The 56428-nt window shown below is 68.6% G+C and carries 50 protein-coding genes (1 of these 50 cut by a window edge); 27 read left to right on the top strand and 23 right to left on the bottom strand.

The features are described 5' to 3' along the window. Both ACXRVZ_RS15355 and ACXRVZ_RS15360 read right to left on the bottom strand, forming a co-directional pair. The coding region (locus ACXRVZ_RS15355) for a YDG domain-containing protein (RefSeq protein WP_458232549.1) at positions 1 to 6263 on the bottom strand (6263 nt) is incomplete at its 3' end. A gap of 17 nt (positions 6264 to 6280) precedes the next feature. Further along, positions 6281 to 7966: a ShlB/FhaC/HecB family hemolysin secretion/activation protein gene (locus ACXRVZ_RS15360; RefSeq protein WP_457417812.1), complete on the bottom strand. Its 1686-nt coding sequence runs from the start codon at positions 7964 to 7966 to the stop codon at positions 6281 to 6283. Positions 7967 to 8153: 187 nt separating this feature from the next. Between ACXRVZ_RS15360 and ACXRVZ_RS15365 the strand changes: the two genes are divergently transcribed. Next, positions 8154 to 8927 carry a response regulator transcription factor gene (locus ACXRVZ_RS15365; protein WP_457417810.1) on the top strand — a complete coding sequence of 258 codons (774 nt, stop codon included), beginning with the start codon at positions 8154 to 8156 and terminating at the stop codon, positions 8925 to 8927. Between the two features lie 90 nt (positions 8928 to 9017). Beyond that, the gene (locus ACXRVZ_RS15370; RefSeq protein WP_458232550.1) at positions 9018 to 10574 is read left to right on the top strand and encodes a thioredoxin family protein; all 1557 of its coding nucleotides are present in this window, start codon (positions 9018 to 9020) and stop codon (positions 10572 to 10574) included. A gap of 1 nt (position 10575) precedes the next feature. Here the strand turns inward: ACXRVZ_RS15370 and ACXRVZ_RS15375 are convergent, their stop codons facing one another. Next, a complete protein-coding gene (locus ACXRVZ_RS15375) occupies positions 10576 to 10782 on the bottom strand; it encodes a hypothetical protein (protein WP_457417806.1) in 207 nt (68 codons plus the stop codon). 190 nt (positions 10783 to 10972) lie between these two features. On the opposite strand from ACXRVZ_RS15375, the gene ACXRVZ_RS15380 reads away from it, so the two are divergent. From ACXRVZ_RS15380 to ACXRVZ_RS15395, 4 genes are read left to right on the top strand one after another with little or no spacing between them, the layout of a single operon-like run. Continuing rightward, positions 10973 to 12424, top strand: coding sequence for an alpha/beta fold hydrolase (locus ACXRVZ_RS15380; protein WP_457417804.1), 1452 nt, complete (start codon positions 10973 to 10975; stop codon positions 12422 to 12424). Further along, complete coding sequence (locus ACXRVZ_RS15385) at positions 12421 to 13203, top strand: ABC transporter ATP-binding protein (RefSeq protein WP_457417802.1); 783 nt, start codon at positions 12421 to 12423, stop codon at positions 13201 to 13203. The genes ACXRVZ_RS15380 and ACXRVZ_RS15385 overlap by 4 nt, the downstream gene beginning before the upstream one ends. After that, on the top strand, positions 13200 to 14378 hold the full coding sequence (locus ACXRVZ_RS15390; protein WP_457417800.1) for an ABC transporter permease: 1179 nt from the start codon (positions 13200 to 13202) through the stop codon (positions 14376 to 14378). The genes ACXRVZ_RS15385 and ACXRVZ_RS15390 overlap by 4 nt, the downstream gene beginning before the upstream one ends. 10 nt (positions 14379 to 14388) lie before the next feature. Then, the gene (locus ACXRVZ_RS15395) at positions 14389 to 14907 is read left to right on the top strand and encodes a hypothetical protein (protein WP_457417798.1); all 519 of its coding nucleotides are present in this window, start codon (positions 14389 to 14391) and stop codon (positions 14905 to 14907) included. Here the strand turns inward: ACXRVZ_RS15395 and ACXRVZ_RS15400 are convergent. The 4 genes from ACXRVZ_RS15400 to ACXRVZ_RS15415 all read right to left on the bottom strand — a co-directional run bounded on the left by ACXRVZ_RS15400 (position 14904) and on the right by ACXRVZ_RS15415 (position 18155). After that, positions 14904 to 15401: a hypothetical protein gene (locus ACXRVZ_RS15400; RefSeq protein ID WP_457417796.1), complete on the bottom strand. Its 498-nt coding sequence runs from the start codon at positions 15399 to 15401 to the stop codon at positions 14904 to 14906. The two genes, ACXRVZ_RS15395 and ACXRVZ_RS15400, sit on opposite strands and share 4 nt — an antisense overlap. Positions 15402 to 15583: 182 nt before the next feature. After that, on the bottom strand, positions 15584 to 16585 hold the full coding sequence (locus ACXRVZ_RS15405) for a thioredoxin domain-containing protein (protein WP_457417794.1): 1002 nt from the start codon (positions 16583 to 16585) through the stop codon (positions 15584 to 15586). Positions 16586 to 16676: 91 nt separating this feature from the next. Beyond that, entirely contained in the window at positions 16677 to 16952 is a 276-nt protein-coding gene (locus ACXRVZ_RS15410; RefSeq protein ID WP_457417792.1) for a YkgJ family cysteine cluster protein, read from the bottom strand. 33 nt (positions 16953 to 16985) lie between these two features. After that, the gene (locus tag ACXRVZ_RS15415; RefSeq protein ID WP_457417790.1) at positions 16986 to 18155 is read right to left on the bottom strand and encodes a M23 family metallopeptidase; all 1170 of its coding nucleotides are present in this window, start codon (positions 18153 to 18155) and stop codon (positions 16986 to 16988) included. 225 nt (positions 18156 to 18380) lie between these two features. On the opposite strand from ACXRVZ_RS15415, the gene mnmG reads away from it, so the two are divergent. From mnmG to ACXRVZ_RS15465, 10 genes are all read left to right on the top strand, one after another. Beyond that, positions 18381 to 20345 carry a tRNA uridine-5-carboxymethylaminomethyl(34) synthesis enzyme MnmG gene (gene mnmG, locus ACXRVZ_RS15420; protein WP_458232551.1) on the top strand — a complete coding sequence of 655 codons (1965 nt, stop codon included), beginning with the start codon at positions 18381 to 18383 and terminating at the stop codon, positions 20343 to 20345. Next, positions 20342 to 20968, top strand: a complete 627-nt coding sequence (rsmG, locus tag ACXRVZ_RS15425; RefSeq protein WP_457417786.1) for a 16S rRNA (guanine(527)-N(7))-methyltransferase RsmG — start codon at positions 20342 to 20344, stop codon at positions 20966 to 20968. Before mnmG ends, rsmG begins: the two co-directional genes overlap by 4 nt. 77 nt (positions 20969 to 21045) lie before the next feature. Then, complete coding sequence (locus ACXRVZ_RS15430) at positions 21046 to 21819, top strand: ParA family protein (protein WP_457417784.1); 774 nt, start codon at positions 21046 to 21048, stop codon at positions 21817 to 21819. Positions 21820 to 21837: 18 nt separating this feature from the next. After that, entirely contained in the window at positions 21838 to 22287 is a 450-nt protein-coding gene (locus ACXRVZ_RS15435) for a hypothetical protein (RefSeq protein WP_457417782.1), read from the top strand. 25 nt (positions 22288 to 22312) lie between these two features. After that, positions 22313 to 22825: an N-acetyltransferase family protein gene (locus ACXRVZ_RS15440; RefSeq protein WP_457417780.1), complete on the top strand. Its 513-nt coding sequence runs from the start codon at positions 22313 to 22315 to the stop codon at positions 22823 to 22825. Beyond that, on the top strand, positions 22818 to 23564 hold the full coding sequence (locus ACXRVZ_RS15445) for a GNAT family N-acetyltransferase (RefSeq protein ID WP_457417778.1): 747 nt from the start codon (positions 22818 to 22820) through the stop codon (positions 23562 to 23564). The genes ACXRVZ_RS15440 and ACXRVZ_RS15445 overlap by 8 nt, the downstream gene beginning before the upstream one ends. After that, the gene (locus ACXRVZ_RS15450; RefSeq protein ID WP_457417776.1) at positions 23561 to 24055 is read left to right on the top strand and encodes a GNAT family N-acetyltransferase; all 495 of its coding nucleotides are present in this window, start codon (positions 23561 to 23563) and stop codon (positions 24053 to 24055) included. Before ACXRVZ_RS15445 ends, ACXRVZ_RS15450 begins: the two co-directional genes overlap by 4 nt. A gap of 95 nt (positions 24056 to 24150) precedes the next feature. Further along, a complete protein-coding gene (locus tag ACXRVZ_RS15455; RefSeq protein ID WP_457417774.1) occupies positions 24151 to 25176 on the top strand; it encodes an OmpA family protein in 1026 nt (341 codons plus the stop codon). A gap of 91 nt (positions 25177 to 25267) precedes the next feature. After that, complete coding sequence (locus tag ACXRVZ_RS15460; protein ID WP_457417772.1) at positions 25268 to 26332, top strand: pirin family protein; 1065 nt, start codon at positions 25268 to 25270, stop codon at positions 26330 to 26332. Between the two features lie 64 nt (positions 26333 to 26396). Further along, positions 26397 to 28655 (top strand): beta-glucosidase, encoded by a 2259-nt coding sequence (locus ACXRVZ_RS15465; RefSeq protein ID WP_458232552.1) that lies wholly within the window; start codon positions 26397 to 26399, stop codon positions 28653 to 28655. A gap of 9 nt (positions 28656 to 28664) precedes the next feature. Here ACXRVZ_RS15465 and ACXRVZ_RS15470 read toward each other — a convergent pair whose 3' ends face one another. Further along, positions 28665 to 29042 carry a VOC family protein gene (locus tag ACXRVZ_RS15470; protein ID WP_457417768.1) on the bottom strand — a complete coding sequence of 126 codons (378 nt, stop codon included), beginning with the start codon at positions 29040 to 29042 and terminating at the stop codon, positions 28665 to 28667. Between the two features lie 172 nt (positions 29043 to 29214). On the opposite strand from ACXRVZ_RS15470, the gene ACXRVZ_RS15475 reads away from it, so the two are divergent. Together ACXRVZ_RS15475 and ACXRVZ_RS15480 are read left to right on the top strand one after the other, a co-directional pair. Then, on the top strand, positions 29215 to 29784 hold the full coding sequence (locus ACXRVZ_RS15475; RefSeq protein WP_457417766.1) for a hypothetical protein: 570 nt from the start codon (positions 29215 to 29217) through the stop codon (positions 29782 to 29784). 44 nt (positions 29785 to 29828) lie between these two features. Further along, complete coding sequence (locus ACXRVZ_RS15480) at positions 29829 to 30137, top strand: hypothetical protein (RefSeq protein WP_457417764.1); 309 nt, start codon at positions 29829 to 29831, stop codon at positions 30135 to 30137. Between the two features lie 20 nt (positions 30138 to 30157). Here the strand turns inward: ACXRVZ_RS15480 and ACXRVZ_RS15485 are convergent, their stop codons facing one another. The 4 genes from ACXRVZ_RS15485 to argC form a co-directional block, all read right to left on the bottom strand. After that, positions 30158 to 30370, bottom strand: coding sequence for a hypothetical protein (locus ACXRVZ_RS15485; protein ID WP_457417762.1), 213 nt, complete (start codon positions 30368 to 30370; stop codon positions 30158 to 30160). A 152-nt stretch (positions 30371 to 30522) separates the two neighbouring features. Next, positions 30523 to 31881, bottom strand: a complete 1359-nt coding sequence (locus tag ACXRVZ_RS15490; protein ID WP_457417760.1) for an esterase/lipase family protein — start codon at positions 31879 to 31881, stop codon at positions 30523 to 30525. After that, positions 31878 to 34319 carry a hypothetical protein gene (locus ACXRVZ_RS15495; protein ID WP_457417758.1) on the bottom strand — a complete coding sequence of 814 codons (2442 nt, stop codon included), beginning with the start codon at positions 34317 to 34319 and terminating at the stop codon, positions 31878 to 31880. The genes ACXRVZ_RS15490 and ACXRVZ_RS15495 overlap by 4 nt, the downstream gene beginning before the upstream one ends. A gap of 71 nt (positions 34320 to 34390) precedes the next feature. Next, on the bottom strand, positions 34391 to 35329 hold the full coding sequence (gene argC / locus ACXRVZ_RS15500; protein WP_457417756.1) for an N-acetyl-gamma-glutamyl-phosphate reductase: 939 nt from the start codon (positions 35327 to 35329) through the stop codon (positions 34391 to 34393). A gap of 50 nt (positions 35330 to 35379) precedes the next feature. Between argC and ACXRVZ_RS15505 the strand changes: the two genes are divergently transcribed. From ACXRVZ_RS15505 to ACXRVZ_RS15530, 6 genes are all read left to right on the top strand, one after another. Next, positions 35380 to 35910 carry an RBBP9/YdeN family alpha/beta hydrolase gene (locus ACXRVZ_RS15505; RefSeq protein WP_457417754.1) on the top strand — a complete coding sequence of 177 codons (531 nt, stop codon included), beginning with the start codon at positions 35380 to 35382 and terminating at the stop codon, positions 35908 to 35910. Positions 35911 to 35925: 15 nt separating this feature from the next. Continuing rightward, positions 35926 to 36816, top strand: a complete 891-nt coding sequence (locus ACXRVZ_RS15510) for a ParB/RepB/Spo0J family partition protein (protein WP_457417752.1) — start codon at positions 35926 to 35928, stop codon at positions 36814 to 36816. A gap of 443 nt (positions 36817 to 37259) precedes the next feature. Continuing rightward, the gene (locus ACXRVZ_RS15515) at positions 37260 to 39182 is read left to right on the top strand and encodes a PrkA family serine protein kinase (RefSeq protein WP_457417750.1); all 1923 of its coding nucleotides are present in this window, start codon (positions 37260 to 37262) and stop codon (positions 39180 to 39182) included. 16 nt (positions 39183 to 39198) lie between these two features. Then, complete coding sequence (locus ACXRVZ_RS15520; RefSeq protein WP_457417748.1) at positions 39199 to 40479, top strand: YeaH/YhbH family protein; 1281 nt, start codon at positions 39199 to 39201, stop codon at positions 40477 to 40479. Between the two features lie 53 nt (positions 40480 to 40532). After that, positions 40533 to 42077: a SpoVR family protein gene (locus tag ACXRVZ_RS15525; RefSeq protein ID WP_457417746.1), complete on the top strand. Its 1545-nt coding sequence runs from the start codon at positions 40533 to 40535 to the stop codon at positions 42075 to 42077. Continuing rightward, positions 42077 to 42415: a hypothetical protein gene (locus ACXRVZ_RS15530; protein WP_457417744.1), complete on the top strand. Its 339-nt coding sequence runs from the start codon at positions 42077 to 42079 to the stop codon at positions 42413 to 42415. Before ACXRVZ_RS15525 ends, ACXRVZ_RS15530 begins: the two co-directional genes overlap by 1 nt. Here the strand turns inward: ACXRVZ_RS15530 and sugE are convergent. The 7 genes from sugE to ACXRVZ_RS15565 all read right to left on the bottom strand — a co-directional run bounded on the left by sugE (position 42412) and on the right by ACXRVZ_RS15565 (position 45305). Continuing rightward, on the bottom strand, positions 42412 to 42726 hold the full coding sequence (gene sugE / locus ACXRVZ_RS15535) for a quaternary ammonium compound efflux SMR transporter SugE (protein WP_457417742.1): 315 nt from the start codon (positions 42724 to 42726) through the stop codon (positions 42412 to 42414). The genes ACXRVZ_RS15530 and sugE overlap by 4 nt on opposite strands. Positions 42727 to 42794: 68 nt before the next feature. After that, a complete protein-coding gene (locus ACXRVZ_RS15540) occupies positions 42795 to 43175 on the bottom strand; it encodes a hypothetical protein (RefSeq protein ID WP_457417740.1) in 381 nt (126 codons plus the stop codon). Next, positions 43156 to 43623, bottom strand: coding sequence for a hypothetical protein (locus tag ACXRVZ_RS15545; RefSeq protein ID WP_457417738.1), 468 nt, complete (start codon positions 43621 to 43623; stop codon positions 43156 to 43158). Before ACXRVZ_RS15545 ends, ACXRVZ_RS15540 begins: the two co-directional genes overlap by 20 nt. Continuing rightward, positions 43623 to 43913 carry a hypothetical protein gene (locus ACXRVZ_RS15550; protein ID WP_457417736.1) on the bottom strand — a complete coding sequence of 97 codons (291 nt, stop codon included), beginning with the start codon at positions 43911 to 43913 and terminating at the stop codon, positions 43623 to 43625. Before ACXRVZ_RS15550 ends, ACXRVZ_RS15545 begins: the two co-directional genes overlap by 1 nt. A 68-nt stretch (positions 43914 to 43981) precedes the next feature. Continuing rightward, on the bottom strand, positions 43982 to 44677 hold the full coding sequence (locus ACXRVZ_RS15555; protein WP_457417734.1) for an ArsR/SmtB family transcription factor: 696 nt from the start codon (positions 44675 to 44677) through the stop codon (positions 43982 to 43984). Further along, positions 44674 to 44997, bottom strand: coding sequence for an antibiotic biosynthesis monooxygenase family protein (locus ACXRVZ_RS15560; RefSeq protein ID WP_457417732.1), 324 nt, complete (start codon positions 44995 to 44997; stop codon positions 44674 to 44676). Before ACXRVZ_RS15560 ends, ACXRVZ_RS15555 begins: the two co-directional genes overlap by 4 nt. Further along, entirely contained in the window at positions 44994 to 45305 is a 312-nt protein-coding gene (locus ACXRVZ_RS15565) for an NIPSNAP family protein (RefSeq protein WP_457417730.1), read from the bottom strand. The genes ACXRVZ_RS15560 and ACXRVZ_RS15565 overlap by 4 nt, the downstream gene beginning before the upstream one ends. Positions 45306 to 45459: 154 nt before the next feature. On the opposite strand from ACXRVZ_RS15565, the gene ACXRVZ_RS15570 reads away from it, so the two are divergent. Next, a complete protein-coding gene (locus tag ACXRVZ_RS15570) occupies positions 45460 to 46605 on the top strand; it encodes a GGDEF domain-containing protein (protein ID WP_457417728.1) in 1146 nt (381 codons plus the stop codon). A 169-nt stretch (positions 46606 to 46774) separates the two neighbouring features. Next, positions 46775 to 49957, top strand: a complete 3183-nt coding sequence (locus ACXRVZ_RS15575; RefSeq protein WP_457417726.1) for a beta strand repeat-containing protein — start codon at positions 46775 to 46777, stop codon at positions 49955 to 49957. Here the strand turns inward: ACXRVZ_RS15575 and ACXRVZ_RS15580 are convergent. Then, complete coding sequence (locus ACXRVZ_RS15580) at positions 49954 to 50853, bottom strand: AraC family transcriptional regulator (RefSeq protein ID WP_457417724.1); 900 nt, start codon at positions 50851 to 50853, stop codon at positions 49954 to 49956. The two genes, ACXRVZ_RS15575 and ACXRVZ_RS15580, sit on opposite strands and share 4 nt — an antisense overlap. Before the next feature lie 12 nt (positions 50854 to 50865). Further along, the gene (gene bla / locus ACXRVZ_RS15585; protein ID WP_457417722.1) at positions 50866 to 51738 is read right to left on the bottom strand and encodes a class A beta-lactamase; all 873 of its coding nucleotides are present in this window, start codon (positions 51736 to 51738) and stop codon (positions 50866 to 50868) included. 186 nt (positions 51739 to 51924) lie between these two features. Between bla and ACXRVZ_RS15590 the strand changes: the two genes are divergently transcribed. Then, complete coding sequence (locus ACXRVZ_RS15590) at positions 51925 to 54129, top strand: TonB-dependent receptor (RefSeq protein ID WP_457417720.1); 2205 nt, start codon at positions 51925 to 51927, stop codon at positions 54127 to 54129. A gap of 64 nt (positions 54130 to 54193) precedes the next feature. On the opposite strand, the gene ACXRVZ_RS15595 is transcribed toward ACXRVZ_RS15590, so the two are convergent. Both ACXRVZ_RS15595 and ACXRVZ_RS15600 read right to left on the bottom strand, forming a co-directional pair. Beyond that, positions 54194 to 55126, bottom strand: coding sequence for an alpha/beta hydrolase (locus ACXRVZ_RS15595; protein WP_457417718.1), 933 nt, complete (start codon positions 55124 to 55126; stop codon positions 54194 to 54196). A 37-nt stretch (positions 55127 to 55163) separates the two neighbouring features. Continuing rightward, positions 55164 to 56428, bottom strand: partial view of a glycoside hydrolase family 3 C-terminal domain-containing protein gene (locus ACXRVZ_RS15600; protein ID WP_457417716.1) — the final stretch only. The gene runs 1357 nt beyond the window's last position; the window shows 1265 of its 2622 coding nt (coding positions 1358-2622); its start codon lies off the right edge, out of view — the gene reads right to left on this strand; its stop codon occupies positions 55164 to 55166.

The raw sequence follows: 56428 nt of genomic DNA on the forward strand, positions 1-56428 counted from the left end.
AGCGTGGCGGTGTTGTTGCCGTCGTAGACCTTGTTGGCCGCCGTGATGCCGGTGATGGCCGCGATGGTGGCCGGCGTGATGTCGGCCGTGGTGCTAGCGGTGGTCGACGCCAGCGTGTAGTTGCCCGCGTCCGTGCCGCCCAGCGTCAGCCCGGCGATGCTGACCGTCTTGCCGTTGGCCACGTTCTTGTCCGCGAACGTGCCCGTCGAGGTCGCCACGTTGACCGTGTCGCCCGCCAGCAGGCCGGTAAAGCCGGCCGCGCCCGTGTTGAGCGTGGCGGTGTTGTTGCCGTCGTAGACCTTGTTGGCCGCCGTGATGCCGGTGATGCCCGCCATCGCCGCCTTGCTGATGTCGGCCGTGGTCGTCGCCGTCGTCGCAGCCAGCGTGTAGTTGCCTGCATCGGCGCCGCCCAGGCTCAGGCCGGTGATGTTCACCGTCTTGCCCGCCGCAGCGTTCTTGTCTACGAAGTTGCCGGTCGACGTCGCTACGGTCAGCGTGTCGCCGCTCACCATGCCGGTGAAGCCGGCCGCGCCCGTGCTCAGCGTCGCCGCCGTGGTCGTGTCGTAGACCTTGTTGGCCGCCGTGATGCCGGTGATGCCCGCGATGGTGGCCGCCGTGATGTCGGCCGTGGTGCTGGCGGTGGTCGACACCAACGTGTAGTTGCCCGCATCCGTGCCGCCCAGCGTCAAGCCGGCGATGCTCACCGTCTTGCCATTGGCCACGTTCTTGTCCGCAAACGTGCCGGTTGACGTGGCCACGTTGACTGAGTCGCCCGCCAACAGGCCAGTGAAGCCGGCTGCTCCGGTGCTCAGGGTCGCAACGTTATTACCGTCGTAGACCTTGTTGGCCGCCGTAATGCCGGTGATGGCCGCCATCGTCGCCTTCGCGATGTCGGCCGTGGTCGTCGCGGTGTTGCTGGCCAGCGTGTAGTTGCCCGCATCGGCGCCACCGAGCGTCAGTCCGGTGATGTTCACCGTCTTGCCAGTCGCCGCGTTCTTGTCGACGAAGTTGCCGGTGGAGGTCGCAACCGTCAGCGTGTCGCCACCCACCATGCCGGTAAAGCCGGCTGCGCCCGTGCTCAGCGTTGCCGCCGTGGTCGTGTCGTAGACCTTGTTGGCCGCCGTGATGCCGGTGATGGCGGCAATCGTCGCCGCCGTGATGTCGGCCGTCGTGCTGGCGGTGGTGGATGTCAGCGTGTAGTTGCCCGCGTCCGTGCCGCCCAGCGACAGGCCGGCGATGCTGACCGTCTTGCCGTTAGCCACGTTCTTGTCCGCGAACGTGCCGCTGCCGGTGGCGACGKTCAGCGCGTCGCCCGACACCATGCCGGTGAAGCCCGCCGAGCCKGTGCYCAGCGTGGCGGTGTTGTTGCCGTCGTAGACCTTGTTGGCCGCCGTGATRCCGGTGATGGCCGCGATGGTGGCCGGCGTGATGTCGGCCGTGGTGCTGGCAATGGTCGACGCCAGCGTGTAGTTGCCCGCATCCGTGCCGCCCAGCGTCAGGCCGGCGATGCTGACCGTCTTGCCGTTGGCGACGTTCTTGTCGGCGAAGGTGCCGGTCGAGGTGGCCACGTTGACCGAGTCGCCGCCCAGCAGGCCGGTGAAGCCGGCCGCGCCCGTGTTGAGCGTGGCGGTGTTGTTGCCGTCGTAGACCTTGTTGGCGGCCGTGATGCCGGTGATGGCCGCCATCGTCGCCTTCGTGATGTCGGCCGTGGTCGTCGCCGTCGTGCTGGCCAGCGTGTAGTTGCCGGCGTCAGCACCGCCCAGGCTCAGCCCGGTGATGTTCACCGTCTTGCCGGTCGCAGCGTTCTTGTCGACGAAGTTGCCGGTGGACGTCGCCACGGTCAGCACGTCGCCACTCACCATGCCGGTGAAGCCGGCCGCACCCGTGTTCAGCGTCGCCGCCGTCGTCGTGTCGTAGACCTTGTTGACCGCCGTGATGCCGGTGATGGCGGCGATGGATGCCGTGTTCACGGTCAGCGTGCCAGGCGCCGCGTAGCTGAGCGTGTAGCCCAGCGCGTCCACGGCACCGGATGCGATGAGCGAATGCGCGCCCACGATGGGGTTGCTCGAAGTGGACAGCGTGCCGCCCACCGCCACGGACGGGGCGGTGCTGAAGATCTGGCCGGTGGTGTCGCCGTTCTGCACGCCGGCCAGGCTGGTGGTGGCCGCAGTGGCCGGGCCGTAGGTGCGCGTCAGGTTGTCGGCCGTGATGGTGACCGTCGGCTGCTCGCGGTAGACCACGTTGACGCCGGCGCCCAGGGCGGCCGTGAAGTTGGTGGTGCTCTCGTCGCTGCCGTAGCGGAAGCGCCCGCTGCCGCTGCCGACCAGGGCGGTCAGGCCGGTGCTGCCGGACACGGTGCCCGAGTACAGCGTGGCGCGGCCACCGCTGCCGACACTGACGCTCCCGCCGCCGACGATGACGTTGCCGCCCGCGCCCGTGCCTGCCGCCACCGAGCTGGCGGCGTTCAGCACCACCGCGTTGCTGGCGGTGCTGGTGGTGGCGACGGACTGGTTCAGCGTCAGGTCGCCCGACAGCGTGCCCAGGGCCACCGCGCCGCTGCGCGTGATGCCCACGCTGTTGACCGTGCCGACGGCCAGCGCGCCGCTGTTGACCAGTGTCAGGTCGCCCGAGCCGGTGGCTGCGGCGACGGTCGTGATGCTGTTGCCCGCGTTGGTCAGCGTCACCGCGCCGTTGCCCTTGAGTTCGAGGCCGGCGGTCGTCAGCGCCGCGCTCTGTGTGACCGCACCGGCGCTGTCCAGCGTGGCGTTGCCGGCCACCGTGGTGGCGCCGACGCTGGTGGCACCCGTGCTGCTGCTGGCCAGGCTGCTGGCCGTGCCCGAGAACGTCACGCCGCTGCCGGTGAGCGTGGTGGCACCCGTGCCGTTCAGCGTCGCCGTTAGCGCGCCGCCGGCCGTGGCCGCGGTCGTCCCGCTGCCGTTGAAGGTAATACCCAGCGCGCCGGTCGACGACACGTTGGCACTGCCGGTGTTGGTGACGCCCACCGCACCGACGAGCGTGTTGCCCGCGTTCGTCAGCGTCACCGCGCCCGAGCCGGTGCTGATGGTCGTCGCGCCGTCCACCAGCGCGGCGCCGCTCTGCGTGAGGCTCTGGTTGGTGGCGGTGACCGTGAGGCTGGCCGCCGCGTTGCCGGCGCCCGCAGCGCCGATGGGGCCGAGCACCGTGGCCACGGTGTTGACCAGCGTGACGTCGCCGCGCCCGGTCGAGCCGACCGCGCCGGCCAGCTGGTTGCCGGCGTCGTTCAGCGTCACGGCCGCGCCGCCCGCGTTCACGGTGGTGGCGCCGGCAACAAACGCGCTGGCGCTCTGGCCAACGGCGTCGTTCACCGTCGTGACCGACAGGCTGGCCGCCGCATTGCCGCCGCCCGCCGCGCCGATCTGGCCCAGCGTCGTGGCCTGGCTGTTGGCGATGGTGACTGCGCCCGTGCCCACCGAGCTGACCGCGCCGTTGAGCTTGTTGCTCGCGTTGTCCAGCGTGACGGCGCCCGCGCCGGCGCTGACGGTAGTGGTGCCGTCGACAAACGCCGCGCCGCCCTGCGCGACCGCGCCGCCGTCGGTGCTGACCGACAGGCTGGTTGCGCGGCTGCCGCTGCTGCCGATCTGGCCCAGCGTGGTGGCGCCGTTGTTGAACAGCGTGACCGCGCCGGTGCCGATGGTCGTGATCGCGCCCGTGAACTGGTTGCCAGCGTTATTGGCCGTGATGGCGCCGCCGGTGTCGGTGCGCAGCGAGGTGACGCCGGCGACGATCGCCGCGCCGCTCTGCGTGATGCTGCCGTTGCTGTTGCGCACGGTCAGGCTGGCGGCGCCATTGCCGGCCGAGCCGATGGCGCCCAGCGTGGTGCTGACGGCATTGCGCAGCGTGACCGCGCCGGTGCCGGTGGACCCGACCGCGCCGGCCAGCTGGTTGCCGGTGTTGGTCAGCAGCACGGTGCCCGTGCCGGCCGCCACCGTGGTGGCGCCGGTCACGTAGGAGGTGCCGCTCTGGCTGACGTTGTCGTTCGTCGTCGTGACCGACAGGCTGGCCAGCGGACTGCCAATGGTGCCCATGGTGCCCAGGTTGGCGGCGATGTCGTTGGCAAGCGCCACCGCGCCGGAGCCGGTCGAGTTGACCGCGCCGGTCAGCCGGTTGGCCGCGTTGTTCAGGCTGACGCTGCCGGAGCCGGCCGCGACCGTGGTCTCGCCGGTCACGTAGGCCGCAGCGGTCTGCGTCACGGCGGCGTTGCTCGTGACCACGTTCAAGCCAGCCGCGCCGCTGCCCACCGAGCCGATCGCGCCCAGCGCGGTGGCCAGGCCGTTGTGGATGGTGACCTCGCCGCTGCCGGTGGAGCTGACCGCGCCGGTGAGCTGGTTGCCGGCGTGGTTGAGTGCCACCTCGCCAGTGCCGGCGTTGACGGTGATGGTGCCGGCGACGCTGGCCGCGCCCACCTGCGAGAACGCGCCGTTGTTAGTCGTCGAGGTCAGCGAGCCGCCCACCGTCAGACCGGCCAGCGTCACATCGCCCTTGGCGACGGCGGCGAGGTTGCCGGCCAGGCCGGTGTTGATGGTCGAACCGACCGCCATCGAGACCTCGCTGGTCACCGTGCCGGGCGAACCACCGCCCAGCGCCGTGCCGGCATACAGGTTGACGTTCAGCGAGCGGTCGGCGCCGCCCGCGCTGATGGAGCCGCCCGCCGTGAAGTTGATGCTGCCCTGGGCCGCCAGCGTCAGTGTGGCCGACTGCGCACTGGCCAGCGCGGTCGTGATGGCCCCGGTCACGGTGATGTCGCCCAGGCCCGTGTTGGTGCCCGCGTTGTTGGTCAGCACGACGACGTTGGAGCCGTTCGTCAGCGCTGCCGCCAGCGAGGTGGTGCTCAGGAAGGCGTCGTCGTCGGTGGTGTTGAAGCTGCCGGCGACATTGGTGTCGGCGACAGCGCCTATGGTCAGGTCGTTAGGGTCCAGCAGCCAGGTGCCGCCCTTGCCCTTGGCGGCGCTGACGTCGGCCACGCCGGTGCGCACGTTCAGCACGCGCTTGCCCGACGTCTCGATGAGGCCACCATTGCCGCCCAGCAAGCCGCCGCGCGCGGCGATGCTGCCGTCGAAGCGGGTGCGGTCGTTGGACCAGACCACCACCGTGCCGCCATCGCCCAGCCGCGTGGCGCTGGCGTCGATGCTGGCGCCGGCGGCGACCGTCGTGGTGGTGGCGTTCCAGAGTTCGCCCTGGCCCTGGTAGTTGCCGCCCAGGTTGACCCGGCCGCCGCCGGTCGCGCCAGTGGCGCTGATGGCCGAGCCGGCCGCGATGTCGACATGGTCGGCCTCCAGCACGATGCGACCGCCCTTGGCCACCAGGCTGCTGGCCGACAGCTCGCCGCTGTTGCGGATGACGCTGCCCTGCAGCGTCTGCGCGGCGCGCGCCGACATCAGGATCTGGCCGTCCGGCGCCAGCACCGCGTGGCGGTTTTCGATCAGCGTGGCGATGTCGGCCGGCGTCACGCGCAGCCGGGCCAGGCTGCCACCCTCGAACTGCAGCTCGATGGCCTCGCCGGCCGCCAGCGCCACCGTGCCGGCCCGCGCCCGCACGATGCCGCTGTTGCGCACCTCGGGCGCCAGCAGGGCCACATAGCCACCATTCGCGGCCGTGATCTGGCCTTCGTTCTCAACCCCGGCGGTGCTGCCGGCGCGCTCGAACACCAGCCGGCCGGCCATGAAGTCGGCCAGGCCGATGCTGTTCGTGCTGGCCACGAAGGAGCCCACGTCCACCTGCGCCGTCGGGGCGAAGTAGATGCCGCTGGCATTGGTCAGGAAGACCTGGCCGTTGGCGCTCAGGCGGCCGAAGATCTGGCTGGGCGAGCCGCCGGTGACGCGGTTCAGCGCGACGCTGGAGGCATCGGGCTGCGCGAAGCGCACGCTGGCGTTGGCGCCGATGTCGAAGCTGGTCCAGTCGATGGCGGCACGCGCCGTCGTCTGGTTCACCACGAGGTTGGCGCCGGTCTGTTGCCAGCTGGCCTGGCCGGCCACGAGCTGGCCGCCTTGCGGCGTCGCAGTCGGCGCGGGCGCCTGGCGGGCGACCACGGCGGTCGGCGCCTGGGCGAAAGCCCCTCCGGCGCCAAGCGCCAGCAAAGCGGCGGCTGCGGTGCGCAGGCCGACTCGGCGTGCGCTGCGGCCGGCCTTGCTGCGGCCGCGGGCGTGCTCGTGCACCGCGATCCAGCAGCCCTGGGCGGCGCTCCAGACCAGGCGGAAGATGCGGTTCAGGCTGGCATGTTCGTGCATGGTGTTCTCCTCGGCGCTCAGAACGGTTGGCTGGCCAGCAGCCAGAAACGATTGCGGTGCAGCGACCCGTCCAGGTCGCGGCCCTGCGCGTCGGCAAGCGGGTTGTCGCCGATACGGCGAGCCCAGATCACGCTCACCTCCGCACCGCCCGGGCTGGCGTAGTCCAGGCTCAGGCCTGCGCCCTTGAGCGAATACTGGTTGGGCGCCGTGGCGCCCAGGAAGTTCTCGTCGACATAGGTCTGGACACGGCCCCAGTCGAAGAAGCCGGCAACGCGCCAGCCGCCGCCCAGCCGCACGCGCAGCTCGGCACTGGCCAGCAGGCCGGTGGCGCCGCCGCCTTCGCTGACCGGGTAGGCGCGCACGCCCTGCGGGCCGCCGAGGTAGAACTTCTCCGACGAGTCCAGGTTGCGGTTGGCCCACTGCCCCTGCAAAGAGGCATGTGCCGACCAGTCACCCGCCAGGGTCTGCTGGCGGGTCAGCTGGTAGCGCAGCTTGCGGAAGCTGCCGTCGGTGCGCGGACCGGCCGCGTCGAAGGCCTGGCTGGGCGAACCGCCCAGGTCCAGCTGCCCGAACTGGGCACCCAGGTAGGCGGTCGTGACGCCGGAGCCGCCCACGTCGTCAAACTCGTTGGCGCTCAGCCCCAGGCTCCAGACCTGCGAGTCGTAGACCGAGGCATCGGCACCGTTGGCCTTGTTGTGGAAGCGCTTGCTCTCCAGGCCGCCCTGAAGCAGCACATTGAGGTCACGCGAACGCACCAGCGGATGGCTGACGTCCAGGCCCAAGGCGCTGGACGTGCCCCGCGCGTCGAGGGCCTCGAAATCGCTGCCGACGAGGTGATAGCGCAGCGCATTGGCGCTGACACCGACCCGCGTGCCCGCCAGCCCGACCGGCATGGACGCACCCAGCCGCACGAAGCTGCTGCCGCGATTGACGCTGGCCTGGGCGATCAAGAGGTCGCCCATCCCGAGCGCGCTGTTCAGCGCCACGGAGGCGTTCAGGCGGGCCTCGCCGGTGGAGCGCGTGCCGCCGTTGTCGACGCCCACTGCGCCCGTCACCGTGGGCTTGTCGCGCAGGCTCAGGCGCACGGCGGTCTCGCCGGTGCCACCACCCGGCACCAGGCTGGCACTGGCCTGCACGCCCGGCAGGTCGCCTACCAGCAGCAAGGCCCGGTCCAGCGCCACCAGGTCCAGCGCCTGGCCGCGCTGCTGCCCCTGCTCCAGCATCGCCATGGCGCGCTCGGGTGCCAGGTGCTGGCCGCTCTGCTCCACCTGCGTGCCGCCGTAGTGCGCCTCCATCACCTGCAGGGTGACCACGCCCTCGGTGACGTCCTGCGCCGGCAGGAAGACCCGGGCCAGCCGGCCCGCCGCCGTGTAGCGCTTGGCCACCAGTGAGGCGACCTCCTGCAGCTCCTTGAAGTCCAGCGGCCGGTCGAGATAACCCGTCACGGTGCGCTGCAACTGCGCATCGCTCAGCATCGTGTTGCCCTGGAACCGGAACGACTTGACCGCCACCTTGGCGCCTGCCGCCACCTGCAGCGTGGGCGGTGGCGTCGCCACCTGGGCGCCCTCGCCCGGCCTGGGCAGCACCGGCGCCTTGCGCTGGTTCTGCTGCATCAGCTGGCCGGCATCGGGCACGGTCTGCGCGCTGGCGCTGCAGGCCCCGAGGGCCATCAGCACGGCCACACCCCAGGCGGCAGGACTCAAGCGTCGCTCATCAAGGACGGGGATTCGATGGGCCGACAAACGATGGCTTGCTGGATGTGTGGGTCGCACTTGGTATCTCCCGCTGACAAGCAGGTACGAATGCTTGCGCGCCGGTCCGTGGGCAACTTTTCCAAACTGCTGAAAAACTTTTCCATTCTGTTTTTGAGATGACTACCATCGCCCGGCCGTGCACCATTCCACAGGACTGACGCCCCAAAACGACGCCGCCGTGCGCCGCCAACGTGTGTTGGTGGTGGCCGGTGAGCTGAGCGACCTGAAGGCGGTGACCGCGCTGCTGGGCGAGCGTTTCACGCTGTCGTTCGCGACCGACGGGCTCGGCGGCGTCCAGCGCGCGCAGGGGCAGCGGCCCGACCTGATCCTGATGGAAACCTGCCTGCCCGGTGTGGTGGACGGCCTGGTGGCCTGCCGCCTGCTCAAGGCCGACGCCGTGACCGCCGCCATCCCGGTGCTGTTCGTGTCGGCGCTGACCGAGCCCGGCGACCGCGTGCGCGGCCTGGAGGTGGGCGGGGCGGACTACATCTGCAAGCCGCTGTGGCCGGCCGAGGTGCTGGCCCGAGTGCAGGTGCATCTGCCCAGCCCGGCGGCACCGGCCCGCAGTTCGCCCGACCCCGAGGGCGCTTTCGTCGAAGCCGCCAAGGCCTTGATCGACGCGCAGCTGAGCGCGCTGCCCAGCGCGGATGAGCTGGCCCGCGAAGTGGGCGTGGCCGGCCGGCGGCTGTGCGAGATGTTCCGGCAGCACACCGGCATGACGCTGCAGGCCTACGTCAGCGAGCAGCGCATCCGCGCCAGCCTGCGGCTGCTGGAGCGCACCTCGATGAGCGTCAACGCGGTGGCCTACGAGGTGGGCTTTCGCACCCCGGGCAACTTCTCGACCGCCTTCCGCACCCGAACCGGCATGACGCCGCTGGCCTGGCGGCGCCAGCGCACGCTGGACTACTGAGCGCACAAGCTTGTGCGGCAAACGCAGATGCCGCGCCGCGGCAGGCAGCGGACAATGGCCGTCTCGACACAATCGAACCCCGCAGGCCCGATGAAGCACACCCTCTGTTTCGCCGCCCTGGTGACCGCGCTTCTGCTCGCCGCCGCTCCCATCAGCCACGCCAGCTCCGGCCCCGGCGTGGCCTGGCAGGCCGCTGCTGCCGATGCCGACATCGACCGCGCCTTCACGCAGGCGAGGGCCGAGAAGAAGCCGCTGCTGCTGTACTGGGGCGCCAAGTGGTGCCCGCCCTGCAACCAGCTCAAGGCGACGCTGTTCAACCGGGCGGACTTCATCGAGCAGAGCAAGGCCTTCGTGGCGGTCGGCATCGACGGCGACGCGCCCGGCGCGCAGAAGCTGGGCACGCGCTTCAAGGTGCGCGGCTACCCGACGCTGATCCTCTTCAACGCTAACGGCAACGAGATCACCCGCCTGCCCGGCGAGGCCGATGCGGCCCAGGTCATGAAGGTTTTGCAGCTGGGCTTGTCCAGCGGCCGGCCGGTCAAGGCCGTGCTGGCCGATGCCAAGGCGGGCAAGCGGCTCTCGGCCAACGAATGGCGGCTGCTGGGCTTCTACGGCTGGGAGACCGACGAGCAGCAACTGCTGCCCGTGGCCGAGCGCCCGGCCACGCTGACGCAGCTCGCCAAGGCCAGCGAAGGCGTGGAGGCCGAGACGGCGACCCGCCTGTGGCTGAAGTCCATCGGCGCGCTGGCCGAGGGCAAGGCGACCGACCCGGCCCAGTTGCCGCGCCTGCGCGGGGTGCTGGCCGACGCAGCCAAGTCACGCGCCCAGATGGACGTGCTGAGCAACGAGGCGCCCGACCTCGTCAAGGCCATCACGCCGACCGCCGGCGACACGCGCACGCAACTCGTTGCCGAGTTCGACGCCGCGTTGAAGCGCCTGAACGAGGACACGACGCTGTCCCGCGCCGACCGCCTGAATGCGCTGCAGGCCCGCATCGAGCTGGCGCGGCTGGACACGGCCAGGGAAGAACCGAATCCGAAGACGATTCCGGCCGCGCTGCAGACCGAGGCGCGCGACCAGGCCGCCAGGGCCAACCGCGAGATCACCGACGGCTACGAGCGCCAGGCCGTCATCACGCAAGCCGCCTACCTGCTGGGCCGCGCTGGCCTGTGGAAGGACAGCGACGAGCTGCTGAAGGCGGCGCTGGCGCGCAGCCACTCGCCCTACTACCTGATGAGCCAGCTCGGCGGCAACGCCAAGAAGCAGGGTCGCAAGGCGGACGCGCTGCGCTGGTACGAGGAGGCCTTCAACAAGAGCGAGGGCCCGGCGACGCGCCTGCAGTGGGGCTCGAACTACTTCGCCGCGTTGATCGAGCTGAGCCCGGAAGACGCGCCGCGCATCGAGAAGGCCGCGGCCCAGCTGTTTGCCGAGGCGGCCAAGGACCCCGGCGCCTTCTACGAGCGCAGCGAGCGCTCGCTGAAGAAGGTCGCGACGCTGCTGGCCGACTGGAACAAGACGCCCGCCCAGACGGCCGCCGTGGGCCGGCTCAAGGCACAGCTCGACGGGGTGTGCAGCAATCTGGACGGCAGCGATGCCAAGGCCAAGACGGCTTGCCAAGGGCTGATGAAGCCCGTCAGCAAGGCCTGATCTAAAGCCCGTCCGACAGCAGCGGCTCGCGCCGCAGGTCGGCGTCCACGTCCATCAGCACGCTGGCCAGCTCCAGCGTGCGCCACAGCCCTTCGGGCATGGCCATGATGGCCTCGGGGGTGCGGGCCTGGCTGACCCAGGCGCCGATCTCGGCATGCTGCTCGTGGGTCAGCAGGCAACGGTCACGCATCTCGTCGAGTGTCTGCACGCTCAGCCTTTCATCGCGGCGGGGCCGCTGGTGGGAGGTCGGGAGAAGCTGGGGGCTATTGCACCATAGGCCGCCGTTCATCACGCGTCTGCGGTCATTCAAACGCGCCGTGCCGCCGGCCACACTTCTCGTCGCGGCGGCGCACGCGGCGGCCCGGATACTCGCGGCCATCCGGTCCCTGGAGCCCTGCATGCCCTTTCCCGCCCGGCGCGCCCTCGCGCTTGCCGCCGCCCTGTTCGCCGCAACGGCCCAAGCCGCCACGCCGCTGAAGCCCTGCCGCATCGACGGCATCCCCAACGAGCTGCAATGCGGCAGCCTGCAACGCCCGCTGGACCCGGCGCGGCCGGAAGGCGTCAAGGTCGACATCCACTACCTCGTCGTGCCGGCAATGGCGCGCAACAAGCAGCCCGACGCCGTGCTGATGCTGGCCGGCGGCCCTGGCCAGAGCGCCATCGATGTGGCCGCGCGCGTGCTGCCGCGCCTCTCGCGGCTGAACAACCGGCGCGATCTCGTCTTCATCGACCAGCGCGGCACCGGCAAGTCGGCGCCGCTGGAATGCCCCGACGAAACCAAGCTGCCCATCACCGAGCAGCTCGACACCGCCGCGCAAATGAAGCGGCTGGATGCCTGCCGCGCGACGCTGGAGAAGCTGCCCTACGGTGACCTGCGCTTCTTCACGACCACCATCGCCATGCAGGACATGGACGCCGTGCGCGAAGCGCTTGGCGTGTCGCAGTGGAACCTCGTCGGCGGCAGCTACGGCACGCGCGCGGCGCTTGAATATCTCCGCCAGTTCCCGAGCAAGGTGCGCCGCACCGTTATCGACGGAGTCGCGCCGCCGGACATGGTGCTGCCGGCCAGCTTCTCGCCCGACACGCAGGCGGCGCTGGACAAGCTCATAGACGCCCACGCCAAGACCCTCCCCGAACTGCGCGCCGACTGGCAGAAGCTGCTCGCTTCGCTGCCACGCCAGGTGACGGTGGCCCAGCCGCTGACCGGCGCGCCCGAGCGCTTCACCGTCGACCGAGAGCTGCTGCTGCGCGCGGTGCGGCCGCCGCTCTACCAACCCGCGCTGGCCGCGGCGCTGCCCGCCGCCATCCATGCGGCGGCGGCCGAGGGCCGCTTTGAAGGCCTGTTCGGCCTGACGTCGGCCTTCAGCGGCGGCAAGGGCCAGAAGCTCGCCGCGGGCATGCACTTCTCCGTCATCTGCGCGGAGGACGTGCCCCGCCTGGCCGGCGCCACCGACAAGCCGGGCGAGGACTACCGCACCGTCGACGCCGACATGTACGCCCGCGTCTGCAAGACCTGGCCCCGTGGCGACGTGCCGGCTGAGTTCTACACGCTGCCGCCCGCGCCCAGCCCGGTGCTCCTCATGAGCGGCGGCGCCGACCCGGCCACGCCGGCCCGCCACGGCGAGCGCGTCGCCAAGGCGCTGGCCGTGGGCCACCCGGAGCGGGTGCAACACCTCGTCGTGCCCGAAGCCGGCCATGGCGTGATGGCCGTGGGCTGCGTGCGCGACCTGATGTTCCGCTTCATCGACGCCAAGACAGACGCCGCCGCGCTGCCGCAGGAGGCGGCCTGCGCGACGCGCATCCCGCGCCCACCCGCCTTCCAGCCCGTGCAAGGAGGGGCCGCCAAATGATCGAGATCCAGGACGTTCACAAGCAGTTCACCACCCGCACGGGCGCCGGCCTGTTCAAGCGTGGTGCCAAGAAGGTCGTGCATGCGGTTCAGGGTGTGAGCCTCACGGCGCCGGACGGCCGCATCACCGGCCTGCTAGGCGCTAACGGTGCCGGCAAGACGACGACGCTACGCATGCTGGGCGGCTTGTTCGCGCCGGACCAGGGCCAGATCACGGTCGACGGCATCGTCGTGCAGCAAGCGCCGTTGCAAGCCTTGGCCCGCATGGGCATCCTCGGCGACGCCCACGGCCTCTACCCGCGCCTGTCGGCGCGCGAGAACATCGCCTACTTCGGCCGCCTGCAAGGCATGACGACGGACGCCGCCAACGCGCGCGCCGAGGAGCTGGCGCGGCTGCTGGAGATGCAGTCCATCCTGGACCGCCGCGCCGAGGGCTTCAGCCAGGGCGAGCGCATGAAGACGGCGCTTGCCCGCGCCCTCGTGCACGACCCCGCCAACATCGTGCTGGACGAGCCCACCAACGGCCTGGACGTGCTGGCCACCCGCGCACTGCGCGAGGCCTTGCGTTGGCTGCGCAGCCCCGAGGGCGGCAGCAAATGCATCGTCTTCTCCACGCACATCATGCAGGAGGTGGAGCAGCTCTGCGACGAGGTCGTCGTCGTCTCCCACGGCCGCAGCGTGGCGCATGGCAGCGTGCCGGCGCTGCTGGAGCTGGCGGGCGAACAACGTTTCGAGGACGCTTTCGTGAAACTCGCATTCCCTGAAGAGGTCGCGGCATGAAGCACGCGTGGATCGTTTTCACAAAAGAGCTGGCCGACGCGCTGCGCGACCGCCGCACGCTGCTGCGCATCCTCATCCCCGCGCTGCTGATGGGGCCGCTGCTGCTGATGGCGCTGTCTGGGCTGATCGCGTCGTTCGAGGAGCGCGCCGACAAGCGCGAGGTGGCTGTCTACGGCGCGGACAACGGGCCGACGCTGGTGAACTACCTCGAGCGCCAGACCTACACCATCCACTCGATCAAGGGTGACGTGCTCCGGGAGGGCTATGAGAAGGGCCTGCGCGAAGGAAAGATGGCGGCGCCGCTGCTGGTGATCCCGGCGGACTTCGAGGCCAAGCTGCTGGCGGGCGAGGCGCCCGTGGTGGAGGTGATGAGCGACAGCGCCAACCAGCGCGCCCAGGCCGGCGTGGGCGCCGTCAAGGGCCTGCTGTATGGCTTCAACCAGGAGCGCGCGTCGCTGAACCTGGCGATGCGCGGCGTGTCCATCGAACTGCTGAAGCCCATCGACATCGAGGAGCGCGACCTCGCCAGCGTGCAGGCCCGCGCCGCGCGGCTCAGCAGCATCATCCCGATGTTCATCATCATGGCCGTGCTCTACGGCGCCCTGACCGCCGCGCTGGACAGCACCGCCGGCGAACGCGAGCGCGGCTCGCTGGAGCCGCTGCTGATGAACCCGGCGCCGCACGGTGCCATCGTCGTCGGCAAGTGGGGCGCGGTGGCGCTGCTGGGCATGGCGGTGGCGCTGCTGTCGAGCTTGAGCTTCGTGCCCGCGCAATGGCTGCTGAGGAGCGACAGCCTGCAGGCGATGTTCCAGTTCGGCATGCCGGAGGTGCTGGCCTTCTGGCTGCTGCAGATCCCGCTCGCGGCCGGCCTGTCGGCCATGCTGATGGCGCTGGCCATCCGCTCCAAGACTTTCAAGGAGGCGCAGGCCGGCAGCACGCTGATCGTCACCGCCATCAGCCTGGCGCCCATGGTCACCCTGCTGAACCCGGGCGGCGAAGCGGCCTGGTACCTGTGGGTGCCGGGCCTGGCGCAGAACACGCTGATGCTGGCCGTGCTCAAGGGCGAGACGCTGCGCTGGGGCCAGGTGTTGCCCGGCGTCGTCGTCGGCTTCGGGCTGACCGCGGTGGCGCTGTTCTACGTGGCGAGATCCATGCGGGCCGCAGTCGCGCGTTAACCTGCTGCTCATGAAACACATCGTCATCGCGGCGGCCACGACTGCGCTGGTGCTCGCCGGCTGCACCAGCGTCAAAAGCTTCTCCGCCTTCGAGCCCGCCACGCCAGCCGACTACACAGGCCCCAGCGCCAACGTCGCTGACCAGGTGGTGGTCATCAGCGCCCAGCGGCTGCACGTCTTCGAGATCACGCAGGTCGACGGCCGGCGCCTGGCCAGCAGCAGCATGGCCAGCACCCGCGCCGGCCAGGGCAGCGGCATGACGCTGACGCCGGTGGCGCTGACGAACGAACTGCCGCTTCGCCCGGCGCAGCTGCGGCTCCAGGCCGCGACGCAGTACGCCTCGCCCATGCTCGCGATGTCGAATGCGAGCTGCCGCACGTTCGGCGAAGTGCGCTTCACGCCCGCTGAAGGCAAGCGCTACATCGTCAACGGGCAGATCGCCGAGAACGTCTGCGAGGTCTGGATCGAGGACCTGGAGACCCGGCAGCCAGTGACCGAGAAGATCAGCGGCCCGGGCACCGGGCGCTAACTCAAGCGGCGCGCAGCCGCCTTGAGCAGGGCCCGCGAATACCAGCGGTGAAAGCCCAGCAGTGCGTGGAAGACGCGGCCCATGCGCGCCTCGCCACCGGGCTCACGCCGCCGCGGCACCACGGCCGAGCCGAACCACAGCGTTGTTCCGCCGCCCTCGCCCGCCTCGGCCTTGAACCAGGAGCGCGTGGCGCCGCTGTCCTCGTGCATCAGCAGTTCGTCGCCGACCCGCTTCTCCACCGTCCAGACAGCGAAGCGCTCACTCTCGCCGCGCGCCACGGCCCGCGCCATCGCGTCGCTGGAAGGCTTGCCGAACAGCGCCAGCAGCGCACGCTCCACCTTGAAGAGACGCGTCGTGTAAAAGGCCTCGACGAACGCGGCCAGGCTGACCGTGCGTGGGAACCGCAGCGTGTAGGCATCGGCAAAGGCGCTGCGTTCTGCGGCGAGCCGGGCCAGCAGGCTGTCGGGCGGGGGCGGCGTGTCGGTGGGCGTCATGGCGGGAAGCATCGCCGGGATAGCCGCAAGCGATTGGCCGTCGGCAATGAGAATCATTAGCATTTGTCTATTCGATTTCATCTGGCGATAGACATCATGACCAAGACCGCAAGGGCCTGGCGGGTGCGCCTGGGTAGTGGCCTGGCACGCCGACCGCAGCCGGCCGCCTGAGCCGGCCTGCCTCAGCGCAGGCCATCCAGCAATGTGCGGCGCAATGTTGCCTCGTCCGCGATGCCACTCTGGCGACGCATCAGCTGACCATCCTTGAAGGTGAAGTAGGACGGCAGCCCGCTCACGCCGAACTGGGTGACGAAGTCGTTCTGGCTCACCGACGTCCAGGGCTGAAAGGCGACGCGGGCGAATGCGACACCGTTGGGCGCTTCAGCAGCAGCCAGCGCGTTGAAGGCCGGATTCGAGCGCACGCAATAGCCGCAGTTCGGGTCATAGGAGCTGAGCTGCACCACGACCCAGCCCTTGCTGTCGCGCACCCAGGCGCTGAGCGCGGCGGGCGTGACGCTCTGGACGCCAGGGCTGGACGCCGCCGCAGCGGGCGGTGCCGCTGCGGCGCTGTTGCGACCGGGCGGTGGCGGCAGCGGTGCATCGGCGGCCCGGGCGCGCTGCTGCTCGACATAGGCCAGCAGGGGCGCGCGGTCCAGCTGGGCGGCGGCGATGGTCTTGACGACCGAGGCATAGCCGCCGTAGCTCGCCCCGACGCGGACGGCCACCACCGCGTCGGCGCGATGGCCGATCAGATAGAGCCCGCGGTCGCCGAAAAAGTTGTACTGCAGCCGCTTGGCCAGATCCAGCTCGTGGAACCAGTAGACCGATGCGTCGGGGCTGTCAGTGCGCCCAGCGCAGGGGATGTCGCAGATGGTGATCAGCTCGAAGCCCTGCTCGCGCAACTGGCCGGCGTAATGGCGCGCGATGAGCAAGGGGCTGTCATCCGCCGGGTGCTTGAATTGCAGCATCGACACCTTGCCCTCATAGGGCAGGCGCCAGCGGCTTTCATTTTTTCCCTTGGCCCGCTCGGGCGGCGAGATCGGCAGCGCGCCGGCTTCAAGCGGGTTGTCGTAGCGGCCCAGCTCCTGGGCACGCGGATAAGGCCGCAGTTCTGCCGTTTGGGCCTGCGCGATGGCAGCGCCCAGCAGCAGGATGGCGGCGGCCAGACCTCGTTTGAGTCTCATGTCGCTCCCTGACTTCAGTTGGCAAACCGCGGATGCACGCGGCGCGGCGGGAGTCTAGGAGGCCCCGGCGGCCTCGGCTGCGAGGGAACGGTTACGAGCTGTATGGTAGGGATGCCGGAGCGGTCTGCTCTTCCAGCCAGCCCAGCCAGCGCATCGCCTGCTCGCGGTTGTCGCCGCACATGTCCTCATGCGGCGGCAGCGAGCCGCAGACAGCCGGCCGTTCCGGCTGGCCGAAGATCATGCAGCGCAGCTCATCGTCCAGCTGCACGCAGCGCACGCCCGCCGGCTTGCCATGCGGGTGGCCGGGGATGGGCGAGCTGATCGACGGGGCGATGCAGCAGGCGGCGCAGTGGGGGCGGCATTCCATGGACAGCCGCGATTTTGCCGTCCAGGCCCCGTGTCACCGGGTGACGACGATGTCGCCGGTCTGCAGATCGCGCAACTGATCCACATAAGGCAGCTCGATGTTGTCGAAGCTCACGGGCACACCCGCGCAGCGCAGCGCCTGGGGCCGGTCGCAGACATGGAAGTGCAGGTGCGGCTCGGTGGAGTTGCCGCTGCTGCCCAGTTGGCCAATCACCTGCCCGGCGCGCACCGCCTCGCCGACCTTGACGCGCACGCTGGCCGTCTGCAGGTGGGCATACACGGTGGACTCGCCCTGGGCGTGTTCGATCAGCACGTAGTTGCCGATGATGGCGTCGCCGCCCTGGGCCATGCGCCTGTCTTGCTGCTCGCCAACGCGCTTCAGGTAAGCGGCCTGCTCCTCGCCGGGGCGCCGCAGGTCATCCGCCGATTCGGGCGCATCCTGGCGCGCGACGCGCACGATGCCGTCGGCCGCCGCCAGCACGGGGGCGCCGTAAGCGAAGTGGTCCGAGAGCTGGCTGCCCTGGCCTCGGTAACTCAAGCCACCCTCGCCGATGCGCGCGATGTCCAGCGCGAATTCCTGCGGCACCACCCAGCGGTGATGGGAGTGCGGGGACGGGCCAGCGCCGATGAACCAGGTGCCCGCGAGTGGAAAGCGGTACTTGTTCTTCGCGCCAGCCAGGATGGGCAGCGAGGCGACGGCGCTGACCGCCTGCTGGCCGGCGTCATGGCCCGAGACCTGCACCGTGACGGCCGGCCGCTTGCCGCGATAGCTCAGGAACTGCTGCACCAGCATCAGCATCTCGCCGGGAGCCAGCGTCGCCGAGGACGCGAAGACCGGCTTCGTTCCGAGCAGCGCAGCCCCGCCAAACTGAAAGTCGAGCTGGGCCATCATGCCGGCGTCGTTCATCTGCTTGCCGCGCGCGGCGCTCTTGGCCAGGTCCGCGGCCTCCAGCAGCCGGGAGTCGGTCGGCGTGCCCGGGCCCTTCACGGCCAGCGTCACCGAGTCCAGCGTGAGGGGCGTGCTGCCGTCGTTGCTGATGGCGATGTTCTGCACCAGCACGCCCTGGACCCCACGCACCGAATCGATGGCGTAGGCGTGAACGCCCTGCGCCGGATAGAAGCGCACCGACAGCGCCTGCGACCAGGCCGGCAGGCTGCTGGATGCGGCCAAGCAGGCGAACAAAAACACGGAGCGACGAAGCATGGGAGTCCTTTCAAGACAGCGGCGCATTGTGGGCAGCCGTGCCTTGCACCGCCCGTGTGGCGCGACCAACGGCATATCCCCGGGCTTCAAGCGTCCGGATTGCGCTGCATTGCGGCGCGGCCGCCCGTGCGCCAAGGCCGTACAGGGTGACTTATCCACAGCCACTCCTTAAAATTCGCGGTTCGCCTGAGCGCTCGCGCAGGCACCGTTCTTTCCAGGATCGAGATGCTCTACCCCAAGGAATTCGATGTCATCGTCGTCGGCGGCGGCCATGCCGGCACCGAGGCCGCGCTCGCCGCTGCCCGCATGGGCGCGCAGACGCTGCTGCTGACCCACAACATCGAGACCCTGGGCCAGATGAGCTGCAACCCCAGCATCGGCGGCATCGGCAAGGGCCATCTCGTGAAGGAAGTCGACGCGCTGGGCGGCGCGATGGCGCTGGCCACCGACGAAGGCGGCATCCAGTTCCGCATCCTGAACGGCAGCAAGGGCCCGGCCGTACGCGCCACCCGCGCCCAGGCCGACCGCATCCTCTACAAGGCCGCCATCCGCCGCCGGCTGGAGAACCAGCCCAACCTGATGCTGTTCCAGCAAGCGGTGGATGACTTGATGGTGGAGGGCGACCGCGTCGTCGGTGCCGTCACGCAGGCCGGCATCCAGTTCCGCGCCCGCGCCGTCGTGCTGACGGCCGGCACCTTCCTGGACGGCCGCATCCACGTCGGCCTGCAGAACTACGCCGCCGGCCGCGCGGGCGACCCGCCGGCCGTGTCGCTGTCGGCCCGGCTCAAGGAGCTGAAGCTGCCGCAGGGCCGGCTCAAGACCGGCACGCCGCCTCGACTGGATGGCCGGACCATCGACTTCAGCAAGTGCGAGGCCCAGCCCGGTGACCTGGACCCCGTGCCGGTGTTCAGCTTCATGGGCAACAAGGCCATGCATCCGCAGCAGGTGCCTTGCTGGATCACGCACACCAACCTGCGCACGCACGAGATCATCCGCAGCGGCTTTGACCGCAGCCCCATGTTCACCGGCGTCATCGAAGGCGTGGGCCCGCGCTACTGCCCGAGCATCGAGGACAAGGTCAACCGCTTCGCCGACAAGGACTCGCACCAGATCTTCCTGGAACCCGAGGGCCTGACGACGCACGAGTACTACCCCAACGGCATCTCCACCTCCCTGCCCTTCGACATCCAGCTCGCCGCCGTGCGCAGCATCCCCGGCCTGGAGAACGCCGACATCCTGCGCCCCGGCTACGCCATCGAGTACGACTACTTCGACCCGCGCGGGCTGAAGGCCTCGTTCGAGACCAAGGTCATCCAGGGCCTGTTCTTCGCCGGCCAGATCAACGGCACGACCGGCTACGAGGAGGCGGCGGCCCAAGGCCTGTTCGCCGGCCTGAACGCGGCGCTGCAGGTGCGCGGCGACGGCGCGTGGACGCCCGCGCGCGACCAGGCCTACCTGGGCGTGCTGGTGGACGACCTCATCACCAAGGGTGTGACCGAGCCCTACCGCATGTTCACCAGCCGCGCCGAGTTCCGCCTGCAGCTGCGCGAGGACAACGCCGACGCCCGCCTGACCGAGACCGGCCGCCAGCTGGGCTTGGTCGACGACGAGCGCTGGGCCGCCTTCAACCGCAAGCGCGATGCTGTTTCACGTGAAACAGAGAAGCTGAAGAGCACCCGGGTACATCCTGGCATCCTGCCGGCGGCGGACGCCGAGCGCTTGGTCGGCAAGGCGCTGGAGCGTGAATACACACTGGTCGAACTGCTGCGCCGGCCGGGTGTCGTGTTCGACACCGTCGCGGAAGTCGCGGCTATTGCACGCCCGGAGGCCGGTGTTTCACGTGAAACACTGACCGCCGAATTGGGCCAGGAGCTGGCCGACCTCGTCACCGAACAGCTAGAGATCAGCACCAAGTACGCCGGCTACATCAACAAGCAGGTCGACGACGTCGCCCGCGCCGCCCACTTCGAGCACCTGAAGCTGCCCGACGACCTGGACTACGGCCTCGTCCACGCCCTCTCCTTCGAGGCGCGTCAGAAGCTGAACAAGCACCGTCCGGAAACGCTGGGCCAGGCGTCACGCATCTCCGGCATCACGCCGGCCGCCGTTTCGCTGCTGCTGGTGCACCTGAAGAAGGGTAAGTTCAAGGGCTTCACGGCCGAGGCCGCCGTTGTGGATGAAGCTGCATGAAGGACACGCTAGCAAGCGCGACACGCGAACTTGGCCTGGATCTCAACGACGCCCAGCTCGACCAGCTGCTGGCCTACCTGGCCCTGCTGCAGAAGTGGAACAAGGTCTACAACCTGACCGCCGTGCGTGACCCGGCGCAGATGCTGAGCCACCACCTGGTGGACAGCCTGTCGGTCATCGCGCCGCTGCTGCGCCATGGCGCGCCGGACAGACTCATGGACGTCGGCGCCGGTGGTGGCCTGCCGGGCGTGGTCATCGCCATCTGCTGCCCGGGCACCGACGTCAGCTGCGTGGACGCCGTCGCCAAGAAGGCGACCTTCATCCAGCAGGTTGCGGCCGAGCTGAAGCTGCCCAACCTGCACGGCGTGCACAGCAGGGTGGAGCAGCTGAGCACCGAGCCCTTCGGCGTCATCACCTCCCGCGCCTTTGCCTCGCTGGTGGACTTCACCAGCCTGACGCGCCAGCACCTGGGCCAGGGTGCCGTCTGGATGGCCATGAAGGGCCAGCACCCGGCCGACGAGATCGCCGCCCTGCCGGCCGACGTGGACGTGTTTCACGTGGAACAACTGGCCGTCCCGGGCCTGGACGCCCAGCGCTGCATCATCTGGATGCGGCCTCGCTGAGCCCTCGGCGCGGGTCACGCCCGAGCCTCACCGCCGCGCCGCGCCGGTACGATGCCAGCAGTCGAGAACTGGAACCCATGGCCAAGATTTTCTGCATCGCCAACCAGAAGGGCGGCGTCGGCAAGACCACCACCACCGTCAACCTCGCCGCCGGCTTGGCGCAGATCGGGCAGCGCGTCCTCGTCGTCGACCTGGACCCGCAGGGCAACGCGACCATGGGTTCCGGCATCGACAAGCGCAAGCTGGAGCTGACCGTCTACGACGTGCTGCTGGAATCCGCCACCCTGCCCGAGGCCAGGATGCGCGCGGAAAAGGCCGGCTACGACGTGCTCGGCGCGAACCGCGAGCTGGCCGGTGCCGAGGTGGACCTGGTCGCGCTGGAGCGCCGCGAGGCCCGGCTCAAGGCCGCGCTGGCCGATGCCGGCCCGGACTACGACTTCATCCTCATCGACTGCCCGCCGTCGCTGTCCATGCTGACGCTGAACGGTCTGTGCTGCGCCCACGGTGTCATCGTGCCCATGCAGTGCGAGTACTTCGCGCTGGAAGGCCTGACCGACCTGGTCAACACCATCAAGCAGATCCACGCCAACCTGAACCCTGATTTGCAGATCATCGGCCTGCTGCGCGTCATGTTCGACCCGCGCATCACGCTGCAGCAGCAGGTCAGCGACCAGCTCAAGACCCACTTCGGCAACAAGGTCTTCGACACCGTCATCCCGCGCAACGTGCGCCTCGCCGAGGCGCCGAGCTACGGGCTACCGGGCGTCGTGTTCGACCCCAGCTCCAAGGGCGCGGTGGCGTTTGTGGAGTTCGCCAAGGAGATGGTGGCGCGGATCGAGACGATGCGGTAGGCACCCGCGGCTCTTGCTATGTCAGACGCCCTGCTCCGTTACGTTCCCGTTGACCCAGGCTATGTGCCGAGCGTCGATCAAGCAACCCGAGCGACGCAACTACTTTCCGCCTTGCTACCTATGGCCAGCGACGTTGTCTGTCATATCAAGGAGCAAGTCGTCTTTGTGGACGCCGGCGGCAATTGGGACGGCGTGCATTGCCCGTCATGTGGAGCCGATGCCGAAGGTTGGTGGAGCGACGCCATGGAGGTCGCTGCCGAGAGCGGATTTGAGAACCTGCGAGTCATAGCAGCATGCTGTGGCGCTGACGTTTCATTGAACGAGCTGAGGTACGGCTGGCCGGTCGCGTTCGGCCGCTTCTTCCTGGAGGCCGCCAATCCGAACGTCGCCGGAATTTCCGAACAAGCTCTGCAACAGCTGGGTGACGCCGTAGGCGGGCCTATGCGGCAGATTCAAGTGCATGTCTAAGGCCCCCAGCGCCATGCTTCGCCCAATGACCCCGGCCGACGCCGACGCCATCGCCGACCTCCATGCCACCAGCTGGCGCAGCGCCTACCGCGGCCTGTTGTCGGACGATTTTCTGGACAACGGCGTCATCGCCGACCGCCAGGCCGTCTGGCGCGAACGCCTGCTGGGCCCCGCCACCGCGCCGGCCTTTGGCGTCGTGGCCGAAGACGCCACGGGCCAGATGATCGGCTTCGCCTATGTGCTGCTGCACCACGACCCCGTCTGGGGCACGCTGGTCGACAACCTGCACGTCCACCCCGAGCACAAGGGCGGCGGCATCGGCCGCCGGCTGCTTCAGGCTGTGGCCACCCGGCTCGGCGCCGAGCACACCCAGCCCCTCTTCCTCTGGGTGCTGGACGGCAACGAGCCCGCCAAGCGCTTCTACGCCCGCATGGGCGCGGAGTTCGCCGAGCAGGGCATGACCGATGGCCTCGGCGGCGCAACGCTGGCGGAGTGGCGCTGCGTGTGGCGCGATCCCTCGGCCCTGCTCCATGCTTGACGCCCTCGCCCTCCGCGCCGAACTCGCCGGCCTCGACGCCAGCGCGCCGCCCCAGCAGGCCGACATCGACGGCTGGCTGATCCGCCTGTCGCCGGGCAAGGCCAAGCGCTCGCGCTGCATCAACGCGCTGCGCGAGGGCAGCCTGCCGCTGGACGACCTGCTGGCCCGATGCAAGCAGGCCTACGACGCCGCCGGGCTGCCGCTGGCCGTGCGCGTGACGCCGTGGAGCCAGCCCGCCGACCTCGACGCGCGGCTGGCGGCCAAGGGCTGGGGCGCGTTCGATGCGGCGGATGTGATGCTGCTGGACACCCTCACCCCCGAGCCCGCGCCGGTCGCCCTCCAGGCCCTCGACGCGCAGGCCTACGCCGCCCTCGTTGGCACGCTGCGCGGCTCGTCGGTGACGGCAATAGCCGCCCACGCCGAGCGCATTGCTAACGCCCCGGTCACCTACCAGGGCTTTGCGCTCAACGACGCGGCCGGCGCCTTGCTGGCCTGCGGCCAGATGGTCGTCGATGGCGACATCGTGGGCCTCTACGACATCGCCTCGGCCGTCCAGCGCCAGGGCCATGCCGACCGCCTGTGCCGGGCGCTGCTGGCCCTCGCCCACGCCCAGGGCGCGCGCCAGGCCTATCTGCAGGTGGGCAGCGACAACGAGGTCGCCAAGCGCCTCTACGCGCGCATGGGCTTCGTCTTCGCCTATCGCTACCACTACCGCAGCCCCGAGCAGGTCTTGGCATGAATCTCCGCCGCCTCGGCCCCGACGACCTGCCGGCCTTCCAGGCCTACCGCAACGACCCCGACGTTGGCCGCTGGCAGGGCTGGGTGCCCAAGTCCGACGCCCAGGCGCTGGCCTTCCTGAACGGGATGGCCGCCGCGCCGCTCTTCCAGCCGGGCGAGTGGACACAGCTCGGCATTGCCGACGAGCTGACCGGCCAACTGCTCGGTGACCTGGGCGTCTTCGTCAGCGCCGATGGCTGCGAGGCCGAGTTCGGCTTCACGCTGGCCCGCGCCGCCCAGGGCCAGGGCATCGCCAGCGCCGCCGTGTGCGAGGCCGTCGCCTTGGTGTTCGACCAGACGCCCGTGGCGCGCATCCACGCCCAGACCGATGCGCGCAACACCGCCTGCATCCGGCTGCTGGAGCGCCTGGGCGCGCCGCTCATCCAGCAAATCGACACGGAATTCCGCGGCGAGGCCTGCGTCGAATTTCGTTACGAATTGGCCAGCCGATAGGGGCTGGATCTCCCACGTTTGCAGGCGCCCAAGCGGCAGGCGGGGCCACGGGCTGCGTGAACATGGCGCCTCTCAAAACGCGGCCTCCTGCGCCCATGACCAACACCACCCGCCTCGCCACCGCCCTGCTGGCCCTGGCCGCCCACGCCACCGTGTTCGCGGCCGACAAACCCGTCGTCGACCTGCCCGGCGCCGCCGACCACCCGCTCATCAAGCGCTTCGCCGGCTCCTGGCTGGCCGGCCAGAGCGTCTCCAACTGGGACGCCGCCGTGCTGCCCGCCAGCGCCGAGATGGCCAAGGGCGACGGCCGCCAGTTCAAGGACCCGCTCAACCTGGAAGGCAAGATCACACGCACCCTCTACATCGCGCCGCGCGGCAAGGCGGCGCTGGAGGTGTGGCGCAACTACGAGCAGGCGCTGAACGCCGCCGGCTTCAAGAAGCGCTTCTCGTGCGAAAGCAAGTGCGCCGACCTCTACTTCGCCTGGTGGAAGGCAAGCGAGCCCAACAAGGGCATGACCTGGGCCAAGGGCGACGTCGAGACGCCCACCGGCAGCCGCTACAGCCTCACCTCGGCCCTGTCCCCCGAAGACGGCCGCATGCTCGTCGGCACGCTGGGCAAGCCCGGCCACGAAGCGCACGTGCTGCTCTACAACTCACTGGCCGCCAATGCGACGACGGGCCTGGTCGCCACCTATCTGACGATCATCGAACCCAAGGCGATGGAGACCGGCCAGGTCACCGTGGACCCGGCCGCGTTGCAGGCCGGCTTGGCGGCGGAAGGCCGCGTCACGCTGACGGGCTTGTTCTTCGACACCGGCAAGACCGAGCTCAAGCCCGAGTCCAAGGCGCAGCTCGAAGCCATGGCCGAGCTGCTGAAAAGTCAGCCCGCGCTGAAGGCCTGGATCGTCGGCCACACCGACAACGTCGGCAGCTTCGAGTCCAACGAGAAGCTCAGCCTGGCCCGCGCCCAGGCCGTCGTCGCGGCGCTGACTGCGGCGCCGTACAAGGTCGACGCCAAACGCGTCGCGCCCAAGGGCCTGGCCAGCCTGGCGCCAGTGGCGGGCAATGGCGACGACGCCGGGCGAGCAAGGAACCGGCGCGTGGAGCTTGTGGCGCAATAGCGGTAAATAGCGCAGGGCCTGCAAAGGCTGCCAACTCGCGTTAGCGTCACAGCCTTCGAGCCGCGCCACGCGGCCGTGACCGGACCTCGCCATGCTGCCTCCCTCCGTCGTCTCCATCGCTCCGCTGGGCTTCCCCTGGGAGACGCTCGACCCCTTCCTTTTCTGCGTCCACCACGACGACGCCTACCCGCACGGCAACGGCCGCTACGGGCCGGACGCGTCGCTGTTGGCGGGCCGCCAGATCGGCTCGGACTTCTCGCGCAAGGACGGCTGGAGCATGTACCACGGCCAGCAGGTGCCCGGCTTCCCGGCCCACCCGCACCGCGGCTTCGAGACGGTCACCATCGTGCGCCAGGGCCGCATCGACCACGCGGACTCGCTCGGCGCCGGCGCCCGCTTCGGCGGCGGCGACGTGCAGTGGCTCACCGCCGGCAAGGGCATCGTCCACGCGGAGATGTTCCCGCTGCTGCACACCGACGCAGCCAACCCGCTGGAGCTGTTCCAGATCTGGCTCAACCTGCCGGCCGACAGCAAGATGGTGGAGCCGCACTTCACGATGTTCTGGTCGCAGGACATCCCGCAGCACCGCTTCGTCGACGGCGAGGGGCGCGCCACGGAGGTCGTCTGCATTGCCGGCGCCCTGCCCCTGTCCGACTCAGGCGGCGGTGTGGCCCAGCCGCTGGCGCCGCCGCCGGACTCGTGGGCCTCGCGGCTGCATTCGGACGTCGCCATCTGGACGCTGCGCCTGGAACCCGGCGCGCACTGGGTGCTGCCGCCAGCCACCGGCGACGGCACGCGCCGCAAGCTCTACTTCTTCGCCGGCACGCGCCTCAGCGTGGACGGCCAGGCGGTGGACGTGAAGTCCGCCATCGAGCTTCGGGCGGGCGCCGCCGTCACCCTGGTCAACGGCGCAGAGCCCGCCGAGCTGCTGATGCTGCAAGGCCGCCCCATCGGCGAGCCGGTGGCCCAGTACGGACCCTTCGTCATGAACACCGAGCAGGAGCTGCGCCAGGCCTTCGAGGACTACCGGCGCACCGAGTTCGGCGGCTGGCCCTGGCCCGACTCCGCGCCCGTCCACGGTGACGATGGCGCGCGCTTCGCCCGGCATGCCGACGGCCGCGTGGAACGGCACGCAGCGCAGGAGCCGACGCTGTAGAGTCCGCCCGCCTTCTCAGCTCTTGAAAGCGCTGCCGCGCATCTGCGGCGGAGCGCCTCTCGCCATGAAATCAATGCACGCTTCCCTGTTGGCCACCGCTGTGGCAATGGCGCTCAGCACCGCAGCGGCGCCGCTGCTCGCCGCGGACGCCCAACCCTGGATGGACAAGGCCAGGACCTCCACCCAGCGCACCGAGCTGCTGCTCAAGGCCATGACGCTGGAAGAGAAGCTGCTGCTGCTGTTCGGCTATGCGTCGGGCGACCAGCTCGCGCAGGTGGACAGCACCATCATCCCCGGCGTCAACGCCAAGGAAGTCGCCGCCAAGGTCATCCCGGGCTCGGCCGGCTACATCCCCGGCATCCCCCGCCTGGGCATCCCGGCCCAGTACCAGGCCGACGCCTCCATCGGCGTGCGCAACCCTTACCTGGAACGCACCTCCCTGCCCTCGTCGCTGGCCACGGCCGCCAGTTGGGACCCGCGCGTCACCGAGGCCGGTGGCAAGATGATCGGCCTGGAGGCGCGGCTGTCGGGCTTCAACGTCATGCTGGCGGGTGGCGTCAACCTGGCGCGCGAGCCGCTGAACGGCCGCAACTTCGAATACACCGGCGAGGACTCCCTGCTCGCCGCCGAAATGGGCGCCGGGCTGATCCGCGGCGTGCAGGCCAACCACATCATCTCGACGGTCAAGCACTACCTGATCAACGCGCAGGAGACCGGCCGCAACATCGTCAGCGCGCAGATCTCCGAGCCCGCGATGCGCATGAGCGACGCGTTAGCTTTTGAGCTTGCCATCGAGAAGTCCAGCCCCGGCTCGGTGATGTGCTCGTACAACCGCATCAACGACGTCTACGCCTGCCAGAACTCCTTCTGGCAGAACAAGGTGCTCAAGGGCGACTGGGCCTACAAGGGCTATGTCATGTCCGACTGGGGCGCCGTGCACTCGACGGTGCAGGACGCCAACGGCGGGCTGGACCAGCAGTCCGGCTTTCCCTTCGACAAGGTGCCCTACTTCGCCAAGCCACTGCGGGACGCCGTCGACGACGGCTCCGTGCCGCTGGCCCGCATCGACGACATGGCCCGCCGCATCCTGTGGGCGATGTTCGACAAGGGCGTGGTCGACCACCCGCTCAAGACCGGGCCCATCGCCGACGCCATCGATTACGCGGCCCATGCGCAGATCTCGCAGGCGGCCGCCGAGCAGTCGCTGGTGCTGCTGAAGAACGAAGCTGGCGTGCTGCCGCTTGCCCCGAGCGCAGCGCCCAAGCGCGTGGCCATCATCGGCAGCTACGCCGACAAGGCCGTGATTGCGGGCGGCGGCTCCGCCGTCGTCACGCCCATCGGCGGCAACGCCGTGCCGGGCCTCGGCCCTGGCGGCTGGCTGACGCAGGTGTGGCAACCGTCGTCGCCGATGAAGGCCTTGCAGAAGCAGTTGCCCGCAACGCAGTTCGCCTTCGATGCAGGCACCAACGTCGACGCCGCAGCCAAGGCCGCCGCCGCAGCAGATGTCGCCATCGTCTTCGTCCACCAGTGGACGGCCGAGTCGCTGGATGCGCCGTCGCTGAGCCTGGACGGCAACCAGGACGCCATCGTCAGCGCGGTGGCCAAGGCCAACCCGAACACGGTCGTTGTCGTCGAGAGCGGCGGCGCCGTCCTGATGCCCTGGCAAAAGGACGTGAAGGGCATCCTGGCCGCCTTCTACCCGGGCGCGGCCGGCGGTGAGGCCATCGCCCGCATCCTGACCGGCGAGGTCAACCCCTCCGGCCACCTGCCCCTCACCTTCCCCGCCAGCACGGCGCAACTGGTGCGCCCACAGATCGGCGGCAAGTCCGACGGCCCGCTGTTCACCGTCCGCTATACCGAGGGCGCGGCAGTGGGCTACAAGTGGTTCGACCTGCACGGCCACAAGCCGCTGTACGCCTTCGGCCACGGGCTGTCGTACACCAGCTTCGAGCTGGGCGGCCTCAAGGCAGACCAGAAGGCCAACGCGCCCGTGACGGTCAAGTTCGCCATCAAGAACACCGGCAACCGCGAGGGCGCCTCGGTGGGCCAGGTCTACGTGCGTGCGCCGCAAAACGCCCGCTGGGAAGCGCCTCGCCGCCTGGTCGGCTTCGGCAAGCTGGCGCTGAAGCCGGGCCAGACCGGCACGAGCGCGGTCACCGTCGACCCTCGGCTGCTGGCCACCTTCGACGAGTCGACCGGCGAATGGGTCATCGCGCCCGGCACGTATGAAGTGGAGCTTGGTGCGGGCTCGGACGACATCCGCGCCACCGCCAAGCTGTCGCTGGCAGGCCGCAGGTTCACGTCCGCGCAACTGCGGCGCTGAGCCATTCGGTCAGGCCTCGGGCGCGTGGCAAACCGCCTCGATGTTGTGCCCGTCCGGCCCGATGACAAACGCGGCGTAGTAGTTCGCGTGGTACTTCGGGCGCAGGCCCGGCGGGCCGTTGTCTTGGCCACCTGCCGCCAGCGCTTCGCGGTAGAACGCGTCGACCTGCTCGCGCGTCTCGGCCGCGAACGCGATGTGCAGGTGCGCGGGCCTTTCCTTGGTCTCGAACAAGCACAGCGTGGCCACCTGGCCATCGACGTAGAGCTCAATGCCGTACGACGGCTCCCCTTCGCCGCCTTTCAAGACGCCTAGCGGCGCCAGCGCCTGAAGGAAGAAGGCCTTGCTCGCGGCGTAGTCGCTGACGCCGAATTTGACGTGGTCGAACATGAATGCTCCTAAGGTTCTTCGGCCTCCAGTTGCGGGTATGGGTTAGGGTTAACTGCGTTACCCCAACCTACCGGGCTGCCTGCCGACTGGCATCATCCAAGCCTCACAGGGTCAGATTGCCCGACGAGAACTTGCAAGGTCTCGCCCGTCAATCTTTTGAGATTTCACCAACATGTCATTTCGCAAGTTAGCTGCCGCAATATGCCTCTGGCCTCTTACGGCATATGCCGGATTGGATGTGACAGCCTACGAAAAACTAACGATTGTTCCCTCACCGAAATTCGACAAAGACGGTGAACCCGTTGGGGAAAATCAAGTCAAATTGGCACCCGTAGAATTCGTCGAACGGTTTGCAGGCCTAACACCAGGAAAGGTGTACCGATACCAGTCGCTGTTCGATTTCAGAGCGGGTTCCTATTCAGGTTACAACCATTGGCGGAATGAATTGGCAAAGCTTGCCGGCTACAAGCAGACGCCATACAAGTCGTTCAATGGCAAGATCGAACTCCGGTATGACGCTACCGTCTGGAGTATCAAGAAAGGCCCTTTCTGGGAGCTGATTGACTTCTCAGATGCCGAAGGTGTCATTGGTCCGGCCGTGTGCAAGCGCGTTTACGCAGATTTCCTTCAATATCGGGCCACGGCCGCCAAACACCCGGACGAATACTTTCGTTCCTCCTATGAGGACTGGATGAAAGCGTTCGCCATGTGTGCCAAGGATGGCGCGATAGTCTTTCACTAGACCCCGTACAGCGCGGAACTTCATCCAGCAGATTAGGGGTGAGCATGGCGAACCCCAACGCAAGCGACGGCTTGTTGGATCAACGACATGGCGAGCGGCTAGATGCGTTGGGGTTCACTGCGTTTATCCCAACCTGCCGGGCTGACCCGTCACTGACGCCGCAATTCTTCGATGTCCGGCTTGAGATCGGATGGAACGCCTTTGAGCTTTCCAGGTTCATTCGTGCAATCGATCCGCTGAACCTTTTCATCACGCGCAACAGATTCCTTCATCATCGCCACGACCTGCTTTTGCTCGCCGTCAATGACAGCGAAGGCGCGTTGCGCTTCCGCTTGGCCGACCTCGAGCTGTAAACGCGATCTGAACTTCGGAATCAGCTCGTCAACTGCAATCCAGAACTGCGCATCTTCCTTTCGAAGAGAGGGATGATCTGCTCGGTCGCAGGATTGGTTCGCGCACATTTGCGCAAGTACATGTCGTACACGAGTTCTGAATACTGCTGCATGCTCTTCAACCGGACAAGGCCGCGCAGCCGCTCAGCTGAACTTTGCTCGGCGGCAAACACTGGCTGAGCTGCGGTCGACATGACAGCCGTCAGGGAGAGAGCGATCAACCGCCATGACGACGGGCGCCACAGTCGAGTAGCCGCCTTGGGGTACGGTCCAACCACTTGCTTTGCCAAGATCCTTCTCCCCGCTCCGCTCACCATTAAAAGTTCATTTTGACGGGTAACGATCGTCAGCGCAGACGCCCATCCAACCAATTCAACACCCTTAAATCCTGAAAGTAATTCGTGTGATGCGTCTCCGCACTCACACCCAGATCCTCCCAGTGCGGCGCCGCCAGCGTCAGGTCGCCCAGGCGGTTCATCGACGCGCTGTCCACGACCAGGTCGTTGGGCTGGTCGAAGATCAGATCGGCGCCGTAGTACATCGCCTGGCCTTTCAGGTTGGTCACGCGCTTCCACAGCTTCCACAGCGGCTGGTTGACCTCGGCCGGCATGAAGCTGCCACCGATGGCACGCACTTCGGTCCCACTTGGCAGCGGGTAGAGCTGCGCCAGCTCCAGGTTGTTGTTGACGCGGCCCTGGGACAGCAACCCCGGCACCAGGCCCACCGCCGCGTCGGCCAGCGGGGTGCGGGCGCCCAGCTCCAGCACCTTGCCCAACACGCAGGCCAAGCCGCCCACGCCCAGGGCCAGCACCTGCAGGCCCGGCGGCGCGACCTTGCCGGCCTTGAATGACACCTCCGACACCGCATCGGCAAAGCTGGCCAGCGTGTCCAGCGCCTGGCGCAGCTTGTCGGGCGCGGCCAGCGACGTGCCGGCCAGCGGTGAGCCGACGAACAAGGCCTGGCGGGCGCGCAGCTCGGGCGCCATGCGCAGCAGCCAGGAGATGACGAGGCCGCCACGGCTGTGGCCGACGAAGTCGAACTCGGCCGGGCAGGGCGCCAAGGCGTCGCGCAAGGCCAGCGCGTTCAGCCAGGGCGCGACGCTCAGCGTTGGGTGGTCGAAGGCCAGCACGGCGTTGTAAGTGCCGCTGGCGTCGGCCAGGCGCTGCAGCAGCGTCTCGCCGTCCACCGTGGCGGTGAACTCCTTGGCGTACATCGCGCTGGCGCTGAAGGTGCCATGCACGAGCACAAGCACGCGGCCTTTCAGCGCGGCCGGCTCAGCCGAAGCGAGCGGCGCCCAGGCCTGACCGTTCCAGCGGCGCAGGCCGTCGGCGGGCGACGTGATGGCGGCCAGCACGGGGTTAAGCCGGCGGTCCAGGTTGCGCAGCGCGTCGGTCAGTTGGTTGGCGCCCAGCTCTGGGAAGGCGATGCGCTGGACCGTCTCGCGCGACTCCGGCGCGAATGCACGCCAGCTGCGCCGCCCTTGCGTGCCGAGCTGGCGCACGGGCGGCTCGTAGACCCAGCGCAGCAGGCCGTCCTCGCCGTCGCCCTTCAGCAGCCGTACTGCGGCGCGGCCGTCGGCGGCACTCGCATCGAAGCCCCGGCGGCGGCGTTGCTGGATGGGCGCGCGGCCCGCCTCGCCGCTGGGCGCGGGCACGTCGAGCTGGTCGCCCACCTCGGCCCACAGCGTCTGGCTGGCGGCGGTCATTCCGAATCCCTCAACAGCGGCAACGGCGTGATCTGCCTTTGCCGGGCCGTGATGATGTCCAGCATCGAGTCGTAGTCCGCCCGGTCACTCAACGCCTGAACCCCCGCCTCGATGGCCTCGACAAAGCCGCAGTGCTCGGTCAGCCGCACCGTCTCGATGGGCACCAGCTTGCGGTCCAGGATGAGGCCGCGCACCTCGTCCCAGCTGGCGCGGCCGGCGTGCCAGGGCACGGCCTGCGCGTTGGCGGCCGAGCTGCCGCTGGCGTCGGCCTGCACGGCGCCGCTGTAGTTGCCGGTCATCTGCATGTACTCCTCGCGGAAGCTCGGGTGGCGCCACCAGCCCGGTAGAGCGTGGCCTTCGAGCAGGAAGACGACCGGGTAGATGTCCACCAGCTCCAGGCAGGCCGCGAACAGCAGGGCCAGGTCGATGCAGGTGCCGGCGCGGTCGGCCAGCACGGTGCTCGGCATGCGCAGCCGCTGCGAGTCCAGCTGCTTGCTGTAGCTGGGCGGCGGGTTGATGTAGCCCAATTGCCAGTCGTGCAGCAGCGTTGCCCAGATGGCCTCGACCTGGCGGTCCACGCCGCGCAGCAGCTCCTCGTCGATGCGGCCGTTGGCCGGCACGGCGCTGTCGGGCACGCATTGGTAGCCCTCGAAGCCGGCCGTCGGGTCGTCGCGCAGCACGCGGTTGTAGCGCTGCGACTGCGACACCGCGGCAATGATGGCCGGGTCGCGCGGCAGCACGAAAGAGGGCAGCCACTGGCCGTCGCGGCGGTTGTCGCGCCACTGGTCCACCGGCAGCAGGCGCAGGCGGTGGCTGTCGTGATACAGCACCTTGTCGCCCTGGCGCACGCGCACTTGCAGACTGGTGTTGATGGCCTCGTGCACGCCGCGCGCCACGTCGGCCGTCAGCGGCACATGGATGTCCTTCGTGAGGTTCTCGCGCTCGTGCTGCATGACGACGCGCCGCTCATAGCGCGCCTCCTCGGCACCCATGTGCACGGCCACTTCCACGTCCAGCGGCTCGGCCTTGTCGGGCGCGTCGCAGCTGAGCACGAAGCGGCGAAACAGCGGCTGAGCGTTGTGCAGCACGGCGTAGTTGAGCTCTGGGAAGGGCTCGATGGCGCAGCGCACCTCGGCCGATGCGGGCTTGCGCTCCTTGTCGCCCAGCGCGAGGCTGTTGGCCGCGTGCGCCGCGCGCGTGGCGGGGTCGACGAAGACCGGCCCGTCCAGCCACAGCGTCACGCCGGTCGCGTCGACGGACTCGGGCAACGCCCTCACCTCTTCCCACACGTTGGCGAACGCCACCGGCAGGTCGAAGCCGGTGGCGAACAGCTGGCGCAGCAGCTGCGTGATGGCGTACTCGGCCAGCGAGTCCTCGAACGCGTCCTGAAAGCCCAGCGCGGCGCGCGAGGCGCCCTCGGCGATCAGCATGGGCGCCAGGCGGGCGGCGCTGTTCCAGATGTTGAGCGTCGTCAGGTAGGGCGGCGTCTTGCCCACTGCGTCGGCAACGGCCGTGGCCAGCGCCTGGGCGTGCACGAGGCGCGGATAGCCCTTGCCGCCGCGCAGCAAAAGGCCGTCCAGCACACGGCGCGAATCGGCCAGCAGGTCGTCGATGATCTGCACGCGGCTGGGCGCGTCGGCGGCGTCCGAGTCGGGCGCCTCCACCAGCGCCGTCTTGGCCGCCAGCGAGCCCAGCTCGCGCAGGCCCTGGTGGCTGTCCATGCCCGCAAAGTGCAGCAGATGCGGCGGCCGCGCGGCCAGCTCGGCGGTCAGCTCCTCCAGGCTGGGGTAGTTCAGCACCCGCGGCGCCGGCACGTCGGGCGGCAGCGCAGCAGCCAGGTTCTTCAGCTCGGCGTCGACCGTCCAGCGCTCGCACAGCTCGGTCGGCAGCGCGTTGACGACCAGCACGCGGAAGTCCTTCCACGCCGGGAAGACGACCGCCGCGCGCGGCACCGGTTGCCACTCACCCGCCACCTCGTGCTGCACCTGCAGCTCGCGGATAACGGTCAACGGCTTGGGACCGTCGGCAGCGGCGCGGCGCTGCTCGCGCGTGGCAGCGGCCAGCACGTATTCCCACGGGAAGATGCGGCCCTCCCAGCAGATCGCCTCGTGCGTGTAAGGCACCCGCACGACCAGCATCTGCGCCTCGCCCAGCGCCTGCAATTCGTCCGGGCCCAGGCCCAGGATGCGTAAGGTCTCGGCGGCGTCCGCCTGGTGCTGGTCGCGCACCTTGGCATCGCGCAGCCAGCGCTGGCGGGACCGCAGCAGATAGGTCCAGCGCAGCGCCTGCTGGGCCATGCTCTGGCGCGAGCGGGTGTCCACGCTGGCGAGGGCCAGGCCCAGCGCGTCGCCGGGGCGGGCGATGTGCACCGCCTCCAGCAGCCGCTCATGTTCGGGCGGCGGCTGGGGGTTGTTACGCGCTTTGCCGGATGTGCTCACGAGCGGGCCTCTTCATCAAGACGGCCCGCAGTATCGCGACGCTGCGCTGGCGCGCAACGCCACGTTTGCGCTTAGACGAGACCCAACGACTCTTCGAGGCCGAGGTGCACGTTCATGCTCTGCACCGCCGCGCCGCTGGCGCCCTTGCCGAGGTTGTCCAGGCGCGCCATCAGCAGCACCTGCTTGTCGCTCGCGAACACGAAGATGTCGACGCGGTTCGTGTCGTTGCAGGCCTGCACGTCAAAGGCACCGGCTTCCCCCTCGCGCAGTGGCTTGACGCTGATGAAGCGCTCGCCCGCGTAGTGCGCGGCCAGCGCGGCCTGGATCTGTTCAGGCGTCGTGCCCGCCTTGAGCTGGCTCAGGTGCAGCGGCACGCTGACGGCCAGGCCCTTGTAGAAGCTGCTGACGATGGGCATGAAGACCGGCGGATTCGCGAGGCCGGTGTGCGCCGCCATCTCGGGCAGATGCTTGTGCTTCAAGCCCAGCGCGTAGGGGCGCGGCGCCTGCAGATGGGCGGGCAGCGGCTGCTGCTCGTACTCGGCAATCATGGACTTGCCGCCGCCCGAGTAGCCGGTGATGGACGTGGCGCTGACCGCCGCATCGCGCGGCAGCAGGCCGGCGTCCACCAGCGGGCGCACGGCCAGGATGAAGGCGCTGGCGTGGCAGCCCGGGTTGGCGATGCGCTTGCTGGCCTGGATGGCGCCGCGCTGGCCCCGAGCCAGCTCCGGCAGGCCAAACGCCCAGCCCGGCGCCGTGCGGTGGGCGGTGCTGGCGTCGATGAGGCAGGTCCGGGTGTTGTTGACCATGAAGGCCGCCTCGCGCGAGGCGGCATCGGGCAGGCACAGGAAGGCCACGTCCGCCGCGTTCAGCAGCAGCGCGCGCTCGGCCGGGTCCTTGCGCTTGTCGGCGTCGATCTTCAACACCTCGATGTCGCTGCGGGCCGCGAGGTACTCGTGAATCCGCAAACCCGTGGTGCCTTCCTGGCCATCCACAAACACCTTGAACGTCATTGCCGCTGCTCCAACCGATGAAAATCAGCCGCACAGGATAAGGGCAAACCATGACTGCGACACGCGTACTGCTTCTCCCCGGCTGGCAAAACTCCGACCCCGACCACTGGCAAAGCCGCTGGGAGGCGCTGCACGGCGACCAGCGCGTGGAGCAGCACGACTGGGACTGGCCCCGCCGCGGCGACTGGATGGCGCGGCTGGACGAGGTGCTGCTGGAAAGCGACGCGCCGACGCTGCTGGCCGCCCACTCGCTGGGCTGCCAGCTGGTGGCGGCCTGGGCCGAGCATTCGCAGCACACGGCGCGGGTGAAGGGCGCGCTGCTCGTCGCCCCGCCCGACACCGAACGCGAGGACATGCCGCCCCAGCTCCACAACTGGCGCCCCATCCGCCGCCCGCGGCTGCCCTTTGCCAGCATTGCCGTCATCAGCAGCGACGACCCCTTCTGCGCCGCCGAACGCAGCACGCAGATGGCGGCCGACTGGGGCAGCAGCGTCGTCATCGCCGGGCCGCGCGGGCACCTGAACGCGGACTCCGGCCTGGGCGACTGGCCCGAGGGGCGAGAGCTGTTGTTCAGCCTCTGACTGACAATCGGCGGCATGGTCACCAAGAAACCCAAAGGCCTCGGCCTCGGCCTGGAAGCACTGCTCGGCCCCAAGGTCAGCGATGCGCCCGCCACCGACTTGCCCTCCGTGCTGAAGCTCGAACAGCTGCAAGCCGGCAAATACCAGCCGCGCACGCGCATGGACGAAGGCTCGCTGTACGAGCTGGCCGAGTCGATCAAGGCGCAAGGGATCATGCAGCCCATCCTGGTCAGGCCGATCAGCCCGAACGGCGGCGTGAGCTACGAAATCATTGCCGGCGAACGGCGCTTCCGTGCCGCAAAGCTTGCAGGCCTGCGCGAGGTGCCGGTGCTGGTGAAGGCGGTGCCCGACGAGTCGGCCGCCGCGATGGCGCTGATCGAGAACATCCAGCGCGAAGACCTCAACCCGCTGGAAGAGGCGCAAGGCCTGAAGCGCCTGACCGACGAGTTCGGCCTGACGCATGAGCAGGCCGCACAGGCGGTGGGCCGTTCGCGCAGTGCAGCGAGCAATCTGCTGCGGCTGTTGAACCTTTCGGCGCCGGTGCAGAACATGCTGATGGCCGGCGACCTGGACATGGGCCACGCCCGCGCGCTGCTGCCGCTGGACGGCGCCACGCAGATCACCACGGCCACCGAGATCGCGGCCAAGAAGCTCAGCGTGCGCGAGGCCGAGAAGCTGGTCGCCAAACAGCAAGGCGCCGCGCGCCAACAGCCGCTGCTGCGCGTGAAGAACGACAAGAGCCGCGACGTGCTGCGGCTGGAAGAGGAGCTGGCCGATGCGCTTGCCGCCACCGTCGAGGTGCGCGTGAAGAAGCGCAGCAAGCGCGGCCAGAGCGGCGAGCTGGCCATCCACTTCGACTCGCTGGACGCGCTGTCCGGCCTGCTCGACAAGCTGCGCGGCACCTAGCGCCACCCGTACCGCCGCCGCGCAATGCGGTGGCGTCCGACATCGGGCCATGGCGATGCATCCAACACTAGGATTGGCGCGGATGACGTTGCTGCCTGGTGGCATGTCGAGTGTTGCCAGCTCAACACTTCTTCACCCTTGTCTGGGGGGCGCCACAAGGCCCCCATGTTCGTGTGGTCTGAACGAAAAGTGCCAGGTCTTGCCTAAAACCCGGGCGTATGCTGGCTCGGCCCTGTCAACGAAAACGCGACGAGATTTGTTGGTGGACAGACAGCGGCTTATTCTTGAGATCGACGAAAGGTCGGCAGCGGCAAGCTGACGATCAACCGAGCGGAGAGTTCTGATGACGCCTTGCAGTTGAGGCGCGATCAGAACCCCCCAGCTGATCACGGGCACGGATCGTGCCTGTGACCCTGTGGAGTTCAAACCGCAGGAGGTGGGGCATGGACGTCATCAGCCATTTCGCGAAGCGCTACGAGCGCAGCAAGGTCGAGGAGCTCTCGCTGGAGGACTACCTCGCGGAGTGCAAAAGCAACCCGCTGGCTTACGCCACAGCTGCCGAGCGCATGCTGAAGGCCATCGGCGAGCCGCAGATGCTCGACACGCGCAATGACCAGCGGCTGTCGCGGTTGTTTGCCAACAAGACCATCAAGATCTACCCGGCCTTCGCCGAGTTCTACGGGCTCGAAGAAGCGATCGAGCAGGTGGTGTCCTATTTCAGACACGCTGCTCAGGGGCTGGAGGAAAAGAAACAGATCCTCTACCTGCTCGGGCCCGTCGGCGGCGGCAAGAGCTCCATCGCCGAGCGGCTCAAGCAGCTCATGGAGCATGTGCCCTTCTACGCATTGGCCGGTTCACCCGTGAACGAGAGCCCGCTGGGCCTCTTCGACATCACCGAGGACGGCCCGCTGCTGGAGCGCGACTACGGCATCCCGCGCCGCTACCTGAACCGCGTGCTGTCGCCCTGGGCGGTCAAGCGCCTGGATGAGTTCGGCGGCGACATCCGCAAGTTCAAGGTCATCAAGCGCTACCCCAGCGTGCTCAAGCAGATCGGCGTGGCCAAGACCGAGCCAGGTGACGAGAACAACCAGGACATCAGCTCGCTGGTCGGCAAGGTCGACATCCGCAAGCTGGAGACCTATGCCCAGGACGACCCCGATGCCTACAGCTACTCCGGCGGCCTGTGCCTGGCCAACCAGGGCCTGCTGGAGTTCGTGGAAATGTTCAAGGCGCCGATCAAGGTGCTGCACCCGCTGCTGACTGCCACGCAGGAGAGCAATTACAAGGGCACCGAGGGCTTCGGCGCCATCCCGTTTGACGGCATCGTGCTGGCGCACAGCAACGAGAGCGAGTGGAAGACCTTCCGCAACAACAAGAACAACGAGGCCTTTCTCGACCGCGTCTACATCGTCAAGGTGCCTTACTGCCTGCGCGTCAGCGAGGAGGTCAAGATCTACGAGAAGCTCATCCGCGGCTCCTCGCTGGCCGAGGCCAAGTGCGCCCCGGGCACGCTGAAGATGATGAGCCAGTTCGCAGTGCTCACGCGCCTGAAGGAGCCGGAGAACTCGTCGCTGTATTCCAAGATGCAGATCTACGACGGCGACAACCTCAAGGACACGGACCCGCGCGCCAAGAGCTTCCAGGAGTACCGCGACTACGCCGGTGTCGACGAAGGCATGAGCGGCATCAGCACGCGCTTCGCCTACAAGATCCTGTCCAAGGTCTTCAACTTCGACTCGGCGGAAGTGGCGGCCAACCCTGTGCACCTGATGTACGTGCTGGAGCAGCAGATCGAGCGCGAGCAGTTCCCCAAGGAGCTGGAAGAAAAGTTCGTCGGCTTCATCAAGGAGCAGCTATCGCCTCGCTACGCCGAGTTCATCGGCAAGGAAATCCAGACCGCCTACCTGGAAAGCTACAGCGAGTACGGCCAGAACATCTTCGACCGCTACGTGACCTATGCCGACTACTGGATCCAGGACCAGGAGTACCGCGACACCGACACCGGCGAGGTCTTCGACCGCGTGTCACTGAACGGCGAGCTGGAGAAGATAGAGAAGCCAGCGGGCATCTCCAATCCCAAGGACTTCCGCAACGAGATCGTCAACTTCGTGCTGCGGGCGCGCGCCAACAACGCGGGCAAGAACCCGCTGTGGACCAGCTACGAGAAGCTGCGCACGGTCATCGAGAAGAAGATGTTCTCCAACACCGAGGAGCTGCTGCCCGTCATCAGCTTCAACGCCAAGGCCAGTGCCGAGGACGCCAAGAAGCACGAGAACTTCGTGCAGCGCATGGTGGACAAGGGCTACACGGCCAAGCAGGTGAGGCTGTTGTGCGAGTGGTATCTGAGGGTGCGCAAGTCGAGTTGATCAAGCAGGGGGCTCGATGTCGCTTCAACAGATCATTGATCGCAGGCTGTCGGGCAAGAACAAGTCCATCGGCAATCGTGAGCGCTTCCTGCGCCGCCACAAGGACCAGATCCGCGAGGCGGTGAAGCGCGCGGTGGACGGGCGCGGCATCCGCGACATGGAGCGTGGCGAGGAAGTGCGGATTCCAAAGAAGGACCTCACCGAGCCCGTCTTCGGCCACGGCGATGGCGGTGTGCGCGAGGTGGTGCGGCCCGGCAATACCGAGTACGTGAAGGGTGACCGCGTCGCCAAGCCCAAAGGCGGGCAGGGCGGTGGCGGCGGAGGCGGGCAGGCCAGTGATTCCGGCGAGGGTGAGGACGACTTCGTCTTCCACCTCAGCAAGGAAGAGTTCATGCAGGTCTTCTTCGAGGACCTGGCCCTGCCCAACCTCGCCCGCACGACGTTGGCTGACACGCCCGAGTGGCGCAGCCAGCGCGCCGGCTATGTATCCGACGGCACGCCCACCAACCTTCACGTCGTGCGCTCCATGCGCGGCGCCCTGGGCCGGCGCATTGCCCTGGGCATGGACAAGCGCCGCGAGCTGCACGAGCTCGAAGCCCGCGAGCAGGAGCTGCTGAAGGAAGACCGCCCCGAGACGCCGCGCCTGCTGCTTGAGACCCGCGAGCGCATCCAGCACCTGCTCGGCCGTCTGAAGGCCATTCCCTTCCTCGACCCCATCGACCTGCGCTTCCGCTCGCGCGTGCGCATCCCGGTGCCCACCACGCGCGCCGTCATGTTCTGCCTGATGGACGTGTCCGGCTCCATGGACGAAGGCCGCAAGGACCTCGCCAAGCGCTTCTTCATCCTGCTCTACCTGTTCCTGACGCGGCACTACGAGAAGATCGACGTCGTCTTCATCCGCCACCACACGCAGGCGCAGGAGGTCGACGAGCAGAACTTCTTCCACGCAACCGAGACCGGCGGCACGGTGGTCTCCAGCGCCTTGGTGCTGATGGAGCAGATCATCAAAGAGCGCTACTCGCCGACCGAATGGAACATCTACGGCGCCCAGGCCAGCGACGGCGACAACTGGCACCACGACAGCGGCCGCTGCCGCGAGCTGCTGGCCGACAAGATCCTGCCGCTGTGCCGCTACTTCGCCTACGTGCAGGTGGCCGAGCCGGAGCAGAACCTCTGGGAGGAATACCTGAAGCTGCAAGAAGACACACGCCACTTCGCCATGCGCAAGGCCGTCGAGGCCTCGCAGATCTACCCCGTCTTCCGTGAGTTGTTCAAGAAGGAAGGGGCCTCTGCATGAGCACTAAAGAGGATCGTCGCCATCCTGAGCGCGCTGCAACGCCGCCCCGCGGCATGGTCGACCGCCGCCAGCACCTGCCGTTGCAGCGCATGAAGCCCCTGGCCGAGCGGCCCGGCCAACCCCTGCCCTCGCCGAACGACTGGAGCTTCGACCTCATCGAGGACTACCACGCCGTCATCAAGCAGACGGCGCAGCGCTTCGGCCTGGACACCTATGCCAACCAGCTCGAGGTCATCACCGCCGAGCAGATGATGGATGCCTATGCCTCGGTCGGCATGCCCGTGAACTACCGGCACTGGAGCTACGGCAAGGAGTTCATCAGCACCGAGCGCAACTACAAGCGCGGCCAGATGGGCCTGGCCTACGAGATCGTCATCAACTCCGACCCCTGCATCGCCTACCTCATGGAGGAGAACACGCTGGCCATGCAGGCCCTCGTCATCGCCCATGCCTGCTACGGCCACAACAGCTTCTTCAAGGGCAACTACCTCTTCCGCATGTGGACGGATGCCTCGTCCATCATCGACTACCTCGTCTACGCGAAGAACTACGTCGCCGAGTGCGAGGAGCGCCACGGCCTGGACGCCGTCGAGACGCTGCTGGACAGCTGCCACGCGCTGATGAACCACGGCGTGGACCGCTACCGCCGCCCCGCCAAGCTCTCACTCGCCGAAGAGCGCGCCCGCCTGAAAGACCGTGAGCAGCACGCGCAGTCGCAGATCAACGATCTCTGGCGCACCCTGCCCAAGCGGCCCGACCGCCCCGACGAAGCCGCCGAGAGCCGACGCTTCCCCGACGAGCCGCAGGAGAACCTGCTGTACTTCATCGAGAAGAACGCGCCGCTGCTGGAGCCCTGGCAGCGCGAGGTCGTGCGCATCGTCCGCAAGATCGCGCAGTACTTCTACCCGCAGCGGCAAACGCAGGTCATGAACGAGGGCTGGGCCACCTTCTGGCACCACCGCCTGCTGAACCAGATGTATGACGACGGCTACCTGTCGGACGGCATGATGATCGAGTGGCTCAAGTCCCACACCAACGTCATCTACCAGCAGCCGGGCGCCAACCTCAACCCGTATGCGCTGGGCTTCGCGATGTACACCGACATCCGGCGCATCTGCGAGAACCCGACCGACGAAGACCGCGACTGGTTCCCCGACATCGCCGGCAGCGACTGGCTGCCCACGCTGGATCACGCGATGCGCAACTTCAAGGATGAGAGCTTCATCGGCCAGTACCTGAGCCCGAAGATCATGCGCGACTTCCGCCTCTTCTCCATCCTCGACGACGAGACCAAGAGCGAGTACGAGATCTCCGCCATCCACGACGAAGGCGGCTATCGCCACGTGCGCCAGGCCCTGTCGCGCCAGTACGACCTCTCCACCCGCGAGCCCAACATCCAGGTCTGGAACGTCAACCTGCGCGGCGACCGGTCGCTCACGCTGCGCCATGTGCAGCACCTCAACCGCCCACTGCACGACAGCGCGCAGGAAGTGCTCAAGCATGTGGGCCGGCTGTGGGGCTTTGGCGTGCAGCTGGAGAGCGTCAACCAGCGCGGCGACGTGACACGGCGCTGGAACGTGCCGGCCCTGCACACCTGATGCGAGTTGCGGCGCTCGTGGCCTTGGCGGCGCTGTTCGCCGGCCCGGCCCACGCCGCCGGGCTGACCGAACGTCAGGCCTGCCTCAAGCTCATAGGCACGGCGCGGGCTCTGCATCTCGCTGGCGAGAACAAGCGCGGCGACTACCGCTGCAAGCGCCACGCGACGGACGCCGACTTCGTCTTCACGCTGCGCTTCGACGGCCCCAAGGAGCCGGCGGACGCCAGCCATCTGCTGGGCCACTACGCCGTCGACAAGGCCACGCGGGATGTCTACGAGTGGGACGTCACGACGCAGAAGCGCGGCGTGATGCTCGTGCCGCCCAAGCGCAAGCGTTAAGAGGCCAGCTTCAGGCCCACGATGCCGGCCACGATGAGCGCCAGGCTGGCCAGCCGGCCCACGCTCGCCACCTCGCCCAGCAGCACGATGCCCAGCGCCGCCGTACCCACGGCGCCAATGCCCACCCAGACGGCGTAGGCCGTGCCCACGGGCAAAGTCTTCATCGCCACGCCGAGCAGCCCGATGCTCAGCACCATGGCCCCCACCGTTCCCACCGTGGGCCAGACGCGGGTGAAGCCTTCGGTGTACTTCAGGCCGATGGCCCAGCCAACCTCCAGCAAGCCAGCAACGACGAGCAACAGCCAAGCCATGGTTTGAGTACCGGGTGATGAAGTGGCGGAATTCTGCCGGCCGGGCTTCCGGTCGCGAACCGAAGGGGCTATTCGCCGCCCGCCCCGGCAGCAAGGTCATCCAGCGGCACCGTCGGGTCGAAGTGGTACAGCAGCAGGTAGTCGTCCCAGCCGTCGTCGCCCGTGCACAGGCACATGCAAGACAACTTCAACGCGTCGCGGAATTCCGCCGATTCCAGCAGCGCCTCCTTGAGCGCTGGCCACGAAGCCAACGGGTCCACCGCGGCAAACAGGATGTTCACGAAAACGCCGTCCTCTTCGCCCTCGGAGATGTTGATGCCGCGGATGCCCGGTGTGCGCCGGCCCACGGCCTCGCTGACCTCGGCCAGACGGGCAACATCCAGCGCAGGCGCCCGACGGGGGTGGACCTGGATGCAGATCCGGCCCAGCTCAGGTCCAGTGGTGCTCATGTGCGTTCTCCATCTGCAAGGCCGGCCTCGCGCCAACGTGCCGAGCGAGCAGCAACGCCGACACCAGCAGCAAGGTCAGCCCCGTCACCGCCTCGGCCCAGATCGTCAGGTTGGCGATGAGCGTGTGCTGCGAGCACAGGCCCAACGTGTAGTGCAGCAGCCCGTCCAGGCCCAGGGCGCCATAGACGGCCAGGGTCAGCAACGCGATGGCCAGCAGGCCCAGTCGCGCAAAGGCCAACGCGGCCAGCCCGACGCCGGTGACGGCGAACCAGAACAACCAGACCTTGCCCGGCGTCAGCCAGGCCGGCATGCCGGGATAGAAGGCGATGTACTGCGCGTTGTGGCTGAAGTGGGCGAGGCTGGCGGCGAAGTAGGTACTCATCAGCAGCAGCATGCTGCGGGGCACACCCAGCCCCATGCCTTCGTCGCTGGGCGCCCGCGTTTGCATCACGGTTCCGCCTGCCCGGTGACGGCTGGCTTCGGGAAACGTTCGCTGAATACCGCAAACGCAATCCAGGGAACCGCCAACTCCGCGATGGCGATGAAGGGCGCCAACATGAAGCGCACGGCCGACTGCGGAAAGAAGACATCGAACAGGACCAGCAACAGCGGCGGGGCCAGCAACCCGAGGAAGGCCAGCGCACTCCACTTGGCCCTTTGTCCCGCTGCCACATCGGTTCTCTTCCAGATCAATGCAGCCGCGAAAAGAAACGACACCAATCCGATCAGGTCAAGCACGATGTTCAGTCCAGGAGTTGTCCATCAAGGACTGGGACTATGCCAATGAAACCCATCGGCCAAGGCTTTCAAGGCCTGCGCATCAGGCGCCCGACAAGCTGCTGTCGACCGGGTGGTGTCAAGCGCAGCTCGCGCGACTGCTCGACACGCAGCAGCCACCCCTTGTCCCCCATTGCCGCAAGCCACGCCACCGCCAGCGGCCCGGCGAAGTGGTCGCGGCGTTCGGACCAGTCCACGCAGTCGTAGAGCAGTCGTCCTTTCGCCTCGAAGCCCTCGGGCATCAGCTCCGCCAACACCTCCCGGCCTTCATCGCTGACCTCATACCGCCCGTCCGCCGCAGCCCTGACCCAACCCTTGGCCAGCAGCGCTTCGCGCCACTGCACGCCCAGCTCGCCGGCCAAGTGGCCGTAGCAGCTGCGCGCATGCCGCAGCCCGCGCATCTCGGGCTTCTGCCAGCGCCGCACATCGGCCGCCGGCTCGGCATCGCGCCCGTCGGCCACGCGCAGCAGCGCCTCCAGCGCATGGGCCACATCGCCATCGGCCAGACCGAAGTAGCGGTGCCGCCCCTGCGGCCGAACACGCGCCAGACCTTCGTCGACGAGCAGCTTCAGGTGGGCTGACATGGTCGCCGCGCCAACGCCGGCATGCGTGGCCAGCTCGCCCGCGGTGTGCAGGCGGCCATCAAGCAGCCGCGCCAGCACGCGCGCCCGCGTCGGGTCGGCAATCGCCGCAGCGATGCGAGCCAGGCGCGGTTCGGCGTTCAACGCGGCACCTGCTCGCGGTCGTTCAAACCGTAGTCGCGCACCACCGCCGCCACGCGCAGCCGGTAGTCCGCAAACAGCCCGCCGCGCCCGGCCGCCTGGGCCTCGCGGTGGCGGTCCATCTCGCGCCAGCCGCGCACTGCGTCCTCGTCGCGCCAGAAGGACAGCGACAAGAGCTTGTCGGGCTGCGTCAGGCTCTGGAAGCGCTCCACCGAGATGAAGCCGTCCATGCGCTCCAGCAGCGGCTTCAGCGCGGCGGCGTGGTCCAGGTAGGCCTGGCGGCCTGCCTCCGTGGGCTGGACTTCGAAGATGACGGCGATCATGGCTGCACATCCTCACAGAAAGTCCGCTCCTCGCGCAGGATGAAGCGCTGCTCTTTAGCGAACTCGAAGTTGGCCCGCGCCTCGGGGTCGGCCTTGAGCTGCGCGCGGTAGGCCTCGTAGGCGGCCAGCGAGTCGAAACCGACTAGACCCCAGGCCTCGTAGTTCGTGCCCTCGTGCGGCAGCCAGTAGCCCAGCAGACGGCCGCCCAGGCGGGGAATGATGCGGCCCCAGTTTTGCGCGTACTCGCGGAAGGCCTCGCGCTGGAAGGGATCAAGTTCGTAACGAATGAAGCAGGTGATGGGGGCCATGGCGGTGCTCTTGCGGTGATGGGATGCCCTCAGTTTGGGCGGCACAGGCACCACGATGCTTCGCTGTGCAACGAACTGTGTCCCCGCTACGTGGCGGCGGGCCGGCCGCTATCCTCACCGCCGCCATCACCGCCCATCGCGCCCCCAACCCACCGTGCCGCAGCCCACGCCCCCAACTTCGCCAAAAGCCACGCGCTGGACCCGCTGGCTGCTCGGCCCCGAGGGCCAGGGCCGCGGAGCCGTCAGGCTGACGCTGCTGGCACTGGTGGTCTACGGCCTGTTCGCGCTGAACGCTGCGGTGCAGGTGCACCTCGGCCTGATGCAGCCCCGGCCGGCCCTGTGGCTGAGCGGCAGCAGCCTGGCCGGCATCGCCGCCTTCTACCTGCTGGTGCGCAGCGGCCTGAGCCGGCATCTTGGCAGCGACCCGACGCTGACGCTGCCGCAGTCCCTCTTCGGCGCCCTCATCACGGCCTGGGGTTATGCCATCGACCCGCCGCTGCGGGGCGCCATCATCGCCATCATGCTGCTCAACCTGGTGTGGGGCATGTTCGTGCTGTCGCAGCGCCAGGCCTTCGGGCTCTACCTGTTCGGGCTGGCGGCGCTGGCGGCCGCCATGGGCTACGGCGCGCTGGCCGACCCGGTGCAATTCCCGCCCGCCGTCGAGGCGCTCCACTTCAGCTTCGCGGCCATCCTGATGACGGCGGTGTCGGTGCTGTCGGTCAACATGGCGCGGCTGCGCGCCAAGCTGGCCGCGCGCACGGCCGAGCTGCGCGCGGCCCTGGCCAGCATCCAGTACCTGGCCCACCACGACGAGCTGACGCGCATCAGCAACCGCCGCCACCTCAGCGAGCGCCTGGCCGCCGAGCAGCTCAACCAGCGCCAGAGCGGCGAGACCATGAGCCTGGTGCTGATCGACATCGACCACTTCAAGACCGTCAACGACAGCCATGGCCACGCGGCGGGCGATGCCGTGCTGCGCCATTTCGCGGCCATGCTGCAGGGCACGCTGCGCAGCACCGACTTCGCCGGCCGCTGGGGCGGCGAGGAGTTCCTCGTCGTCACGCCCAAGGCCAGCGCCGACACGGCCGCCGCCCTCGTCGAACGGCTGCGCGAAGGGCTGGCCGAGACTTCCTTCGACACCATCGTGCCGGGCCTGCGCATCACCTTCTCGGCCGGCGTGGCCGAGTGCGCGCCAGGGGAAGACCTGCACCTGGCCATTGACCGCGCCGACCGCGCCCTCTACCAGGCCAAGCAGACCGGCCGCGACCGCACGGTCAGCGACTTCGCGCCGCTGCTCTGAACGGCCGAGCGCCCCCGCGAAGGGTTTGTTGCGCAATCGTGTGCTCCCGCCCCCGCAGTCGTGGGGGCCACCCCTCGAAGACGTGCTGGCTTCAACCTAGGGGGTCCACTACCCTCGCGCCCGTCCTCCCGACAGCCTGCCGGGGTTCGGTCTTGCCTGGAGCTCCGTGATGTCCGCCTTCCGCGCCGCCTCTTTGTCCACCCGCCGCGAACTGCGCCGCGCCTTCAAGCGCCTGCGCCCGGTCGCCGTGGCCAGCCTGCTAGCGGTCGCCGGCGCCTCGCCGGCATCGGACTACGCCTGGAGCAGCGGCGGCTTCAGCGGCACCGGTCTGCCCACCACCCTCACGCTGAACGACACGCTGAGCATCCAGTGCCAGCCCGGCAGCTGCGGCACCAAGGTGCTGGACGGCTCGCTGCTGAACAACGGCAGCATCTTCGCCACCGACTCGATCTACTTCCAGTACACCAGCCAGGTGCTGACCAACGGCTGGCAATACCAGCTGCAGGGCGACGTCGGCATGGGCAACATCTACGCGGGCGGCAGCTTCGTCAACGAGGCGAGCGGCAGCCTGGTCAAGACGGCCGGCGTGGGCACCTCGTTCATCGGCATCTCCTCGCAGCACAAGTCGGGCAGTCTGGTGGACGCGATGACGGGCCGGCTGGAATTCAGCGCCAGCGCCAGCTTCGAGGGCGGCGCGCTGATGCTGGCCAATCTCGGCACGCAGATCGCTTTCACCGGCGGCGACCTGACGCTGGGCAACGGCGTGAAGCTGTACGGCAGCGGTCTGTATCAGATTGGCACCAACGCCAGCGTGACGGGCGACCTGGGAGCCACGCGGCTGCATTTCACCGGCGGCACCTACACCGGCAACGGCGCCACGCTGACATCGGACGCCAGCTGGCAGGCCGGCACCTTCGCCGGCAGCTGGACGGTCGCCTCGGGCAAGACGCTGTCTGCGGGAGGCTACGTCGACCGCTACATCCTCGGCACAGTCACCAACGACGGCACGCTCATCACCGAGGGCCAGATCTACTTCCAGTACGCCTCGCAGCAGATCACCAACAACGGCACGCTGAACCTGCATGGCGACGTCGGTCTGGCCACCAGCTATGCCGGTGGCACGCTGGTCAACAACGCCACGCTGGCCAAGGACAAGGGCACGGGCACCTCGACCATCCAGAGCATCAACTTCACGAACAACGGCGGCGTCATCCATGCCGCGTCCGGCACCCTGCAGTTCAGCGGCGGCAACCTGGAGTTCAACAACGGCACGCGCTTCACGGGCGCAGGCCAGGTGCTGGTCAACAGCAATGCGCGCTTCACCGGCCGCATCGACAGCGAGAACCTGGTGCTGTCCGGCGCCAGCTTCCAGGGCGGCAACGGCCTGCCCTTCCCAACGGCCGACATGCACGGCCGCACCACCATCACCAGCGGCGCGCTGAACGGCCAGTGGGACTTCGCCGCCGACCACCAGCTCACGCTCAGCGCCGGCGCGGGCCTGTATGTGCGCGGCACGGTCAACAACGCGGGCAGCTTCAGCGCCAACGCCAATCTGTACTTCGAGTACCCGTCCTACGTGCTGAACAACAGCGGCACGATGGCCCTGCAAGGCGGTGCCGGCCTCGTCAACGCCTATGCCGGCGGCAGCTTCAACAACAGCGGCACGCTGAACGTCGCGGCCGGCGGCGGCACCTCGCTCATCCAGGGCATCACCACCGGCGTCAGCGGCAACGTCAACCTGGACAGCGGCACGCTGCACTTCAGCGGCGGCTCGCTCAACCTCGCCAGCACCGCCACGCTGACCGCCGCCGCCGGCACCACCGCCGTGCTGGGCGGCAGCAACAGCTTCGCCAGCGGCGCGCGACTGGCGGGCGACGGCCAGTTCCAGATCGCCGGCGACGCGTCGGTGACCGGCAACTTCGGCGCCAAGCAGCTGGCCTTCACGCAAGGCAGTTTCACCGGCACCGCGGCCGTGCTGACCAGCGACGCCACCTGGACCGGCAACAGCAACTTCGCTGGCGCCTGGACGGTGTCAGCCGGCACGACGCTGGCCGCTACGGCCAGCGGCAACCACTACCTGCGCGGCAGCATCAACAACCTCGGCACGCTGGACACGCAGGGCCACCTCTACTTCGAATACCCGAGCTACCAGATCGCCAACGCCGGCACGCTGAACCTGCGCGGCGACGTGGGCCTGGTCAACGCCTACGCCGGCGGCACCATCGTCAACACCGGCATCTTCGCCAAGGTGGCCGGCACGGGCACCTCCGTCGTGCAGGGCATCAGCTTCACCAACAACGCCGGCGTCATCGCCGCGCAGAGCGGCACGCTGCAGTTCAGCGGTGCCGGCTTCGCCTTCAATGACGGCACGCGCTTCACCGGCGCGGGCCAGGTGGTCGTCAGCAGCAGTGCGCGCTTCGCCGGCCGCATCGATGCAGCCAACCTGGTGCTGTCAGGCGGCAGCTTCACCGGCGGCGACGGTGGCGCCAATCCCGTGGCCACGCTGCATGGCCACACTCATCTGCAGTCGTCCAATCTCGAAGGCCAATGGACCTTTGCGGCCGACCACCAGCTCACCGTCAGCGGCTATGCCTACGTGCGCGGCAACGTCGTCAACCAGGGCACGATGCAGACGACGGCCAACCTGTACTTCGAGTACCCGTCGTATGTGCTCAGCAACCAGGGTCGGCTGGACCTGCAGGGCGACGTGGGCCTCGTCAACGTCTATGCCGGTGGCACTTTCGACAACAGCGGCACGCTCGTGAAGAGCGCCGGCACGGGCACGTCCAGCCTCGCCGGCATCACCCTCACCAACACCGGCACGATCGACGTGCAGGCCGGCACGATTGCGCTGCCCGCCAACTTCACCAACGCCGGCACGCTGAAGGGCCTGGGCACCTTCTCGGCCAGCACGCTGACCAACGACGGCCACATCGCCCCTGGCGCCTCGCCGGGCACGCTGACGCTGGCCAGCCACCTGGTGCTGGGCGACGCCGGCTCCTTCGACCTGGAGCTGGGCTCCGCCGCGCTGCACGACCAGCTCGTCGTGCAAGGCAACGTCACGCTGGGCGGCACGCTGGCACTGTCCTGCTGGGGCGCGTGCAGCTTCGCGGCGGGCACCGACCTGCTCGTGCTGGACGGCAGCGGCACGCTGACCGGCAGCTTCAGCAACATCACGTTCACGGGCTTCACCGCGAATGCCTTCGAGGTGCACCTGGACGCAGCGAACGGTGACGTGTGGCTGCACGCCACGCAGAACATCACCGCCGCCGTGCCCGAGCCGTCCACCTACGGCCTGATGGCTCTAGGCCTTGGCCTGCTGGGCTGGCGCGCCCGCCGCCGGGCTGCTTAAAGCGGCGCGACCGGAATACACAGCTCGCAGTCAAACACGCCGGTGCGGTAGTCGAATTTCGACGCCGGCCCGTAGTGCTCGAAGCAGGGCCGCGCATCCAGTTGCAGGCCGCTGCTGGGCAGCCAGCGGCCCATCATGGCCTGCCAGGCCGCGCCAATGTCGGCGGACGTGCCTTCGAAGTCCAGCGCGGCATAGCGGCCGCCAGGCAGCTCGGTGACGAGGGCGCCGCCGTTGGGCAGCCAGTCGTCCGGCACCGCCACGCCACAGTCGTAGCGGCACTGCTCGGGTGGCACCAGGCTGGGGTCGTCGTGGCCGATGCCGAAGCGCGACACGGCGCCGAGGTTCTGCGTCGCCAGCCAGGGCGCGAAGATCTCGGCCCAGAAGCGGCCAAGGGCGGGGCCGTAGGCACCCTGGTAGCGCAAATAGCCCATGCGCACGGGCTGTCGGTCGATGAGGCGGACGTTCACGTAATCTCCTTCGTCGGGGTTGCGGGAGAAGCCATGCTCGTCGTCAAGCCCGGCACCGGCCTGATCCAGATTGCTGTCGGCCTGATCGAGATTGCGCCACTGCGAGGGCGGCAGGCCGAAATGCAGCTTGAACGCACGCGAGAACGCTTCGGCCGAGCCGTAGCCCACGCTGAGCGCAATGCTCAGTACCGTCGAATCCGGCTGGCCGCGCAGCCGCTGCGCTGCCTTCTCCAGCCGCCGGCGCGCCAGGTAGTCGCCCAACGTCTGGCCCATCCAGGCCAGGAAGAGGCGGTGGAAGTGATAGGGCGAGAAGTGGGCTACTGCGGCCAGCGCCTCAAGGTCCAGCGGCGCGTCCAGGTGGCGGTCGATGTAGGCCTGCACGCGGTGCATGCGGGCCTCGTACTGGCGCCTGCTGGCGTTGGCCGTCATGGCTTCACCCGCTCAGCCCCAGGCCTTCACCAGCAGGCGCATCGCGGCGGCCAGGTTGACCGAGAGGTCGTCCGTCGAGGCCTTGGAGTCCGACTGCAGTGCCACCACCACCCAGGGCGATCGCCCCTCCGGCGGGAAGATCAACGCCACGTCGTTGACGGCACCGCGGTAGCCGGTACCGGTCTTGTCGATGACGCGCCACCCGGCGTCCGGCACGCCGGCGCGCAGTCGCTTCAGTCCCGTCTGCGAGGCCTGCAGGTCGGCCCACAGCCGCGCCTGGTTGGGCCGCGTCAGGCCGTCGCCCAGCAGCAGATGCTGCAGCGTCTTCGCAAAGGCGCGCGGTGTGCTGGTGTCGCGCGGGTCGCCGGGCGCGTTCTCGTTCAGCTCCAGCTCGAAGCGGTCCAGGCGCGTGACCTCGTCGCCCTGCTGGCGCAGCCACATCGTCAGGCCGGCGGGCGAGTCGCAGCAGTGCCGCAGCAGCACGTTGGCGCAGGGGTTGTCGCTCTCGACGACGATGCCCTGCACCAGCTCCGCCAGCGTCGCCCGGCTGCGCGGCAGCAGGCGGTCGAAGGCTGGTGAGTGCGCGATGCGCTCGCTCTTGTGCAGCGGGATCTCGTCCTCCCATTTCCAGCGCCCGCCCTCCACGCCCTGGGCCACGCGGGCGGCCAGCAGGATCTTGAAGGTCGACGCCGTGGCAAAGCGCTCGTCGGCCCGGTGGGCAACCGTGCGGCCGGTGGCGGTGTCGATGGCGAAGAAGCCAAGGCGGCCCTGCACGCTGCGCTCCAGCGCCGCGAAGTCGGGGGCTGCGGCAGCGCTGGCCGGCCCGTGAAGGGCAGACAACGCAGGCAGGGTGGCGAGCTGGGTCAGGAGGGTGCGGCGTTTCATGTGCCGCATTCTCGTGCGCCCGCGCGCAGCCCCGGTGCAGGGGCACCAGCATCGCCCGTCTGAAAACTGACTACTCCGTCAGACTTGCGCAACAACCCCGGCGCGACCGCCGCCGCACCCCGAGCCGGTCCGCACAATCGCCCGCGGCCCTGCAGTTGGGCCGCCTTTTTTTGGAGTTGTTGTCAGATGAACGCACCCCGCCTGAGCCTCCTGGCCCTCGCCTTGAGTACCGCCCTTCCCGTCCTGGCCCAAGAAGCGCCGGCCAAAGACCGCAGCCAGCTCGAAACCGTCGTCATCACGGCCGAGCGCCGTGCCGAGAACATCAAGGATGTGCCCAACGCCGTCGCCAAGATCAGTGGCGAGAAGCTCGACGTGCTGGCCTCGGGGGGTCAGGACTTGCGCTTCCTGTCGGGCCGCGTGCCCAGCCTGAACATCGAGTCCAGTTTCGGCCGCGCCTTCCCGCGCTTCTACCTGCGCGGCTATGGCAACACCGACTTCCGCTTGAACGCCTCGCAGCCCGTCAGCGTCATCGTCGACGACGTGGTCCAGGAGAACCCCATCCTGAAGGGCTTCCCGATCTTCGACACCGCCGCCGTTGAAGTGGTTGCCGGCCCGCAGGGCACGCTGTTCGGCCGCAACACGCCGGCCGGCGTCGTCAAGTTCGACTCGGTCAAGCCCAGCCACAGGCAGGACGGCTATGCCAGCATCACGCTGGGCAACTACGGCACCGTCAACGTCGAGGGCGCGGCCAACCTGCCGCTGTCCGGCGACTGGTCCGCCCGCATCTCGGCGCAGAACCAACGCCGTGCCGACTGGGTCGACAACACCGCCGCCAACGCCGTCACGCCCAAGACCGAGGGCTACCGCGACACCGCCGTGCGCGCTCAGGTGCTTTACGAGCCGCACAAGCAGTTCAGCGCCCTGGCCAACCTGCATGTGCGCGACCTGGAGGGCAGCCCCCGCCTCTTCCGCGCCAACGCCATCAAGCGCGGCACGAATGATCTGGTCGACGGCTTCGAGGCCGACAAGGTCGCCTTCAACGGCGTCAACGCGCAGACGCTGAAGCAGACCGGCGGCAGCCTGCGCCTGAAGTGGTCGCTGCCGGAGCTGAACATCTACTCGATCACCGGCTACGAGCACGTCAAGCCGCTGTCGCGCGGCGACATCGACGGCGGTGTGCCCGGCCAGGCCGGCGTGCCCTTCCAGTCCGAAACCGGCAGCGGCATGAACGGCCACCGCCAGCTGACGCAGGAAGTGCGCCTCGAGTCCAACACCGCCGGCCCCTTGAGCTGGCAGGCCGGCGTGTACCTCTTCGACGAGAAGTACACCATCGACAACATCACCTTCGACACCAACACCCACGTCGACATCGACCACATCTACAGCGCCCAGACCAACAAGGCCTGGGCCGCCTTCGGCTCGGTCAACTACGCTGTCAGCAATGACCTGAAGCTGCGCGCCGGCCTGCGCTACACCAAGGACAAGAAGGACCTGTCCACCACCCACGTCGGCGCGGGCCTCTTCAACACCTCCACCGGCACGACGGCCGCGACCTCCGACGGCAAGTGGAGCGGCGACCTGTCGGCCACCTACAAGCTCGACGCCGACACCAACCTCTACGCGCGCTTCGCCAACGGCTTCCGCGCCTCGTCCATGCAGAACGCGTCGGCCTTCGCCGGCCAGTCGCAGGCCGGCCCGGAGAGCGTCAACTCGTATGAGGTTGGCTTCAAGAGCGAACTGCTCAAGCGCACGCTGCGCCTGTCGGGCTCGCTGTTCACCTACACCGTCAAGGACCTGCAACTCACCGCCGTCGGCGGCAGCAGCAACGCCACCCGCCTGCTCAACGCCAAGAAGGCCACGGGCAACGGCGCCGAGATCAACCTCGAAGCGCTGATCACGCCCGACTTCACGGTCACGTTCGGCGGTTCGCTGAACAACACCAGGATCAAGGACGTCGCCCTCGGCGTGCCCCCGGGCGGCTCCCTGCGTGTAGCCGGTGCCTTCCCGACGGTGCAGGACCCCATGGTCGGCGGCAACGCGATGGTGGACGGCAACTCGTTGCCCAACGCGCCCAAGTGGACCTACAACCTCACCGCCCGCTGGAGCATCCCGCTGGCCAGCGGCGACGAGGTCTATGTCTACACCGACTGGGCCTACCGTTCCAAGGTCAACTTCTTCCTGTACGAGTCCACCGAGTTCACGGGAAAAAGCCTGACCGAAGGCGGCGTGCGCGTGGGCTATCTGTGGGGCAACGGCAAGTACGAAGTGGCCGGCTTTGCCCGCAACGTGACCAACCAGGTCCGCGCGACCGGTGCCATCGACTTCAACAACCTGACCGGCTTCATCAACGACCCGCGCACCTACGGCGTGCAGTTCAAGGCGATGTTCTGAGCTTCTGCTGCTGACGCACTAACGCCGCCTTCGGGCGGCGTTTTTTCATGGGCCACCCGGACCGCTACTGCGCGGCCTTCGGCTTCAGGAAGCCGTTCACGTCCAGCCAGTGGATGAAGACGGGGAACCAGCCATTGGCCGTGTTGCCAGGGTAGCCCATGCCAAAGCCGTGGCCGCCGTTCTGGTAGAGGTGGAACTCGACCGGCCGGCCGGCATCGAACCACGACTTCACGACGCCGAACTGGCCCCTGAACAGGAAATCGTCGCTGGCGATGGCGGTGAACATCGGCGGCGCGTCCTTGGGCACGTCCACCGGCCCCATGCCGCCGTAGATGGGCGCAATGAAGGCCAGCTTGATGGTCTTGGAGTTCAGCGTGCTGTGCATCGTCAGGCCGGCGCCGGCAGAGAAGCCCATCATCCCCAGGCGCTTGGGGTCCACGCCCCACTCCTTGGCGCGCGACAGGATCAGCGCATAGGCCGCCTCAGCGTCGGCCAGCTGGTTAGACAGATCGGGCATCACCGGCTTGGGCGGCGCGCCGCCCGCACCCACGTCGGCAAACATGCGGTCCATCGAGGACTTCAAGCCTTCCAGCGTCGGCGGCGTGGGCTGCAGGCGGTACTTGAGCACGAAGGCGGTGATGCCCTGCTCGTTCAGCGCCTTGGCGACCTTCCAGCCCTCGTTGTTGATGGACAGCCAGCGGAAGCCGCCGCCCGGGGCGATCAGCACGGCAGCGCCGTTGGCCTTGCCGGGTGCCGGCAGATAGGGCGTCAGCGTGGCGGTGCTGACGTTGCGCACCATCGGCTCGCCCCACTGGCGGAACCAGCTCTCGCTGGCCGGCTGGTTGGCCACGCCGCCGGTGCCAAGCTTGATCGACGGCGCCTCCTGGGGGGCGTCGAGCGGATAGATGGTGCCGTCCTGGGCGAAGGCGGCGGAGGCAGCGAGCGTGAGGGCCAGCGACAGGCCGGCCGCGCGCAGGGTGGAACGCAGTGAGTTCATGGCTTCAGGGGGTCGGAGTGAAGGGAAGGGGCCGCGATCAGCGCGGCAGCGAAACCTGGCGAGCCAGCGAGAAGGGGGCGCTTTCCGACGGCGCGCCGGTGTCGGGCTGGCCGCCGCCGACGCTGACGCGGTATCCGCCGGGCATGACCTGACGCACGCCGTCACGGTCGACAAAGCTGAGCTCGCGGGCACCGAGCGTGTAGCTCACCTCCCGGCGCTCGCCCGCCTTCAGGTGCAGCCGCTGGAAGCCGCGCAGCGCCAGCCGCGGGCCGCCTTCGAAGCGCGGCGGCGTCAGGTAGAGCTGCGCCACCTCGTCGCCATCGCGGGCGCTGGTGTTGGTGATGGCCGTGCGCACGATGAGGCTCACGTCTTTGCCATCGTCCTGCACCTGCACCTGCGGCGCCTCGTAGCGGAAGCTCGAATAGCTCAGCCCGTGGCCGAAGGGATAGACCACCGGCTTGCTGAAGAAGCGGTAGGTGCGGCCGGCCATGCGGTAGTCGTCGAAGGGCGGCAGGTCGCCAACGCTGCGGTAGAAGGTGACCGGCAGCCGCCCGGCCGGGTTGGCCGCGCCGCTGAGCACCTGGGCGATGGCCTGGCCGCCGCCCTCTCCGGGATACCAGGCCTGCAGCACCGCTGCCGCGTTGGCGTGGGCCCACTGCAGGTCGATGGCGCTGCCGCTCAGGTTCACCACCACGACCGGCTTACCCAGTTGCGCTGCGGCCTGCAGGTAGGCGCGCTGGTCGGCCGGCAGGTCGAGCTTGGTGCGGTCGCCACCCGTGAAGCCGTCGATCTTGACGGGCATCTCCTCGCCTTCAAGGTCGGACGTCAGGCCGACGACGGCAACGATCACGTCGGCGCCTTGCGCGCCGGCACGCAGGTCTGCGAGCGGCTGGCGCGAGACGCGCTTCCAGATCATGGCGGGCGGCGCCCCCACGCCCGATTCGGTCTCGAACTGCAGCACGTAGCGCTCGCCCTTCTTCAGGTCCACCTGCGTCAGCGCCACCGGCTCGGCCCAGCGCGTCGGGCGCCTGGCCAGGGTCACGTCTCGCCCGGCGACACGCACCTGGCCCTTGACCCCCGCCACGCCCAGCCGGTAGCTGCCGGTCTCGGGCGCGACGAAGGCCCCCGTCCAGACCGTGCGCGTCACGTCGCCGGCCTCGGCAAAGTCCCGAGCGCGCGAGTCGAGCTGCGTCACGCTGTGGCTGGCAAAGGCCTTGGCCTGGAAGCGGCGCTTGCCCGGTTCCGTCGGCGAGCCCGGCTGCAGGTTGAAGTAGCTGGCTCGCAGCCCCGCGCTGCCGTCAG

The organism is Roseateles sp. P5_E8 (genome assembly GCF_054177665.1).

What these genes read in the sequence shown, in the direction of transcription:
- argC (WP_457417756.1), bottom strand. Translation starts at nt 35,329, where the DNA reads ATGACGTTCAAGGTGTTTGTGGATGGCCAGGAAGGCACCACGGGTTTG.
- mnmG (WP_458232551.1), top strand. Translation starts at nt 18,381, where the DNA reads ATGCTCTACCCCAAGGAATTCGATGTCATCGTCGTCGGCGGCGGCCAT.
- sugE (WP_457417742.1), bottom strand. Translation starts at nt 42,726, where the DNA reads ATGGCTTGGCTGTTGCTCGTCGTTGCTGGCTTGCTGGAGGTTGGCTGG.
- ACXRVZ_RS15510 (WP_457417752.1), top strand. Translation starts at nt 35,926, where the DNA reads ATGGTCACCAAGAAACCCAAAGGCCTCGGCCTCGGCCTGGAAGCACTG.
- ACXRVZ_RS15455 (WP_457417774.1), top strand. Translation starts at nt 24,151, where the DNA reads ATGACCAACACCACCCGCCTCGCCACCGCCCTGCTGGCCCTGGCCGCC.
- ACXRVZ_RS15445 (WP_457417778.1), top strand. Translation starts at nt 22,818, where the DNA reads ATGCTTGACGCCCTCGCCCTCCGCGCCGAACTCGCCGGCCTCGACGCC.
- ACXRVZ_RS15480 (WP_457417764.1), top strand. Translation starts at nt 29,829, where the DNA reads ATGGCGAACCCCAACGCAAGCGACGGCTTGTTGGATCAACGACATGGC.
- ACXRVZ_RS15575 (WP_457417726.1), top strand. Translation starts at nt 46,775, where the DNA reads ATGTCCGCCTTCCGCGCCGCCTCTTTGTCCACCCGCCGCGAACTGCGC.
- ACXRVZ_RS15540 (WP_457417740.1), bottom strand. Translation starts at nt 43,175, where the DNA reads ATGAGCACCACTGGACCTGAGCTGGGCCGGATCTGCATCCAGGTCCAC.
- ACXRVZ_RS15485 (WP_457417762.1), bottom strand. Translation starts at nt 30,370, where the DNA reads ATGTCGACCGCAGCTCAGCCAGTGTTTGCCGCCGAGCAAAGTTCAGCT.
- ACXRVZ_RS15400 (WP_457417796.1), bottom strand. Translation starts at nt 15,401, where the DNA reads ATGACGCCCACCGACACGCCGCCCCCGCCCGACAGCCTGCTGGCCCGG.
- ACXRVZ_RS15440 (WP_457417780.1), top strand. Translation starts at nt 22,313, where the DNA reads ATGACCCCGGCCGACGCCGACGCCATCGCCGACCTCCATGCCACCAGC.
- ACXRVZ_RS15415 (WP_457417790.1), bottom strand. Translation starts at nt 18,155, where the DNA reads ATGCTTCGTCGCTCCGTGTTTTTGTTCGCCTGCTTGGCCGCATCCAGC.
- ACXRVZ_RS15595 (WP_457417718.1), bottom strand. Translation starts at nt 55,126, where the DNA reads ATGAACTCACTGCGTTCCACCCTGCGCGCGGCCGGCCTGTCGCTGGCC.
- ACXRVZ_RS15435 (WP_457417782.1), top strand. Translation starts at nt 21,838, where the DNA reads ATGTCAGACGCCCTGCTCCGTTACGTTCCCGTTGACCCAGGCTATGTG.
- ACXRVZ_RS15515 (WP_457417750.1), top strand. Translation starts at nt 37,260, where the DNA reads ATGGACGTCATCAGCCATTTCGCGAAGCGCTACGAGCGCAGCAAGGTC.
- ACXRVZ_RS15410 (WP_457417792.1), bottom strand. Translation starts at nt 16,952, where the DNA reads ATGGAATGCCGCCCCCACTGCGCCGCCTGCTGCATCGCCCCGTCGATC.
- ACXRVZ_RS15405 (WP_457417794.1), bottom strand. Translation starts at nt 16,585, where the DNA reads ATGAGACTCAAACGAGGTCTGGCCGCCGCCATCCTGCTGCTGGGCGCT.
- ACXRVZ_RS15460 (WP_457417772.1), top strand. Translation starts at nt 25,268, where the DNA reads ATGCTGCCTCCCTCCGTCGTCTCCATCGCTCCGCTGGGCTTCCCCTGG.
- bla (WP_457417722.1), bottom strand. Translation starts at nt 51,738, where the DNA reads ATGAAACGCCGCACCCTCCTGACCCAGCTCGCCACCCTGCCTGCGTTG.
- ACXRVZ_RS15470 (WP_457417768.1), bottom strand. Translation starts at nt 29,042, where the DNA reads ATGTTCGACCACGTCAAATTCGGCGTCAGCGACTACGCCGCGAGCAAG.
- ACXRVZ_RS15545 (WP_457417738.1), bottom strand. Translation starts at nt 43,623, where the DNA reads ATGCAAACGCGGGCGCCCAGCGACGAAGGCATGGGGCTGGGTGTGCCC.
- ACXRVZ_RS15475 (WP_457417766.1), top strand. Translation starts at nt 29,215, where the DNA reads ATGTCATTTCGCAAGTTAGCTGCCGCAATATGCCTCTGGCCTCTTACG.
- ACXRVZ_RS15530 (WP_457417744.1), top strand. Translation starts at nt 42,077, where the DNA reads ATGCGAGTTGCGGCGCTCGTGGCCTTGGCGGCGCTGTTCGCCGGCCCG.
- ACXRVZ_RS15580 (WP_457417724.1), bottom strand. Translation starts at nt 50,853, where the DNA reads ATGACGGCCAACGCCAGCAGGCGCCAGTACGAGGCCCGCATGCACCGC.
- ACXRVZ_RS15505 (WP_457417754.1), top strand. Translation starts at nt 35,380, where the DNA reads ATGACTGCGACACGCGTACTGCTTCTCCCCGGCTGGCAAAACTCCGAC.
- ACXRVZ_RS15490 (WP_457417760.1), bottom strand. Translation starts at nt 31,881, where the DNA reads ATGACCGCCGCCAGCCAGACGCTGTGGGCCGAGGTGGGCGACCAGCTC.
- ACXRVZ_RS15520 (WP_457417748.1), top strand. Translation starts at nt 39,199, where the DNA reads ATGTCGCTTCAACAGATCATTGATCGCAGGCTGTCGGGCAAGAACAAG.
- ACXRVZ_RS15430 (WP_457417784.1), top strand. Translation starts at nt 21,046, where the DNA reads ATGGCCAAGATTTTCTGCATCGCCAACCAGAAGGGCGGCGTCGGCAAG.
- ACXRVZ_RS15465 (WP_458232552.1), top strand. Translation starts at nt 26,397, where the DNA reads ATGAAATCAATGCACGCTTCCCTGTTGGCCACCGCTGTGGCAATGGCG.
- ACXRVZ_RS15390 (WP_457417800.1), top strand. Translation starts at nt 13,200, where the DNA reads ATGAAGCACGCGTGGATCGTTTTCACAAAAGAGCTGGCCGACGCGCTG.
- ACXRVZ_RS15450 (WP_457417776.1), top strand. Translation starts at nt 23,561, where the DNA reads ATGAATCTCCGCCGCCTCGGCCCCGACGACCTGCCGGCCTTCCAGGCC.
- ACXRVZ_RS15565 (WP_457417730.1), bottom strand. Translation starts at nt 45,305, where the DNA reads ATGGCCCCCATCACCTGCTTCATTCGTTACGAACTTGATCCCTTCCAG.
- ACXRVZ_RS15385 (WP_457417802.1), top strand. Translation starts at nt 12,421, where the DNA reads ATGATCGAGATCCAGGACGTTCACAAGCAGTTCACCACCCGCACGGGC.
- ACXRVZ_RS15525 (WP_457417746.1), top strand. Translation starts at nt 40,533, where the DNA reads ATGGTCGACCGCCGCCAGCACCTGCCGTTGCAGCGCATGAAGCCCCTG.
- ACXRVZ_RS15395 (WP_457417798.1), top strand. Translation starts at nt 14,389, where the DNA reads ATGAAACACATCGTCATCGCGGCGGCCACGACTGCGCTGGTGCTCGCC.
- ACXRVZ_RS15380 (WP_457417804.1), top strand. Translation starts at nt 10,973, where the DNA reads ATGCCCTTTCCCGCCCGGCGCGCCCTCGCGCTTGCCGCCGCCCTGTTC.
- ACXRVZ_RS15560 (WP_457417732.1), bottom strand. Translation starts at nt 44,997, where the DNA reads ATGATCGCCGTCATCTTCGAAGTCCAGCCCACGGAGGCAGGCCGCCAG.
- rsmG (WP_457417786.1), top strand. Translation starts at nt 20,342, where the DNA reads ATGAAGGACACGCTAGCAAGCGCGACACGCGAACTTGGCCTGGATCTC.
- ACXRVZ_RS15590 (WP_457417720.1), top strand. Translation starts at nt 51,925, where the DNA reads ATGAACGCACCCCGCCTGAGCCTCCTGGCCCTCGCCTTGAGTACCGCC.
- ACXRVZ_RS15370 (WP_458232550.1), top strand. Translation starts at nt 9,018, where the DNA reads ATGAAGCACACCCTCTGTTTCGCCGCCCTGGTGACCGCGCTTCTGCTC.